53 protein-coding genes and 1 riboswitch (2 of these 54 running past the window's edge) are annotated in these 56,147 nt (G+C 72.2%); of the genes, 30 read left to right on the top strand and 23 right to left on the bottom strand.

Going from position 1 to position 56,147, the window contains the following annotated elements:
* Positions 1–443: the 5' portion of a class I SAM-dependent methyltransferase gene (locus tag ACZ4TR_RS17385; protein ID WP_465287946.1), read on the bottom strand. The gene continues 193 nt to the left of window position 1, outside the view; 443 of the gene's 636 nt are visible here — the first part of the coding sequence; it begins with the start codon at positions 441–443; the stop codon falls past the left edge of the window.
* A 73-nt stretch (positions 444–516) separates the two neighbouring features.
* Between ACZ4TR_RS17385 and folC the strand changes: the two genes are divergently transcribed.
* Both folC and ACZ4TR_RS17375 read left to right on the top strand, forming a co-directional pair.
* Positions 517–2,172: a bifunctional tetrahydrofolate synthase/dihydrofolate synthase gene (gene folC, locus ACZ4TR_RS17380; protein WP_465287945.1), complete on the top strand. Its 1,656-nt coding sequence runs from the start codon at positions 517–519 to the stop codon at positions 2,170–2,172.
* A gap of 53 nt (positions 2,173–2,225) precedes the next feature.
* On the top strand, positions 2,226–2,585 hold the full coding sequence (locus ACZ4TR_RS17375; RefSeq protein WP_364517449.1) for a DUF4233 domain-containing protein: 360 nt from the start codon (positions 2,226–2,228) through the stop codon (positions 2,583–2,585).
* Between the two features lie 3 nt (positions 2,586–2,588).
* On the opposite strand, the gene ACZ4TR_RS17370 is transcribed toward ACZ4TR_RS17375, so the two are convergent.
* From ACZ4TR_RS17370 to ACZ4TR_RS17360, 3 genes are read right to left on the bottom strand one after another with little or no spacing between them, the layout of a single operon-like run.
* Positions 2,589–2,891, bottom strand: a complete 303-nt coding sequence (locus tag ACZ4TR_RS17370; protein WP_465287944.1) for an ArsR/SmtB family transcription factor — start codon at positions 2,889–2,891, stop codon at positions 2,589–2,591.
* Entirely contained in the window at positions 2,888–3,769 is an 882-nt protein-coding gene (locus ACZ4TR_RS17365) for a hypothetical protein (protein ID WP_465287943.1), read from the bottom strand. Before ACZ4TR_RS17365 ends, ACZ4TR_RS17370 begins: the two co-directional genes overlap by 4 nt.
* 43 nt (positions 3,770–3,812) lie before the next feature.
* A complete protein-coding gene (locus ACZ4TR_RS17360) occupies positions 3,813–6,170 on the bottom strand; it encodes a penicillin acylase family protein (protein ID WP_465287942.1) in 2,358 nt (785 codons plus the stop codon).
* 123 nt (positions 6,171–6,293) lie between these two features.
* Here ACZ4TR_RS17360 and ACZ4TR_RS17355 point away from each other — a divergent pair, with 123 nt between their 5' ends.
* The 7 genes from ACZ4TR_RS17355 to ACZ4TR_RS17325 all read left to right on the top strand — a co-directional run bounded on the left by ACZ4TR_RS17355 (position 6,294) and on the right by ACZ4TR_RS17325 (position 15,385).
* On the top strand, positions 6,294–7,841 hold the full coding sequence (locus tag ACZ4TR_RS17355; protein ID WP_465287941.1) for an alkaline phosphatase D family protein: 1,548 nt from the start codon (positions 6,294–6,296) through the stop codon (positions 7,839–7,841).
* A 118-nt stretch (positions 7,842–7,959) separates the two neighbouring features.
* Positions 7,960–8,370: a nucleoside-diphosphate kinase gene (ndk, locus tag ACZ4TR_RS17350; protein WP_004561228.1), complete on the top strand. Its 411-nt coding sequence runs from the start codon at positions 7,960–7,962 to the stop codon at positions 8,368–8,370.
* Positions 8,371–8,422: 52 nt separating this feature from the next.
* Positions 8,423–9,142, top strand: coding sequence for a maleylpyruvate isomerase family mycothiol-dependent enzyme (locus tag ACZ4TR_RS17345; RefSeq protein WP_465287940.1), 720 nt, complete (start codon positions 8,423–8,425; stop codon positions 9,140–9,142).
* A gap of 192 nt (positions 9,143–9,334) precedes the next feature.
* Complete coding sequence (locus ACZ4TR_RS17340) at positions 9,335–12,616, top strand: phosphodiester glycosidase family protein (RefSeq protein ID WP_465288128.1); 3,282 nt, start codon at positions 9,335–9,337, stop codon at positions 12,614–12,616.
* A gap of 41 nt (positions 12,617–12,657) precedes the next feature.
* Entirely contained in the window at positions 12,658–13,602 is a 945-nt protein-coding gene (locus tag ACZ4TR_RS17335; RefSeq protein ID WP_465287939.1) for an ABC transporter ATP-binding protein, read from the top strand.
* 146 nt (positions 13,603–13,748) lie between these two features.
* Positions 13,749–14,555, top strand: a complete 807-nt coding sequence (locus ACZ4TR_RS17330; RefSeq protein WP_364517272.1) for an ABC transporter permease — start codon at positions 13,749–13,751, stop codon at positions 14,553–14,555.
* Positions 14,555–15,385: an ABC transporter permease gene (locus tag ACZ4TR_RS17325; RefSeq protein WP_465287938.1), complete on the top strand. Its 831-nt coding sequence runs from the start codon at positions 14,555–14,557 to the stop codon at positions 15,383–15,385. The genes ACZ4TR_RS17330 and ACZ4TR_RS17325 overlap by 1 nt, the downstream gene beginning before the upstream one ends.
* A 138-nt stretch (positions 15,386–15,523) precedes the next feature.
* Here the strand turns inward: ACZ4TR_RS17325 and ACZ4TR_RS17320 are convergent, their stop codons facing one another.
* Entirely contained in the window at positions 15,524–16,948 is a 1,425-nt protein-coding gene (locus ACZ4TR_RS17320; RefSeq protein ID WP_465287937.1) for a S8 family peptidase, read from the bottom strand.
* 537 nt (positions 16,949–17,485) lie between these two features.
* Between ACZ4TR_RS17320 and ACZ4TR_RS17315 the strand changes: the two genes are divergently transcribed.
* From ACZ4TR_RS17315 to proB, 5 genes are all read left to right on the top strand, one after another.
* The gene (locus tag ACZ4TR_RS17315; protein WP_465287936.1) at positions 17,486–20,467 is read left to right on the top strand and encodes a translation initiation factor IF-2 N-terminal domain-containing protein; all 2,982 of its coding nucleotides are present in this window, start codon (positions 17,486–17,488) and stop codon (positions 20,465–20,467) included.
* Between the two features lie 160 nt (positions 20,468–20,627).
* Positions 20,628–20,942 carry a 50S ribosomal protein L21 gene (gene rplU, locus ACZ4TR_RS17310; RefSeq protein WP_086678418.1) on the top strand — a complete coding sequence of 105 codons (315 nt, stop codon included), beginning with the start codon at positions 20,628–20,630 and terminating at the stop codon, positions 20,940–20,942.
* 41 nt (positions 20,943–20,983) lie between these two features.
* Positions 20,984–21,244, top strand: coding sequence for a 50S ribosomal protein L27 (gene rpmA / locus ACZ4TR_RS17305; protein ID WP_013228479.1), 261 nt, complete (start codon positions 20,984–20,986; stop codon positions 21,242–21,244).
* Between the two features lie 111 nt (positions 21,245–21,355).
* Entirely contained in the window at positions 21,356–22,816 is a 1,461-nt protein-coding gene (gene obgE / locus ACZ4TR_RS17300; RefSeq protein WP_364517280.1) for a GTPase ObgE, read from the top strand.
* Positions 22,813–23,922 (top strand): glutamate 5-kinase, encoded by a 1,110-nt coding sequence (proB, locus tag ACZ4TR_RS17295; protein WP_465287935.1) that lies wholly within the window; start codon positions 22,813–22,815, stop codon positions 23,920–23,922. Before obgE ends, proB begins: the two co-directional genes overlap by 4 nt.
* A gap of 123 nt (positions 23,923–24,045) precedes the next feature.
* On the opposite strand, the gene ACZ4TR_RS17290 is transcribed toward proB, so the two are convergent.
* The 5 genes from ACZ4TR_RS17290 to ACZ4TR_RS17270 form a co-directional block, all read right to left on the bottom strand.
* Positions 24,046–24,330, bottom strand: a complete 285-nt coding sequence (locus ACZ4TR_RS17290) for a putative quinol monooxygenase (protein WP_465287934.1) — start codon at positions 24,328–24,330, stop codon at positions 24,046–24,048.
* Positions 24,327–24,716, bottom strand: coding sequence for a PPOX class F420-dependent oxidoreductase (locus ACZ4TR_RS17285; protein WP_364517286.1), 390 nt, complete (start codon positions 24,714–24,716; stop codon positions 24,327–24,329). The genes ACZ4TR_RS17290 and ACZ4TR_RS17285 overlap by 4 nt, the downstream gene beginning before the upstream one ends.
* Positions 24,717–24,728: 12 nt before the next feature.
* On the bottom strand, positions 24,729–26,450 hold the full coding sequence (argS, locus tag ACZ4TR_RS17280; RefSeq protein WP_465287933.1) for an arginine--tRNA ligase: 1,722 nt from the start codon (positions 26,448–26,450) through the stop codon (positions 24,729–24,731).
* Positions 26,451–26,520: 70 nt separating this feature from the next.
* The gene (locus tag ACZ4TR_RS17275; protein WP_465287932.1) at positions 26,521–27,792 is read right to left on the bottom strand and encodes an MFS transporter; all 1,272 of its coding nucleotides are present in this window, start codon (positions 27,790–27,792) and stop codon (positions 26,521–26,523) included.
* A 185-nt stretch (positions 27,793–27,977) separates the two neighbouring features.
* Positions 27,978–30,089, bottom strand: coding sequence for a RecQ family ATP-dependent DNA helicase (locus ACZ4TR_RS17270; protein WP_364517292.1), 2,112 nt, complete (start codon positions 30,087–30,089; stop codon positions 27,978–27,980).
* A gap of 197 nt (positions 30,090–30,286) precedes the next feature.
* On the opposite strand from ACZ4TR_RS17270, the gene nadD reads away from it, so the two are divergent.
* The 7 genes from nadD (at position 30,287) to ACZ4TR_RS17235 (ending at position 36,896) form a co-directional block, all read left to right on the top strand.
* On the top strand, positions 30,287–30,856 hold the full coding sequence (gene nadD / locus ACZ4TR_RS17265; protein WP_465288127.1) for a nicotinate-nucleotide adenylyltransferase: 570 nt from the start codon (positions 30,287–30,289) through the stop codon (positions 30,854–30,856).
* 59 nt (positions 30,857–30,915) lie between these two features.
* Positions 30,916–31,311, top strand: coding sequence for a ribosome silencing factor (gene rsfS, locus ACZ4TR_RS17260; RefSeq protein WP_003067112.1), 396 nt, complete (start codon positions 30,916–30,918; stop codon positions 31,309–31,311).
* Positions 31,308–31,922, top strand: a complete 615-nt coding sequence (locus ACZ4TR_RS17255) for a histidine phosphatase family protein (protein WP_465287931.1) — start codon at positions 31,308–31,310, stop codon at positions 31,920–31,922. The genes rsfS and ACZ4TR_RS17255 overlap by 4 nt, the downstream gene beginning before the upstream one ends.
* Positions 31,923–31,925: 3 nt before the next feature.
* A complete protein-coding gene (gene octT, locus ACZ4TR_RS17250) occupies positions 31,926–32,654 on the top strand; it encodes a diglucosylglycerate octanoyltransferase (RefSeq protein ID WP_465287930.1) in 729 nt (242 codons plus the stop codon).
* A gap of 4 nt (positions 32,655–32,658) precedes the next feature.
* Positions 32,659–33,516, top strand: coding sequence for a DegV family protein (locus ACZ4TR_RS17245; protein WP_364517300.1), 858 nt, complete (start codon positions 32,659–32,661; stop codon positions 33,514–33,516).
* A gap of 273 nt (positions 33,517–33,789) precedes the next feature.
* Positions 33,790–34,518: a ComEA family DNA-binding protein gene (locus ACZ4TR_RS17240; protein ID WP_465287929.1), complete on the top strand. Its 729-nt coding sequence runs from the start codon at positions 33,790–33,792 to the stop codon at positions 34,516–34,518.
* Positions 34,515–36,896, top strand: coding sequence for a ComEC/Rec2 family competence protein (locus ACZ4TR_RS17235; protein ID WP_465287928.1), 2,382 nt, complete (start codon positions 34,515–34,517; stop codon positions 36,894–36,896). The genes ACZ4TR_RS17240 and ACZ4TR_RS17235 overlap by 4 nt, the downstream gene beginning before the upstream one ends.
* 34 nt (positions 36,897–36,930) lie before the next feature.
* On the opposite strand, the gene thrC is transcribed toward ACZ4TR_RS17235, so the two are convergent.
* Positions 36,931–38,196 (bottom strand): threonine synthase, encoded by a 1,266-nt coding sequence (thrC, locus tag ACZ4TR_RS17230; protein ID WP_465287927.1) that lies wholly within the window; start codon positions 38,194–38,196, stop codon positions 36,931–36,933.
* Positions 38,197–38,209: 13 nt separating this feature from the next.
* Positions 38,210–38,343: riboswitch (SAM riboswitch) on the bottom strand.
* Between the two features lie 136 nt (positions 38,344–38,479).
* On the opposite strand from thrC, the gene holA reads away from it, so the two are divergent.
* Positions 38,480–39,460, top strand: coding sequence for a DNA polymerase III subunit delta (holA, locus tag ACZ4TR_RS17225; RefSeq protein WP_465287926.1), 981 nt, complete (start codon positions 38,480–38,482; stop codon positions 39,458–39,460).
* Between the two features lie 56 nt (positions 39,461–39,516).
* On the opposite strand, the gene rpsT is transcribed toward holA, so the two are convergent.
* Positions 39,517–39,777, bottom strand: coding sequence for a 30S ribosomal protein S20 (rpsT, locus tag ACZ4TR_RS17220; RefSeq protein WP_091316168.1), 261 nt, complete (start codon positions 39,775–39,777; stop codon positions 39,517–39,519).
* Positions 39,778–40,133: 356 nt separating this feature from the next.
* On the opposite strand from rpsT, the gene ACZ4TR_RS17215 reads away from it, so the two are divergent.
* Together ACZ4TR_RS17215 and ACZ4TR_RS17210 are read left to right on the top strand one after the other, a co-directional pair.
* Positions 40,134–41,012 (top strand): DMT family transporter, encoded by an 879-nt coding sequence (locus ACZ4TR_RS17215; RefSeq protein WP_465287925.1) that lies wholly within the window; start codon positions 40,134–40,136, stop codon positions 41,010–41,012.
* Between the two features lie 23 nt (positions 41,013–41,035).
* Complete coding sequence (locus tag ACZ4TR_RS17210) at positions 41,036–41,410, top strand: VOC family protein (RefSeq protein WP_465287924.1); 375 nt, start codon at positions 41,036–41,038, stop codon at positions 41,408–41,410.
* On the opposite strand, the gene ACZ4TR_RS17205 is transcribed toward ACZ4TR_RS17210, so the two are convergent.
* Positions 41,407–42,027 carry a class I SAM-dependent methyltransferase gene (locus ACZ4TR_RS17205; RefSeq protein WP_465287923.1) on the bottom strand — a complete coding sequence of 207 codons (621 nt, stop codon included), beginning with the start codon at positions 42,025–42,027 and terminating at the stop codon, positions 41,407–41,409. The genes ACZ4TR_RS17210 and ACZ4TR_RS17205 overlap by 4 nt on opposite strands.
* 115 nt (positions 42,028–42,142) lie before the next feature.
* Between ACZ4TR_RS17205 and lepA the strand changes: the two genes are divergently transcribed.
* Positions 42,143–43,993 (top strand): translation elongation factor 4, encoded by a 1,851-nt coding sequence (gene lepA / locus ACZ4TR_RS17200; RefSeq protein WP_465287922.1) that lies wholly within the window; start codon positions 42,143–42,145, stop codon positions 43,991–43,993.
* Positions 43,994–44,145: 152 nt separating this feature from the next.
* Positions 44,146–44,310, top strand: a complete 165-nt coding sequence (locus tag ACZ4TR_RS17195) for a hypothetical protein (protein WP_465287921.1) — start codon at positions 44,146–44,148, stop codon at positions 44,308–44,310.
* A gap of 1 nt (position 44,311) precedes the next feature.
* On the opposite strand, the gene ACZ4TR_RS17190 is transcribed toward ACZ4TR_RS17195, so the two are convergent.
* From ACZ4TR_RS17190 to ACZ4TR_RS17180, 3 genes are all read right to left on the bottom strand, one after another.
* Complete coding sequence (locus ACZ4TR_RS17190) at positions 44,312–44,887, bottom strand: PH domain-containing protein (RefSeq protein WP_465287920.1); 576 nt, start codon at positions 44,885–44,887, stop codon at positions 44,312–44,314.
* Between the two features lie 26 nt (positions 44,888–44,913).
* Positions 44,914–45,360, bottom strand: a complete 447-nt coding sequence (locus ACZ4TR_RS17185) for a pyridoxamine 5'-phosphate oxidase family protein (RefSeq protein WP_465287919.1) — start codon at positions 45,358–45,360, stop codon at positions 44,914–44,916.
* Positions 45,361–45,662: 302 nt separating this feature from the next.
* On the bottom strand, positions 45,663–47,435 hold the full coding sequence (locus ACZ4TR_RS17180; RefSeq protein ID WP_465287918.1) for a family 20 glycosylhydrolase: 1,773 nt from the start codon (positions 47,433–47,435) through the stop codon (positions 45,663–45,665).
* Positions 47,436–47,566: 131 nt separating this feature from the next.
* Here ACZ4TR_RS17180 and ACZ4TR_RS17175 point away from each other — a divergent pair, with 131 nt between their 5' ends.
* The gene (locus ACZ4TR_RS17175; protein ID WP_465287917.1) at positions 47,567–48,616 is read left to right on the top strand and encodes an NAD(P)H-dependent flavin oxidoreductase; all 1,050 of its coding nucleotides are present in this window, start codon (positions 47,567–47,569) and stop codon (positions 48,614–48,616) included.
* Here the strand turns inward: ACZ4TR_RS17175 and ACZ4TR_RS17170 are convergent.
* The 3 genes from ACZ4TR_RS17170 to ACZ4TR_RS17160 form a co-directional block, all read right to left on the bottom strand.
* Positions 48,613–50,079 (bottom strand): amino acid permease, encoded by a 1,467-nt coding sequence (locus ACZ4TR_RS17170; protein ID WP_465287916.1) that lies wholly within the window; start codon positions 50,077–50,079, stop codon positions 48,613–48,615. The genes ACZ4TR_RS17175 and ACZ4TR_RS17170 overlap by 4 nt on opposite strands.
* Positions 50,080–50,170: 91 nt before the next feature.
* On the bottom strand, positions 50,171–51,214 hold the full coding sequence (locus tag ACZ4TR_RS17165; protein ID WP_364517325.1) for an alpha/beta fold hydrolase: 1,044 nt from the start codon (positions 51,212–51,214) through the stop codon (positions 50,171–50,173).
* A 137-nt stretch (positions 51,215–51,351) separates the two neighbouring features.
* Positions 51,352–52,317, bottom strand: coding sequence for a quinone oxidoreductase family protein (locus ACZ4TR_RS17160; RefSeq protein ID WP_465287915.1), 966 nt, complete (start codon positions 52,315–52,317; stop codon positions 51,352–51,354).
* A 59-nt stretch (positions 52,318–52,376) separates the two neighbouring features.
* On the opposite strand from ACZ4TR_RS17160, the gene ACZ4TR_RS17155 reads away from it, so the two are divergent.
* Genes ACZ4TR_RS17155 through ACZ4TR_RS17145 form a run of 3 tightly spaced genes read left to right on the top strand, consistent with a single transcriptional unit; the run spans position 52,377 to position 53,415 of the window.
* Positions 52,377–52,580, top strand: a complete 204-nt coding sequence (locus ACZ4TR_RS17155; RefSeq protein ID WP_086676857.1) for a hypothetical protein — start codon at positions 52,377–52,379, stop codon at positions 52,578–52,580.
* Positions 52,581–52,591: 11 nt separating this feature from the next.
* Positions 52,592–53,050 carry a guanyl-specific ribonuclease gene (locus tag ACZ4TR_RS17150; protein WP_364517327.1) on the top strand — a complete coding sequence of 153 codons (459 nt, stop codon included), beginning with the start codon at positions 52,592–52,594 and terminating at the stop codon, positions 53,048–53,050.
* A complete protein-coding gene (locus tag ACZ4TR_RS17145; RefSeq protein ID WP_465287914.1) occupies positions 53,047–53,415 on the top strand; it encodes a barstar family protein in 369 nt (122 codons plus the stop codon). Before ACZ4TR_RS17150 ends, ACZ4TR_RS17145 begins: the two co-directional genes overlap by 4 nt.
* Before the next feature lie 24 nt (positions 53,416–53,439).
* On the opposite strand, the gene ACZ4TR_RS17140 is transcribed toward ACZ4TR_RS17145, so the two are convergent.
* The 4 genes from ACZ4TR_RS17140 to ACZ4TR_RS17125 form a co-directional block, all read right to left on the bottom strand.
* Positions 53,440–54,213, bottom strand: coding sequence for an enoyl-CoA hydratase family protein (locus tag ACZ4TR_RS17140; RefSeq protein ID WP_465287913.1), 774 nt, complete (start codon positions 54,211–54,213; stop codon positions 53,440–53,442).
* A 38-nt stretch (positions 54,214–54,251) separates the two neighbouring features.
* Positions 54,252–54,764: a DUF3291 domain-containing protein gene (locus ACZ4TR_RS17135; RefSeq protein WP_465287912.1), complete on the bottom strand. Its 513-nt coding sequence runs from the start codon at positions 54,762–54,764 to the stop codon at positions 54,252–54,254.
* Between the two features lie 45 nt (positions 54,765–54,809).
* Positions 54,810–55,439 carry a cyclase gene (locus ACZ4TR_RS17130; protein WP_364517333.1) on the bottom strand — a complete coding sequence of 210 codons (630 nt, stop codon included), beginning with the start codon at positions 55,437–55,439 and terminating at the stop codon, positions 54,810–54,812.
* Positions 55,440–55,576: 137 nt separating this feature from the next.
* Positions 55,577–56,147, bottom strand: the 3' portion of a protein-coding gene (locus tag ACZ4TR_RS17125; RefSeq protein WP_465287911.1) for a sirohydrochlorin chelatase. The gene runs 197 nt beyond the window's last position; the window shows 571 of its 768 coding nt (coding positions 198–768); the start codon falls outside the window, past its right edge; its stop codon occupies positions 55,577–55,579.

Genomic DNA, 56,147 nt, shown 5'->3' with positions numbered 1-56,147 from the left:
TAGACGACCAGCCGCGCGAGCGCGTTGAGCGGGACCGCCGCGATCGCCCGCGCCCAGTCCACGGGCGTGCTCGGTTTCGCCGGGCCGAGCACCACGAGCACGCCGCCGGGCACCAGGGCGCGGCGCAGCTTCGCGACCGTTTCGAACGGCATGTGGTGCAGGGACGCGAGGCACGAGATGAAGTCGTAGTGCGCTTCGGGCAGGGGATCGGTGGTGACGTCCGCCTGCCGGTAGACGATCTTCCCCGGCCCCGGCGAACCGAGGCCCGCCGCCGCTTCGACCATCGCGGCCGAGACGTCGACCGCCTCCACCGCCATGCCGGTGGCAGCCAGCCGACGCGCGAACCGGCCGGTGCCGCAGCCGACGTCCAGCGCGATCCCCGGTCCGGGCGGCAGCAGGTCCAGCAGCAGCGGGTGGTAGTGGTCGTTGTGGTTGAACGGCATGGGTCGAGAGTGCCACCTGTCACGCACGTAGACTCGGAAGCCAGTGCGAAAACCCCAGGCCGGAGGAGATTCAGTGCCGCAGGATGAGACAGGTCGCAGGCCGGACCTGTCGGATCTGGACAGCTTCGCGGGTGTCGACGAGCTCGGTGCCGAAGGGTACGAGGACTCGGACGACCACGACCCGGAGCTGGACGCGCGGGACACCGCGTTCGACGTCGGCGGCGGCTCGCGCGGCGGGATCGGCGGGGTCGGCCAGCTCGGCGACAACCTCGCCACCGGCCCGGTGCCCGACCTGACCGTGCCCGAGGACACCGAGCTGCACGAGCTCGACGACCAGGGCGAACCCGAGGCGTACGGCAGCCCGGACGGGCCCGAGGCCCGCCGCGAGCTGATGGCCGTCGAGGCCGAGCTGAACCAGCGTTGGCCGGAGACGAAGATCGAGCCTTCGCTGACCCGCATCTCCGCGCTGACGCAGCTGCTGGGCGAGCCGCACCGCGGCTACCCGGTGCTGCACATCGCGGGCACGAACGGCAAGGGCTCCACGGCCCGCATGATCGACGCGCTGCTGACCCGGATGGGCCTGCGCGTCGGCCGCTACACGAGCCCGCACCTGCAGCTGGTCACCGAGCGGATCGCGCTCGACGGCGCGCCGATCTCGGCCGCGCGCTACGCCGAGCTGTGGCACGACATCGCGCCGTACGTGGCCATGGTGGACGGTGCCGCCGCGGACGGCGTCGCGATGAGCAAGTTCGAGATCCTCACCGGGATGGCGTTCGCCGCGTTCGCCGACGCGCCGGTGGAGGCCGCCGTGCTCGAAGCGGGCCTGGGCGGCGCCTGGGACGCGACGAACGTCGCGGACGGCGCCGTCGCGGTCATCACGCCGATCGGCATCGACCACGTCGAATACCTCGGCCCGGACATCCTCGGCGCGGCCCGGGAAAAGGCGGGCATCATCAAGGCCGGTTCGGTCGCGGTGATCGCCGAGCAGGACCCCGAAGTGCAGAAGGTACTGCTGGAGCGCGCCGTCGAGGTCGACGCGGCGGTCGCCCGCGCGGGCAGCGAGTTCGGCGTGCTGGAGCGCGAAGTCGCCGTCGGCGGGCAGCTGCTCAAGCTGCAGGGCCTCGGCGGCGTCTACGACGACATCTTCCTGCCGCTGCACGGCGCCCACCAGGCCGCGAACGCCGCGCTCGCGCTGGCGGCGGTCGAGGCGTTCTTCGGCGCGGGCAAGGACAAGCAGCTGGTCGTCGAGGCCGTCCGCGAGGCGTTCGCCGAGGTCGAGACGCCGGGCCGGCTGGAGCGGGTCCGCGCGGCCCCCGCGGTGATGATCGACGCGGCCCACAACCCGCACGGCGCCCGCGCGCTCGCGGCGACCGTGGCCGAGGAGTTCGCCTTCCGCCGCCTCGTCGCGGTGGTCGGCGTGATGGCCGAGAAGGACGCCCACGGCATCCTCGACGCGCTGGAGCCGGTGGTGTCCGACATCGTCGTGACGCGCAACTCCTCGCCGCGCGCGATGCCGCTGGAAGAGCTGAACCAGCTGGCCATCTCGGTGTTCGGCGAAGATCGGGTGGTCGCCGAGACCGACCTGGAGACGGCGATCGAGACGGCGGTCGCGCTCGTGGAGACCAGCGACGACCCCGAAGAGCCCCTCGCGGGCGGCGGCGTGCTCGTCACCGGCTCGGTGGTCACCGTCGGCGAGACGCGCACGCTGTTCGGGAAGGAGCCGGCGTGAGCGAGACCCCGGAAACTCCCCAGGCTCCGGAAGCGCCCAAGCCGAAGGACCCGATGAAGGGCTTCCGCGGCGTGATGTCGGGGACGCTGATCATGGAGGCGATCACGGTCGCCCTGGCCCTGCCGGTGGTGAACAAGCTCGGCGGCGGGATCAGCACCGGCACCGGCTGGACGGTGCTGGCCGTCGCGCTGGTGCTGGTCGTGACGTGCGGGTTCGTGAAGAAGCCGTGGGCGGTGCCGCTCATCCTCGCCCTGCAGGTGGTGCTGATCGCGCTGGTGTTCTGGCTGCCGGCGATCTCCGTGCTGGGCGTGGTGTTCCTGGCGATCTGGCTGTGGCTGCTGTGGCTGCGCAAGGACGTCGCCCGCCGCATGGCGGCCGGCACCCTCGCGAGCCAGCAGCAGCCCCAGCCCTGACCGTCACGGGTGCTGGCACTCCCGCACCCGGGCGGTGACGGCGTCGAGCGCGTCGAGGGCGTCGGCGGGGACGTCGAGGCGGTAGATCCGGTGCGGGCCCGCCCGGCTCACCGTCAGCAGGCGGGCGTCGAGCAGGATCCGCAGGTGCCGCGACACCGTCGACTGCGGTAGCCCGAGCTCCGCCTGCACCTCGCCGACCGTGGCGGAGCCACCGCGCTCGAGGAACACGCCGATGACCCGCACCCGGGTCGCTTCGCCGAGCGCCCGCAACACCGGCAGCGCCGTGGTGAGCGCGTCCTCGATCATCCGGCGACCTCCTCGGCCGAGTACAGCAGCTCGTCGAGCTCGCCGGCCGGGAGGCCGTGGCGGCCGGCCAGGTCCGCCCAGTCACGCAGCATCCGGACAGTCTGCCCGCCGTGTCCGCCGAAGTGCCCGCGGAGGTAGTGCTGCACGTCGAAGGGCGCCAGCTGGGGGAGCACGGACAGTGCCGCGCGCACGGCGAGCGGGCGCACCGGACGCGGGCGCGGGCCGCCGAACCCGGCGGCGACGGCGGCGCGCGCCTGGGTCGCGGCGGCCGCGAGCAGCCGTGAAGACCGTCGCGCGGCCGCGAGGTCGAAGCCCACGGCGTGCAGCCCGGCCACGACGGGCATCGTGCCCGCCGCGGCCACCAGCGGAGCTGCGAGCGGTGCGGTCCGCGCCCACCGCGGCCGGGGGAACAAGGACCGCAGCGAGGCCGACGCGGGACCGGCGACGGTGAACCGGGCCCGGGCCGGCGGCCACCACCACGCCGGATCGGCGCCACCGGCGAAGAACTCGGGAACCACCAGGCCCCATGGCCGGTCGCCCGCCAGCTCGCGCAGCAGCTCCACCTCGGAAGGCACCTGCGTGACCGCGGCGACGACTGCCGCCGACGACCGGCCGAGCAGCTCGGCCACCCCTGGCGAGGCGGGCGAGGCCGTGCTGATCACCACGTCCCATCCCGCTCCCCGGTCCTCGACCGTCGTCAGGTCGACGCTTCGCCGGCCGACCCGCCGGGCGGGGCCCACGGTGCGGAGCCGGCGGCTCCCGGCGAGCAGGGTGTCGCCGGTCCGCTCGCGCACCGCGAACCCGACCCGGTGACCGCCGGCCATGGACGTCGCCAGGACCTGGGCCACCGGGCCCTTTCCCACCACGAGAACACGCATGCCGAGCAGTATATCCGCATATCCGGATATAGTGTCGTCCAGTTCAGCGCAGCACGACGACCCGCAGCGCGGGAGAGCGCAGGATGTCGGCTTCGCAGAAGCGTTCCTTCACCCATTCACCCCGGCTGTAGAGCTTCGTCTGGTCGCTGAAGTACGGCGAGTTCGGGTTCGCCGACTGCGAGTACGTCAGCACCGTTGAGGAGTCCGGGCACGCGCGCCCGCGGAAACCGACCACCTGGATGTAGCTGGACCCGTGCTGGACCTCCACGTTGCCGCGCGCGGGATCCCACACCGGCGTGATCACGTTGAGCACGCCCAGGAAGCCCGGCCCGCCGTGGATCGGGATGCGCTCGCCGTTGCGGGTGACCGCCTGGCCGTCACGCAGCTTCGCGTCCGGGGCCAGCCCGGCCGTGCGCAGCTCCACCAGCGCGTCGCCGAACGCTTTCCGCACGTCCGCGTTGCCGGTGTTGAGCGTGTTCGGCGTGGTCAGCGGCGCCTTCGGATCGAAGGGCACCGAGAACCGGTCGACGTTGCCGAGCCGCGCCGCGAACCGCTGGAACAGCAGCGAACCCCGCGTGTCGAGCGTGTACGTGTGGTCCCAGTTCGCGATCGCCGAGCACGCCGGCCCGACCGGCACCGGACCGGACGACGACGGCGCCTGCCCGCCCGGGAACGACGCGCACAGCTTCGCCAGGTCCGCCGCCGTCAGGTCGGCGAACAGGCTGTGGCCGGCGAAGAGCATCTTCTTCATCGAGTCCGTCGTGAACCCGCCCTTCTCGGCGGTGAGCAGCGCCTCCCGCGTGCGCGGCGAGCGTTCGGTGCCGATGTCCCCGACGATGTGCGGGTAGCCCGTGATCGGCGCCTTCGCGTTGGCCAGCCAGGCGCTGTCGTTCGCGTTCAGCTCGTAGTCCCGGCTTTGCTGCCGCGGCAGCCGCGACGGCGCGAAGATGCCCGGCTCGAGCGCGCCGGGGTCGGAACCCCACCGGCACGACGACTTCGAACCGTCCAAAATGGCCAGTCCGACGTCCGGGAAAGTCTGCCTTCCCAGGGGAGTGCTGCAGACTTCGGCCTGCTCGTCGGTGACGTGCGGGACGACCTGGATGTCGGCGTAGAGCGCGTTGCCCGCCCGGTCGGTGGCGATGGTGTTGACCCACGGGACGCCCTGCGTGCGGCTCAGCGCGCCGACGATGTCGGCCGTGCTGCGGGCCTGGTCGAGCTCGAACCACGTGTTGAGCCCGCGCATGTTCGTCGCGTTGGCGTCCCGCACGGTGTACGCCGACTTCGTGGTCCACGGCAGCGGAATGCCCTGGAAGTCGCTCAGCACCGGCCCGTAGCGCGTCGACCAGAAGGTCTGGCGCACCGGCTTCAGCGCGCCGTCGGCCTGGCGCACCTGGACGGTGACCTCGCGGGACGTCATCTTCTCGGGCTTGCCGTCGACGAGGTAGGTCGTCGGGTCACCCGCCTTCAGCGGCACCTCGAACAACCCGAACGTGACCGGCGTGGACACCGTGTGCGTCCAGGCCGCGTCCGCGGTGTGCCCGATCTGGACGAACGGCATGCCGAGCAGGCTCGCGCCGGCGACGTCGAGCCGGCCGGGAATGGTCAGCTGGCTCTGCCAGAACCGGCGTCCGGCGTGCCACGGGTAGTGCGGGTTGCCGAGCAGCACGCTGCCCTGGCCGGCCGCGGTCGAGTCCGCGCCGACGGCGATGCCGTTGCTGCCGAGCCCGCTGCCGTTCAGCGCTTGGGCCACCTTCGCCGACAGTTGCGCGCCGGTGCCCGGGGCGGGCGTCGCGCCGGACGGCGGCGCCGTGAACAGGCCTTCGGTGACGACGCCCTGGCCACCGGTGACCGCGATGGCGTAGAAGTGCCGGTAGAAGTCCTGCTCGGTGATCGGCCGCACCCAGCCGGCGCCGCGGCAGGCCGGATCGGAGATGCCGGCGCGGCCGGTGCGCGCGAGGTAGGCGTTGAACCCCTGGACGTAGCCGGAAACGACTTCGCGGACTTCCCGGCGCGGCCCCAGCGGCGCGGGTTGCGCGACCAGCCGGTCGACGACATGGGAGTCGTTGATCTGCTGGAAGAACAGGTCACTGTGCAGGTTGCTCTCCGCCTCGGACAGCGACGGGTAACCGCCACCCTCCGGGCCGAAGTACCGCGACCGCTGCCCGCTCACCGTGAGGTAGATGCTCGCGAGCTCGCAGACGTTGTCGGTCGCCGCCGCGAAGCCGTACCCGTAACCGAGTCCGGCGTAGTCCTTCGCGACGATGTGCGGGATGCCGTGTTCGGTGTAGCGGAGCACGGCTCGGGCGTTGCCTTGTTCGCCGGCTTCCGCGATGCCGGTCGCCAGTGTGGAGACGGTGAGTGCCGCTGTCAGAACCGCCAGGGTTTTCCTGAATGGTCTCATCTGACCCCCTTGTCGTGATCGCCACGCTACCGAGGGAGACGGCGCGCGGACATGGGGGAAAACCCGGGGATCCGTTCACCCGCACGCCATCCGGCGTTGGCCGGGGCGGGATAGAAACCGCGCATGACCGAACCGACCCACCACTCCCGCCGCACCCTGCTCAAGGCCGGGCTCACCGGCGCCGCCGCCGGTCTCGTGCTGCCTTCGACGGCCTTCGCCGCGACCCCGCTGCTGCGCGGCGGCCGGCCGGTGCTCACCCACGGCGTCCAGTCCGGCGACGTCACGCCCGGCTCGGCGATCGTCTGGTCGCGGGCCGACCGGCCGTCGCGGCTGGTCGTCGAGATCGCGCGCGACCCCTCGTTCCGGCACGCCCGCCGCGTGCCCGGCCCGCTCGCCGGGCCGGCCACCGGCGGGACCGGGCAGGTCCGCGTCGCCGGTCTCGCGCCCGGCACCGAGTACCACTACCGCGTCACGGCGGAGTCCCTCGACGGGCGCGCGACGAGCGAGCCGCTGACCGGCCGGTTCGCCACCGCCCCGGTGGGCCGCCGCGACACCCGGATCCTGTGGTCGGGCGACGTCGTCGGCCAGAGCTGGGGGATCAACCCGGACCTGGGCGGCATGACGATCTTCTCCGCGATGGCCGCCCGCCGGCCCGACCTCTTCCTGCACAGCGGCGACACGGTGTACGCGGACGGCCCGCTGACGGAGACGGTCACCCTGCCCGGCGGCCGCACGTGGCGCAACGTCGTCACGGCGGAGAAGTCCAAGGTCGCCGAGACCCTCGACGAGTACCGCGGCCAGCACGCGTACAACCGCCTCGACACCCACTTCAAGCGCTTCGCCGCGCAGGTGCCGGTCTACGCCCAGTGGGACGACCACGAGGTCTTGAACAACTGGTACCCGGGCGAGATCCTCGACCTCCCGGCCTACACCGAAAAGCGCGTCGACGTGCTCGCGCCGCGGGCGTACCAGGCGTTCCACGAGTGGCACCCGATCGACGCTCGCCAGGCCGTCGACGGCCGTGTCTACCGCAGTTTCCGGTACGGCTCACGGGCCGAGATCTTCGTGCTGGACATGCGAACCTACCGCGACGCGAACACCGCGGACCAGACGAAGCCGGGCTACATCCTCGGCGACCGGCAGGCGCGCTGGCTGGCCGACGCGCTCGGCCGCAGCACGGCGACGTGGAAGATCGTCCAGGCGGACATGCCGCTCGGCCTGGTCGTCCCGGACGGCACCGCGATCGAAGCGGTGGCGAACAACCTGCCGGGCGCGCCGGGCGGGCGCGAGACGGAACTGGCGTGGGTGCTGCGGGAGATCCAGCGCCGTCGCGTCCGCAACGTGGTCTGGCTGACGGCGGACGTCCACTACACGGCGGCGCACCACTATTCGCCGGACCGCGCGGCCTTCCCGGACTTCGACCCGTTCTGGGAGTTCGTGTCCGGGCCGCTGAACGCGGGGGCGTTCGGCCCGAACGCGCTCGACCCGACGTTCGGCCCGGAGGCGGTGTTCGTCCACGCCCCACCGGTCGCGAACACGGCCCCGATCGACGGCTTCCAGCACTTCGGCGAGCTGAACATCGACGGCGCCGGCGGAGATCTCACGGTGGACCTGAGGGATGCCACCGGGGCGTCGCTGTGGTCGAAGAAGCTGCACCCGCAGGGCCGCTGAGGAGGGTCGGCTACGCTCACGCGCACCGATACGCACCAATGACATCCGGGGCTCCGTCCCGAGCCGGGGGCTCCGCCACCCGGACCCCCGAAGAGCAGCAGCAAGGAGAAACACCGTCGTGACTGAACGCACGCTGGTCCTCGTCAAGCCCGATGGCGTCGCGCGCGGCCTCGTCGGCGAGGTCGTCTCGCGGATCGAGCGCAAGGGCCTGAAGCTCGCCGCCCTCGAGCTGCGGACCGTTCCGCAGGCACTGGCCGAGGAGCACTACGCCGAGCACAAGGAGCGTGCGTTCTTCGGCGACCTGCTGGAGTTCATCACCTCGGGCCCGCTGGTCGCGCTCGCCGTCGAAGGCCCGCGCGCCATCGCCGCGTTCCGCCAGCTGGCCGGCGGCACCGACCCGGTCGAGAAGGCCACCCCGGGCACCATCCGCGGCGACTTCGCGCTGGAGACCCAGTACAACCTGGTCCACGGCTCGGACTCGCCGGAGTCGGCCGAGCGCGAGCTGAAGCTCTGGTTCCCCGACCTGTGATCGGCACCGGGGCCACGCCCGCGCGTGGTCCCGGTTCTCCCCAGGAGCACCCGTGACGACGATGCCGTTCCCCGCCCGCGAGTACCTGCCGGTGCTGCGCGAGCTGACCAGCGCGTTCGCCGAGCGGCTGCGCACCGGCGACCCGGCCGCCGCGGTGCCCGACTGCGCCGGCTGGACGCTGGCCGACCTCGGCACCCACCTCGGGAACGTGCACCGCTGGGCCGGCACCGTCGTCACCACCGGGGAAGTGCAGCCGCAGAACTTCGAAACCGGCGCGGACGCCGAGCCGGCGTCCTGGTACGCCGAAAGCGCCGGACTCCTGCTCGACGCGCTCGAAGCCGCCACGCCCGAAGACCGCTGCTGGCACTTCGGCGGCACCGAGAAGACCAAGGCGTTCTGGTTCCGCCGCCAGGTGCACGAAACCGCGGTTCACCTCGCCGACTCGGGCAGCGACCACGTGCTCGACCCGGCCGTGGCCGCGGACGGCGTCGACGAGGTCCTGACCGCCTGGCTCCCGCGCGTCACGCGCTGGCACGCCGCGCCGTCGCTGACCGCGCCCCTCGCGCTGCGCGCCACCGACACCGGCGACGTCTGGACGCTGCACCCGGGGGAACCGCCCGCGCTCGGCCCGGCGACCGAACCCGCCGCGACCGCCGAGGCGACGGCCCGGGACCTCCTGCTGCACCTGTGGAAGCGAACCGCACCCCCACCGAGCGTCAGCGGTGACCCCGCGGTCGCCGACCAGCTCCTCAAAGCTCCTTTCACCGCCTGACCCGAGAGCTGTTCTAGACCATTCAGGCGGCGTTCACCGGGAAGCCTTCCCCCGGCCGTGCCACTGCGCTGAGCTGGTCCGGCTCACTTCCACTCGATACTGGGGTACCTGGTGAAGAAGTCCCACATGCTGTTCGGGGGTCCGGGTGGCGGAGCCCCCGGCTCGGGGCGAAGCCCCGGTTGCCGCAGCGTTCTGCTGCCGTTCGTCGCCCTGGTCGCGACGGCGTTCGCTGTTCCCGCCCACGCCGACCCGCTCCGGGCGCCGCTCGGCACGCCGCCGGTCGAGGCCGCGCCCGCCGCGTCGTCGGACCACCAGGGCCCGGCCGCCTTCGCCGCCGCGGACCCCGACGACGGGCTCGTCACCGGCAGCGCGACCACCGAGGTCGCGCCCGGCCTGAACCTCACCCAGTTCGACCGGTTCGACCCGGCGGGCTGGATCCGCGGCGACACCCTCGCCGTCGACCTGGGCAGCAAGGTCGTGAAGCCGACGTACCTGAGCCCTGGCACGGTGTCCGCGCGCACGCCGCTTTCGCAGCAGGTCGCGCGCACCGGCGCGGTCGCCGGCGTGAACGGCGACTTCTTCGACATCAACGCCACCGGCGCGCCGATCGGCGTCGGCATCGACCACGGGCAGCTGCAGACCGCGCCCGCCGCCGGCCACAACTACACCGCCGCGATCACCGACGAAGGCAAGGCCCGGCTGGCCTCGGTCTTCCTCGAAGCCACGGTGACGCTGCCCGGCGGCGCGGTGCGGGCCACGAACTTCAACAGCCCGGTCCTCGAGAAGGACGCGATCGGTGTCTACACGCCGTTGTGGGGCGCCTCGGGCCGCGCGACCTCGGTCGCCGGGGCGTCCCGGGTGCGCGAGGTCGAGCTGCGCGACGGCGTCGTCACCGCCGTGCGCGAGCAGCCCGCCGACGGTCCCATCGCGGCGGGCACCACGCTGCTGCTGGCCCGCGAAGCCGGGGCGGACGTCCTCGCGGCGCTCGAGCCGGGCGACCCGGTCGGCGTCACGTACGCGCCGCGCTCGGACGCGGGGAAGATCGCGGTCGCCGTGGGCGGCAACGAAGTCCTGCTCCGCGACGGCGTCGTGCAGCCGGTCGACGACGTGGCCATGCACCCGCGGACGGCGGTCGGCTTCTCCGCCGACGGCAAGCGGCTGTGGCTGGCCACTGTGGACGGACGCCAGGCCGACAGCCGCGGGATGACCGAGCTGGAGCTGGCGAGGCACCTGAAGAGCCTCGGCGCCGACGACGCGATCAACCTCGACGGCGGTGGCTCGTCGACGCTCCTGGCACGCACCGAGGGCGAAGCCGCGCCGAGCGTCCGCAACGCGCCGTCCGACGGTGCGGAACGCCTGGTGCCCAACGGGATCGGCTTCGCGACCGTGCCCGGCAGCGGCAAGCTCACCGGCTTCGCGCCGGCGCCCGCCGTGGCCACGGCGGACGCGAACCGCGTGCTGACCGGCCTGACCCGCCACCTGGTCGCCGACGGTCACGACGAGACCGGCGCCGCGGTGGCCGCCGACCCGCGCTGGAGCACGTCCGACCCCCGGCGGGCCACCGTGACCCGCGGGGTCGTCACCGGCCACGGCGCGGGCGGCGTCGACGTCGTCGCGCGCTCCGGCCGCGCGTCCGGGAAGACGGCGCTTTCCGTGCTGGGCAAGCCGGTCCGGCTGGGCACGAGCACCGAGCAGGTCGCGTTGTCCGGCGCCGGCGCGAAGAGCACGTTCAAGGTCTACGGCTACGACGACGACGGCTACGGCACCTGGCTGGAAGCCGACGACGTCAAGCTCGACTACGACCACTCCGTCGTGCGGGTCGAGCCGTCGGGCGACGGGTACGCGGTGACCGCGCTGACCGCGTCCGGCGCCACCGCGATCACCGCGGCCGCGGCGGGCCTCACCACGCACCTGGCCGCTTCGGTGGGGACCGTGCCGCAGGTCGCGGCGCCGCTGGACGGGCCGGCGGGCTGGACGGCGACGGTGTTCCCGGCGGTCGTCGGCGCGGCGCTGTCCGCGGCGCCCGGGCGTGACGGCGGTGCCGGGCTCGCGCTGGACTACCGGCTCACCGGCACGACCGCGACCCGCGCCGCGTACGTGACGCCGTCTTCCCCGCTCGCGGTTCCGGCGGGCACGCAGAAGATCGGGCTGTGGGTGAACGGCGACGGCCAGGGCGCGTGGCTGCGGGCGGAGCTGCGCGACGCGGCGAACGTCGCGTCCATTGTGGACTTGTCGTTGAGCGTCGGCTGGACGGGCTGGCGGTACGTCACCGCCGCGGTCCCGGCCGGGCTGCCCGAGGGCCAGCGGCTGACGCGCTTCTACGCCGTCGAGAACGTGCCGGACCAGCAGTACGAAGGTCACCTGGTGTTCGACGACCTGACCTTCGAGGTGGCGCCGACGACGGCGGTGCCGGCCGATCCGGCGGCGCACGACCCGGCGCTGGTCACCGACGGCACCCTGGCCGGCGGCCTGCGCGTCGCGGTCGTCAGCGACGCGCAGTTCACCGCGGACGACCCCACCGGGCCGCTGGTCGCGCAGGCCCGGCGGGCGCTGCGGGAAGCCGTCGCGGCGAAGCCGGACCTGGTGCTGATCAACGGCGACTTCGTCGACCGCGGCACGGCGCCCGACTTCGTGCTGGCCCGGCAGGTGATCACCGAGGAGCTCGACGGCAAGGTGCCCTGGTACTACGTGCCGGGCAACCACGAAGCCGAAGGCGGCAACGGCCTCGCCAACTTCCAGGCCGCGTTCGGCGTCACCCACCGGGTCGTCGACGTGCACGGCATCCGGCTGGTGCTGATGGACTCTTCGCGCGGCTCGCTGCGAGCAGGCGGGTTCGACCAGGTCCGGATGCTGCGCTCGGCGCTCGACTCCGCCGCTGCCGACCGGTCGATCCGCGGGGTCGTCGTCGCGATGCACCACCCGGTGAAGGACCCGAGCCCGACCGGGAACTCCCAGCTCGGCGACCGGAAGGAAGCCACGCTGCTGACCCAGTGGCTGACGGGGTTCGAGCAGGTGTCCGGCAAACCGGCGGCTGCGGTGGCTTCGCACGCGGGCGTGTTCTCGCTGTCGCGCGTGGACGGCGTGCCGTACCTGGTCAACGGCAACTCGGGCAAGGCGCCCGCGGCCGCGCCCGGCGACGGGGGGTTCGTCGGCTGGACGCTGCTGAGCGTCGACCCGGCCGACCGCGCCCAGCCGGTGCGCTTCGAGACGCGGCCGAACGTCGACTCGCTGACGCTGTCGGGGCCCGCGTCGCTGGCCCCGGGTGACCGCGCGGACGTGCGTGCGACGCTGCGGCAGGGCACCCGGGACGTGCCGGTGGCGTACCCGGTGAGCGCGGACTGGACGGTCGGCCGGGGTGTCGTCGCGTTCGACCCGGCCTCCGGTGTCCTGACGGCGTTGCGGCCGGGTGTCGCGCGGCTGTCGGTGACGGTCAACGGGGTGACGCGGACGCTGGTCGTGACCGTGCGGGGCTAAACCGTTCGGTTTTTGTCGGTGCCCGCTCGTATGGTCGGGGGGTGGACGAATCGGAGGACCGGGAACCGGCACTGGTGCAGGCCAAGGCACTGGTGAAGCGCTTCGGCGAGTTCGAGGCCGTGCGCGGGATCGACGTCGAGGTGCGGCGCGGGGAGGCGTTCGGCTTCCTCGGCCCGAACGGCGCCGGCAAGTCGTCGACGATGCGGATGATCGCGTGCGTGTCGCCGCGCACCGACGGCGACCTCCGCGTGCTGGGGCTGGATCCGGAGGTGGCCGGCCCGCGGATCCGCGCACGCCTCGGCGTGGTGCCGCAGCAGGACAACCTGGACGTCGAGCTGTCGGTCCGGGAGAACCTGCTGATCTACGGCCGGTACTTCGGGCTCTCGCGGGCGGCCGCCCGCAGCAAAGCGGACGAGCTGCTGGAGTTCGCGCAGCTGGGCGACCGGGCCGCGGACAAGGTCGAACCGCTGTCGGGCGGCATGAAACGCCGCCTGACGATCGCGCGTTCCCTGGTCAACGACCCGGAACTGCTGCTGCTCGACGAGCCGACGACGGGCCTCGACCCGCAGGCCCGTCACCTGCTGTGGGACCGCCTGTTCCGGCTCAAGGAGCAGGGCACGACGCTGATCGTCACGACGCACTACATGGACGAGGCGGAGCAGCTGTGCGATCGCCTCGTCGTGATGGACCACGGCCGGATCGCCGCGGAGGGTTCGCCTTCGGAGCTGATCAGCCGGTATTCGACGCGGGAGGTCGTCGAGCTGCGGTTCCCGGTGGGGCAGCAGGTCGCGGCGGCGCAGCAGGTCGAGGGGCTCGCCGAGCGGGTGGAGGTCCTGCCGGACCGGGTCCTGCTCTACAGCAACGACGGCGAGGACGCCCTGGAGCACGCGCATTCCCGCGGGCTGCGGCCCTTGTCGAGCCTGGTGCGCCGGAGCTCGCTGGAGGACGTGTTCCTCCGCCTGACCGGCCGGACCTTGGTCGACTGACTCGGGAGGGGACAGGATCATGCTCGCGGAAGGCGCTCGCCGATGACCCTCGTCAGGGTGTTCCGTGGGGGCGCGGCCCCCACACCCCGCCCGGGGGCGAGCCCCCGGCTCCCGCGGCTCGGCCGGTCGTGTCCGGGGAGGCGGCCATGACCACCGTCGAATCCACCGGCCGCGTCGTCGGCAGCTGGCAGGGCGCCTGGCTGCGCGTCGAAGGGCACTGGACCTGGTACCGGCGCCACTGGCTGTCCACTTTGTACTCCACCGGCCTCCAGCCGGTGCTGTTCCTCGCCGCGATGGGCCTCGGCTTCGGGTCGCAGGTGCGGCCCGGCGCGGTCACCGGCGGCCTGTCCTACCTGCAGTACATCGCCCCGGCGCTGCTCGCCGCCGGTGCCGCGCAGCAGGCCGTCGGCGAATCGAGCTACCCCGTGCTGTCGGGGTTCAAGTGGCAGAAGGACTACCTGGCGGTCACGGCGACGCCGGTGTCGCCGGGCCAGGTGCTCGGCGGCCACCTGATCTGGTCGGCGCTGCGGCTGACGCTCGCCGGCGCGATCTACGCGTTCGTCGCGCTGTTCTTCGGCGCCTGGACCGGGCCGAGCGTGCTGCTGGTGATCCTCGTGGGCACGGTCACCGGGCTCGCCTGCGCCACGCCGGTCACCGCGCTGGCGGCGCGGACGTTCGACGAAGGCCAGCGCTTCGGCCTGGTCTTCCGCTTCGTCGTCATGCCGATGACGTTGTTCAGCGGCACGTTCTTCCCGATTTCCCAGCTGCCCGGCGCGATCCGCTGGCTGGCCTGGCTTTCCCCGCTGTGGCACGGCTCGCAGCTGGCCCGCGGCGTGAGCGTCGGGGGAGTCGGCGGCTGGGCGATGCTCGGCCACTTCGCGGTGCTCGCGGCGTTGTTCGCGGCCGGGTGGGCGGTCGCGCACCGGGCCTTCTACCGGAGGCTGATGGAGTGATGGTGAGCGTCCAAGCTCCCCCGGCGCGGGCCGGTCTGCTGCTGCGGATCCTGCCGCCCGGGCTGTACGCGGGCCGCGCCCGCATGCTCGTCGAGCGATCGATGCGCGCGAGCCGCACCGGCTGGGCCATCTTCGTCTCCGGCGCGGCCGAGCCGTTCCTCTACCTGCTGGCCTTCCAGGTGGGGTTCGGCAAGCTGGTCACCGAGGTCGCGGGCCCGGACGGCCGGCCGATGGGCTACGTCGCGTTCGTGGCGCCGGCGCTGCTGGCGACGTCGGCGATGAACGGCGCGGTCTTCGAGTCGACGTACAACCTGTTCTTCAAGCTGCGCTACGCGAAGCTGTACGACGCGATGCTGGCGACGCCGATCGGCCCCCTGGACGTGGCGCTCGGCGAGATCGGCTGGGCGATGACCCGCGGCGGCGTCTACGCGGTGGCGTTCCTCGCGATCGCGGCGGCGATGGGGCTGCTGGCGTCGTGGTGGGCGTTGCTGATGGTCCCGGCGGCGCTGCTGGTGGGGCTCGCGTTCTCGGCGATCGGCATGGCCCTGGTGACGTTCGTGCGGTCGACGGCCCAGTTCGACTACATCGCGCTCGCCCTGATGCCGATGTTCCTCTTCGCGACGACGTTCTTCCCGCTGTCGGTGTACCCGGAGCCGCTGCAGTGGGTGGTCCGCTGCCTCCCGCTCTACCACGCGATCGAGCTGATGCGCGGCCTCGCGACGGGCCTGCTGTCCGGCAGCATGCTGATCAACCTGGCCTACCTGCTGCTCCTGGGCGCCGTGGGTCTCTGGGCCTCGACCCGCCGAATAGCCAAACTCCTCCTGACCTGACAACCCGACCCTCCAATCACGCGTGATGCCCCTCCAATCACGCGAAATGCCCCTCCAGACACGCGAGTGACCCGCCCGATCACGCCAGTTCCGTCCCTGATCACGCGAGTCCCGGTTTCCCGCACGAGCGGGAGCGGCTCACCGGGCCGGGTCGGGCCGTCCCCGCGGCGCGACGGCGGCCAGCGCGTCCACCATCCCGTGCCCGTAGAAGCCGTTGAACCCCTCGTACCCGGCGCAGTAGGCGTCCTGGGTGCCGTCCCCGGTGAGGTCGTAGTCGGCCGGGCACGGCATCGGCATCGCCTGGGCGTCGAGGGTCCGCCGCAGCTGCCGGGGCCCCGCGTCCCGGTGCGCGGACGCCAGCAGCGCCAGCACCCCGGTGACGTGCGGTGCGGCCATGGACGTCCCGCACAGCGGCGCGTACCCGCCCGGCACCGTCGAAAGCACGCACTCGCCCGTCTCCCCGCCGGGCGCCGTGACGTCGATCACGCCCAGCCCGTACGAGCTGTAGCCCGCCTTCACCCGGTCCGGCCCGACGGCGGACACCGCGACGACGTCCCGCAGCGCGGCCGGCAGCGCTTCGCACCCGGAACCCGCCCCGGCCGAGCCGGACCGCGCCGACGGCGTCAGGTCGACGGCCTCGTTGGTCGCCGCCGCGACGTTCAGCGTGCCCGCCGCCGTGCTGTATTCGACCGCGCGCGCCAGCACCTCGTGCACCACCCCGCGGTCGTCGCCGCGGATGCACGACAGCGTCCACGGGTTCACGAAGAAACTGCTGTTCGTCAGCCGCATGTGCCGTGACGCCGCCCACATCAGCCCGCACACCGCGGCCTCCGGGTCGGCGTAGCCGCGGTCGTCGATGACCTTCACCGACGCCACCCTGACCCCGGGCGCCACACCCGTCACGCCGCGTCCGTCGTCGGCCGCCGCGATGGTCCCCGCCACGTGCGTCCCGTGCACCGACGTCGTCGGCGCCCAGGCCGACGGCGACCGGTCGGGGGCGCCGGTCAGGCAGCCGGCGGAGTCGTCGCGGTCGAGGGCGCCGCTGAGGTCCGGGTGATCGGGGTCGATCCCGGAGTCGAGGACGCCGACGACGACGCCGCGGCTGCCGCCGGACTCGCCCGGCGCCCGGCCCGCGTTGATCATCCGCATGTCCCACTGCCGGTCGCTCAGGTCCGCGGTGGGGACGCGAGCCGGGTCGGTGGCGGGCAGCGTCGCCCGCGCGGGCTGCGGCCGGACCTCGGTGGCGCGCTGCGCGGCCAGCCGTTCGGCCTGGGCGCTGAACGCCCGGTCGAGCCCGATCCGCGCGCCGAACGCGGAGTCGCCCGAGGTGGCGACGGCGACGGCGATCTGCGGGTAGTACACGGTGGTGGCGCCGCACGCGCCGGTGACCCGCGCGCGGGCGGTGGACTCGGGCGTGCCGCGGTCGAAGGTGACGACGTAACGCAGGTTCCGGCCGTGGCCGCAGGCGAGTTCGTCGGCCGCCGCCGGACCGGCGGGGACGCATCCCGAAAGCACCAGGACGGTGCACACGGCCGCCCGCAGCGGCCGCGCCAGCAGGGACACCGGACCTCCCACCGGATGCAGGAACCGCGGGTGCCGGCGCGCGAGATCCCGGTCACCCCGAGCCGCACGGTAGCCACCCCGTGCCCGGCGGACAAGCGCTACGGCCAAGTTCCCCCGGCCGGTGGGGGCCCCGGCGCGCCCGGCGGCGTGGGCGGAGGTACCGAGTACGACGGAGCAGTCACCCGGTGTGGGATACTCGGGGTGGCCGCTGGGCCGCGGGGCGCACGTGAGAGGTGCTGCCTGCGGCGTTGTGGCCCGGTGATGTGCATGTACAGCACGACGCGCGTCGCCGCCCGGGAGCGGGCGGCTGGACGACGTGGCGGGCGGCCCGGGGGTCGCGAGAGCCTGGCCACGCACGCCGCCGAGCAGACCTTTGGCCGGGTCGCGCCGCCGGATGCGGGGGTGCGCCGCCCGGTCGTCGGGCCAGGATTCCCGTCGCTGGTGACCACCACGGCGGAACGAACAGAAAGGGGCCCCTGCGCGGCCGCGTCCCTGCCGGTGAGCACCGGCAGACGCGCCCGGGGGCGGAGGAGACACATGTCGAACGCGGAAACACCCGCCGAGCAGACCGGCGGGAATCCCGCCACACCCACGAGCGGTCCGCTGGCCGAATTGCCTGCCCGGATCCGGGTGCACGCGCTGGCCAAGCTGCTCGAGAAGAACAGCCGGGACGTCCTCGCCAAGCTCGTCGAGCTGGGCGAGAGCGTGCGGAGCGCGCAGTCGAGCGTGACCAGGGACATCGCGCTCAAGGTGGCCGAGACCTTCGCCCCGGCCGACGCCGGTGAAGCGCCCGCCGAGCAGGCCCCGGCGCCGGCGGAGCAGGCCCCAACGGCCCGCCCCGAGGTGCCTGCAGTGCCCGCCGTGCCCGAGGTGCCGGCCGCCGAAGCCGAGAAGCCGCGCCCGCGGCAGAAGACCCGCGCGCACCTGCCGGTGTTCGCCGCCCCGTCGCCGGTCTTCCTGCCGCCGGAGCCCGCGGCCACCAAGCCGGCCCGCAAGCCGGCCGACCCGTTCGCGGAGCCGGTCGCCCCGGCGAAGCGGCCCGAGCCGGAGCTCGTCGAAGACGAGGAGGCCGAGGACACCACGCCGGCCACCGACTCCGGTGACGACGACGGTGACGACGCCAACAGCCGCCGTCGCCGCCGCCGCGGGCGCCGCGGCCGTGGCCGGGGCAAGGGCGCCGACGGCAGTGACGAGAACGACAACGAGGGCGACGACGCCCAGGCCGAGGAGCAGCCGCCCGCGCGCCGCCGCTCCCGCAACGGCGACGAGAAGCCGGCCAAGGACGAGTCCGAGGCCGCCGAAGAGCCCGAAGGCGTCACCGACGAGTCCGACAACGACAGCGACGAGGGCGAAGGCGGCAGCAAGCGCCGTCGCCGCCGCCGTCGCCGCAAGGGCTCGGACGGCGACGACGCCGAAACCGTCGACGACCCGCCCAACACCGTCACCCACGTCCGCCAGGCCAAGGCCGAGCAGCCCGAACGCGAACGCCCGGCGCGCGACGAGGTGCGCAGCGTCCGCGGCTCGACGCGGCTGGAGGCCAAGCGCCAGCGCCGCCGCGACGGGCGCGAGGCCGGCCGCCGCCGCGCCCCGATCCTGTCCGAGGCCGAGTTCCTGGCCCGGCGCGAGGCGGTCGAGCGCGCGATGGTCGTCCTCGAAAAGGGGGATGCGACGCAGATCGCCGTCCTCGAGGACGGCGTGCTGGTCGAGCACTTCGTGACGCAGTCGGGCTCCGGCTCGATCGTCGGCAACGTCTACCTCGGCCGCGTCCAGAACGTGCTGCCGAGCATGGAAGCCGCGTTCATCGACATCGGCCGCGGCCGCAACGCCGTGCTCTACGCCGGCGAGGTCGACTGGGACGCCGCCGGCCTCGAGGGCAAGGCCCGCAAGATCGAGCAGGCGCTGTCCACCGGCGACTCCGTGCTGGTCCAGGTCACCAAGGACCCGGTCGGGCACAAGGGCGCCCGGCTGACCACGCAGATCTCGCTGCCCGGCCGCTTCCTGGTGTACGTGCCCGCGGGCGGCGCCACCGGCATCTCCCGCAAGCTGCCGGAGAACGAGCGCCGCCGGCTCAAGGACATCCTCAAGCGGATCGTCCCGGAGGACGCGGGTGTCATCATCCGCACCGCCTCCGAGGGCATCGGCGAGGAGGAGCTGGGCCGCGACGTCGACCGCCTCAAGGCCCAGTGGGACGTCATCAAGGAGAAGGCCGCCGCCGGTTCCGGCAAGAAGGGCGGCGCTCCGACCATGCTCTACGAAGAGCCCGACCTGCTGGTCAAGGTCGTGCGGGACCTCTTCACCGAGGACTTCGCCAAGCTGGAGATCCAGGGCAACCGGTCGTGGGAGACCATCAACGACTACGTCCGGCACGTCGCGCCGGAGCTGACCGAGCGGGTCAAGCGCTACACCGGCACCGGTGACGTGTTCGCCGACCACCGGATCGACGAGCAGATCACCAAGGCGCTCGACCGCAAGGTCTGGCTGCCGTCCGGCGGTTACCTGGTCATCGACCGCACCGAAGCGATGACGGTCATCGACGTCAACACCGGCAAGTTCACCGGTTCGGGTGGCAACCTCGAAGAGACCGTGACCCGCAACAACCTGGAGTCGGCGGAGGAGATCGTCCGCCAGCTCCGGCTGCGGGACATCGGCGGCATCATCGTGATCGACTTCATCGACATGGTGCTCGAGTCCAACCGCGAGCTGGTGCTGCGCCGCCTGACCGAGTGCCTCGGCCGTGACCGCACGCGCCACCAGGTCGCCGAGGTCACCTCGCTCGGCCTGGTCCAGATGACCCGCAAGAAGATCGGCACCGGCCTGCTGGAGGCGTTCTCGACGCCGTGCGAGCACTGCAAGGGCCGGGGCGTGCTCGTCTCGACCGAGGTGCAGCGCACCAGTGGCGGCTCGCACTCCCACGGCGGCAACGGCGGCGGCAGCGGCAATGGTGGCGGCAACGGCGGCGGCGGGGAGAAGAGCTCCCGCCGGTCGCGGGGCCGCGGCAAGGGCGAAGAGGCCGCCAAGGAGCAGGCCGAGGCCGCCAAGGCCGAGGTCCACGCGGTCCCGCCGCCGGAGCAGCGCGCGTCGGTCGCCTCGGCGGTGGCGGCGATGGCCAACGCCTCCAAGGTGGCCAAGGACCACGACCACGGCGTGCCGAACGGCAACGGGCACGTCCCGGAGGTGACCGACACGGCCGAGGCTGTGGCGTCTTCGGAGGCCGCCGAAGAGACGCGTCAGCAGGCCGTCACCGAGCCGGCCACCGAGGTCGCGGACGTCCCGGTGACCACCGAGGCGGACGAGCTCCCGGTGCCGCTGGGCGAGCCGGCGGTCGAGCGGACCTCGGCGCCGGAACCGGCCGAAGAGCCGGTCACGGAGTCCGTGGTGTCTGCCGAGCCGGCGGAACCGGTCGCCGATCCCGAGGTCAGCGTGCCCGAACCGGCCACGCGCCCCACCCGGCGCCGGTCGCGCCGGGCCGCGTCGCGCCCGGCGGGTCCGCCGGTGCACGCGTCCGACCAGAGCCAGTGAACGACTAGGGGACCCCGGTGGTAACGCACCGGGGCACCCCACGTAACCTGTAGTACGGCCTGCCACCAGAGTAGGTCGCTGCGCGAGTGCAGGACCACCTCCCCGAGGTGGGCCGATCGTGCAGGCCCCCACCCATTGTCGAGTAATGCAGGAGACTTCCGTGTCGGCGTACGCGATCGTCAAGACCGGCGGCAAGCAGTACAAGGTGGCCGTCGGCGACGTCGTCGAGGTCGAGAAGCTCGAGGGCGAGCCGGGCACCGAGCACATCCTCCCCGCCGTTTTGTACGTCGACGGTGGCGAGGTCACCACGGACGCCGACGCGCTGGCGAAGGTCTCGGTCACCGGCAAGGTCGTCGAGCAGACCAAGGGTCCGAAGATCCGGATCCACAAGTTCAAGAACAAGACGGGCTACCACAAGCGTCAGGGTCACCGGCAGAAGCTGACCCGCGTCGAGGTCACCGCCATCTCCCTGTAAGAACTTTCCGGATCTTGGTAAGACTGAAAGAGGATTGAGCTATGGCTCACAAGAAGGGTGCGTCCAGCTCCCGCAACGGTCGTGACTCGAACGCGCAGCGCCTCGGCGTCAAGCGCTTCGGCGGCCAGCAGGTCAACGCCGGCGAGATCCTGATCCGCCAGCGTGGCACCAAGTTCCACCCGGGCGTGAACGTCGGCCGTGGCGGCGACGACACGCTGTTCGCGCTGGCCACCGGCGCCGTTCAGTTCGGCGAGAAGCGTGGCCGCAAGACGGTCAACATCGTCGTGCCCGTCGAGGCCTGAGTCTTCGGTTCTCGACGTTAGACCTCGAACGAGGGGTGGGACCGGAATATCCGGTGCCGCCCCTCGTTTGTTTTGTTCGTACCCTTTTCTTGAGTGAAGTGAGGCAAAGTCATGGCGTCCCGGTTCGTGGACCGAGCGGTCATCCACCTGACCGCCGGTGACGGGGGCAACGGCTGCGCCTCGGTGCACCGCGAAAAGTTCAAGCCCCTAGGTGGCCCGGACGGCGGCAACGGCGGCAACGGCGGCGACGTCCTGCTGGTCGTCGACCCGAACGTGCACACCCTGCTCGACTTCCACTTCCGCCCGCACGCCAAGGCGGGCAGCGGCAAGATGGGCCAGGGCGGCAACCGCGCGGGCGCGGCGGGGGAGACCCTGGTGATGAAGGTGCCGTCGGGCACCGTCGTGTTCACCGAGGACGGCGAGCTGGTCGCCGACCTCATCGGCCCGGGCACCACGTTCGTCGCGGCGCAGGGCGGCCGCGGTGGCCTCGGCAACGCGGCGCTGTCGTCGAAGGCCCGCAAGGCTCCCGGGTTCGCGCTGCTGGGCGAGCCGGGCGAGACCCGCAACCTGGTCCTGGAACTGCGCTCGGTCGCCGACGTCGGCCTGCTCGGCTTCCCGTCCGCCGGCAAGTCGTCGCTGATCTCGGTGCTGTCCGCGGCCAAGCCGAAGATCGCCGACTACCCGTTCACCACGCTGGTGCCGAACCTCGGCGTCATCACCGGCGGCGACACGGTGTTCACGATGGCCGACGTGCCCGGCCTGATCCCCGGCGCGTCCGAGGGCAAGGGCCTGGGGCTCGACTTCCTGCGCCACATCGAGCGCTGCGCGGTGCTGGTGCACGTCGTCGACTGCGCCACCCTCGAGCCCGGCCGCGACCCGGTGTCCGATGTGGACGCGCTGGAAGCGGAACTCGCCAAGTACACCCCGGGTCTCGGCGGGAAGCTCGAGGAGCGCCCGCGCGTGGTCGTGCTCAACAAGATCGACGTCCCGGAGGCCGCCGAGCTCGCCGAGTTCGTCCGGCCCGAGTTCGAAGCCCGTGGCCTGCAGGTGTTCGAGGTCTCCACGGCGTCGCGCAAGGGCCTGCGGGAGCTGACCTTCGCGCTCGCCAAGGTGGTCGAGCAGTACCGCGAGATGCAGCCGGTGCTGGAGCCGGAGACGATCGTCCTGCGCCCGCTCGCCGTCGACGACTCCGGGTTCACCGTCGAGCTCGACCCCGAGGAGGAGGGCGCGTTCATCGTGCGCGGCGTCCGCCCGGAGCGGTGGATCCGCCAGACCGACTTCGGCAACGACGAGGCCGTCGGCTACCTGGCCGACCGGCTCAACCGCCTCGGCGTCGAGGACAAGCTGGCGAAGTTCGGCGCGCGGCCGGGCAGCCCGGTCACGATCGGCGACGTCCAGTTCGAGTGGGAGCCGTCGACGCCGAGCGTCGCGATGCACCTGTCCGGGCGCGGCACGGACGTCCGCCTCGAGAACCACGACCGGGTCGGCGCCGCCGAGCGCAAGGAAGCCCGCCGGATCCGGCGCGACGGCTCGGACGAGCCGGAAGGCGACGACCTGGACCTCGACGCGTGAGCGGCACGCGGGAAGCCATCGCGGCCGCCCGTCGCCTGGTGGTCAAGGTCGGTTCGTCGGCGCTGACCACGGCGGGCAGCGGGCTCGACGTGGCCCGGCTGGACGCGCTGGTCGAGGCGATCGCGGAGCGCGTCTCCCGGGACGCGCAGATCGTCCTCGTTTCTTCGGGCGCGATCGGGGCCGGGCTGGCCCCGCTCGCGCTCGCCAAGCGACCGCGTGACCTCGCGACCCAGCAGGCGGCGGCGAGCGTCGGCCAGCTTGCCCTGGCGCACGCGTACGCGGAGTCGTTCGGGCGGTTTTCGCTGACGGTCGGCCAGGTCCTGCTGACATCCGACGACGTCGTCCGCCGGTCGCACTACCGCAACGCGCAGCGGACGTTCTCACGGCTGCTGGCGCTCGGCGCGGTCCCGGTGGTCAACGAGAACGACACGGTGGCCACGGAAGAGATCCGCTTCGGCGACAACGATCGTCTGGCTGCCTTGGTGGCGCACCTGATCGGCGCGGACGCGCTGATCCTGCTGTCCGATGTGGACGGTCTCTACGACGGCGACCCCCGCGACGGCGCCACCCGCAAGCTCACCGAGGTCCTCTCGGAGTCCGATGTGGACGGAATTTCGGTCGGCATGTCCAGCTCCGGCCTCGGCACGGGCGGCATGGTGTCGAAGCTGGCGGCGGCCCGCACGGCGGCGGGCGCGGGCATCCCGGTCCTGCTGGCGGCGGCGTCGGAAGCCTCGGCCGCGTTGACTTCCGCTTCCCCGGGAACAGCGTTCGCCCCGGCGGACACGCGCCTGTCGGCCCGCCGCTTCTGGCTGGGCTACGCGGCGGACACGACGGGCAAGCTCCGCCTGGACGACGGCGCGGTCACGGCGGTGGTCCGCCGCCGCAGATCGCTGCTGGCGGCCGGCATCACGGGCGTGGAGGGCGAGTTCCAGGCCGGCGACGTGGTCGACCTGGTGGACGCGAAGGACCGCGCGGTGGCCCGCGGAGTGGTGGCGTTCGACGCGACGGAGCTCCCGGACCTGATCGGCCGGTCCACCCCCGAGCTCCCGGCGGAGCAGCGCCGCGAGGTCGTCCACGCCGACGACCTGGTTCCCCTCCGCCGCTGACGCTGTGATCCCCCAGGCATCTCGCGTGATCAGAGAGGCATCACCCGTGACTGAGCGGGCATCGCCGTGATGCCCCGCCAATCACACGTGATGCCTCTTCGCTCACGCGAGATGCCCTTCCGATCACGGTGCCTCGACCGCCGAAATCCGGTAGCGCGCCACCGACGCGTCGAGGATCTGCGCCACCTGCCCGTCCGACGGCCCGGACCCGCGGAAGCGCTCGAGGTCCTCGTCGGACTCCCAGCGTTCGTACACGGTCACCCGGCCGGGATCGAGCAGGTCGGCACCCAGCGCGTACTCCAGGCAGCCGGGTGCCTCCCGCGCGAGCCGGACGGCTTCGGCGCACCCCTCGAGGTAGGCGGCACGGTCCTCGGGAGCGACGGCGAGCCGGCCGGCGATGATGATCACGTCGGGTTGATCCGGTCCGGCTTGATGGTGAGCAGCAGGCGGGTCTGGTCCCGGCCGCCCCACCACGGGTATGGGCCGCCGAGGTAGCGCTGCGCCAGCTTCTCGATGTGCTCGACCGCGCCGTCTTCGGTCGTGTCGATGACCTGCCCGCGGATCGCGTAGTAGCGCGACGGCCGTTCGCGGTCGGCGACGTTGAGCGCCACCCGCGGGTCACGCTCGATGTTGCGCTGCTTCTGGTGACCCAGCACGGTGTTGACGAGGATGTGCGTGCCGTCGGTGTCGACCCAGGTCTGGGTGAGCTGCGGCGAGCCGTCGGGCATCAGGGTGGACAGGAAGCAGAGGCTGGGCTCGCGCAGCAGCGCGAGCAGGTCGCCGGGCAGTTCCACGGTGGTCTCCCGCTAAAGCTGGTCGGGCGCTTCGATGCCGAGCAGGGAAAGCCCGAGCGCAAGCGTGTGCGATGTCAGCGTAGTCAACCTCAGCCGGGACGCGCGCAGCGACGGCGAGGACGCTTTCAGGACCGGGCATTCCTCGAAGAACCGGGAAAACGCGACCGCCGTCTCGTACAGGTACGTGCAGAGCTTGTGCGGCGCGAAGCCGTCTGTCGCGGTCTTCAGCGCTTCGCCGAACCTGAGCAGCTTCAGCGCGAGAGCCCGTTCGGCAGGCGACTCCAAGCGCACCGCGGTGCCGTCGGGCAGTCCACCCGCCTTCCGCAGGATCGACCGCGTCCGCGCGTGCGCGTACTGGAGGTACACCGAGGTGTTGCCCTCCTTGGCGAGCATCCGGTCCCAGGCGAAGACGTAGTCCCGCTCGCGGTCGCCGGACAGGTCGGCGTACTTGACCGCGCCGATGCCGACCGCGCGGGCGACCTCGGCCTGCCCCGCGGCGTCGAGCTCACTGCGTTCGGCGACGACCGCGGCGGCCTGCGTCACGGCTTCGGTGAGCAGGTCGGCCAGCTTGACCGTGTCGCCGGAGCGGGTCCGCATGGTCTTGCCGTCCGCGCCCAGCACGGTGCCGAAGCCGATGTGCTCGGCGTGTCCGGTCAGCCAGCCGGCGGCGCGGCAGACGGCGAACAGCATCGCGAAGTGCTGCGCCTGCGGTGTTCCGACGACGTAGAGGAGGTCGGTCGCGCCGCGTTCGGCCGTCCAGTACCGGACGGTGGCCAGGTCGGTGGCGGCGTACCCGTAGCCGCCGTCGCGCTTGCGGACGATCAGCGGCAACCGGTCACCCTCGCGGTTGCGGAATCCTTCCGGAAACACGCAGACGGCGCCGTCGCTGATTTCGGTCAGCCCGGCCTTCTCGAGGTCGTCGACCACCGCCGCGAGGTACGGGTTGTAGAAGCTCTCGCCGTAAATGTCCTGGTCGGTCAACGAGATGCCGAGCAGCGCGTAGACCTCGTCGAAGTGCCGCGTCGATTCGGCGACGAGCTCCCGCCAGACGGCCAGGGTTTCTTGGTCGCCGCTCTGCAACAGCACGACGCGGTCGCGTGCGCGGGTCGCGAAAGCTTCGTCGCTGTCGAACTTCTGCCGCGCTTCGCGGTAGAACGCGTCGAGGTCGGCGATGGCGCGGTGCCCGGCCGGCACGTCGAGGAGGTGCTCGATGAGCATGCCGAACGGCGTGCCCCAGTCGCCGAGGTGGTTGTGCGGCAGCACTTCGTGCCCGGCGAACCGCAGCAGGCGCGCGAGCGCGTCGCCGATCACCGTCGTGCGCAGGTGCCCGACGTGCATCTCCTTCGCGACGTTCGGGCTGCTGTAGTCCAGCGCGATCCGCCGTGGCGACGCGGTTTCCGGCACGCCCAGGCGCGGATCGCCGAGCAGCGCGGCGGTGCGCGTCTCCAGCCATTCCTTGCGCAGCACGAAGTTCAGGAATCCCGGCCCGGCGACCTCGGGTGGGTCGGCGATCCCGTCCGGCTCGAGTGCGCCGGCGATCAGCGTCGCGACTTCGCGCGGCGGGCGGCCGAGCCGCTTGCCCAGGCTCATCGCGAGGTTGGCCTGGTAGTCGACGCCTTCGCGCGGCGACGCCTGGATCAGCGCCTGCTCCGGCGTCAGCTCGACGTCCAGTGCCTGGCCGGCGGCGGCCACCACGCGGCGCGCCAGCTCCTCGGTAACGTCGGCGGGCTGCACGGTGTCCCTCCTTCGGCTTAGGTCTCGGAACACGCAGCGTAGCGAGCGTGACCGGCCGGTGACGAAGGGTTTACCGCAGCTCGCTGCCCTTCGTCTCGGGCAAGGTGAGGATGACGGCGAACGCGATCGCCGCGCCGGCCGCCACGTACCAGAAGTAGAGCGTCGGCGAGACCGCGCCGAAGACGGTGATGAGCAGCGGCGCGGTGCCTCCGAAGATCGCGACGGTCAGGTTGTACCAGGCACCGATCCCCAGCCCGCGCAGTTCGGTGGGGAACAGCTCGCTCATGATGGCCGGCGCGATCGACGTCATCGCGGTGTACAGCCCGAGCCCGACGCAGAACACCACGAGCAGGCCGCCGACGTCCGGGCCGATCAAGGTGGACAGCGGCACGACGACGACCGCGGTCGCCCCGGACCAGACGAGCAGCTGTGGCTTCCGCCCGACCCGGTCCGCGAGCGCGCCCATCGGGTACTGCAGGGCGATGAACAGGGCCGTGCCGACGGAAAGCGCGAGGAACACGGCGTCCGCGTCGGCGTGCCGGTTCTTCACCGCGAAGGACGTGAGCGCGCTGAAGAACGTGTAGTAGCAGAGGGTCGAGAGCATCGTGAAGCCGACGAGCCTGCCGACGGCCTTCGGGTGGTGGGTCAGCGTCGTCAGCAGCGGCCGCTCGAGCTTCCGCGCCTTGACTTTCGTCTGCTCGAACAGCTCGGTCTCGGCGAGGCTGCGGCGCAACCACAACCCGACCAGCCCGAAGACGCCGCCCAGCAGGAACGGCAGCCGCCAGCCCCACGACGCGAGCTGCGCCTTGTCCAGCGCGCGGGCCAGCACGAAGCCGAGGACGGTCGCGATCAGCACGGCCGTCCCGGTCGAGATGTAGAAGAACGCCGAGTAGCGCCCGCGACGCTCCGGCGGCGCGATCTCGCCGAGGTACGCCGACGCGTTCGACACCTCACCGCCGAGCGACAGCCCCTGTGCGATGCGGGCGAGCAGCAGCAGGATCGGCGCCAGCCAGCCGACCTGCGCGAACGTCGGCAGCAGCCCGATCGCCACCGAGCCGCCGGCCATCAGCAGGATGGTGAGGATCATGGCGGGCTTGCGGCCGCGCGTGTCCGCGAAGCGCCCGAGCAGGACCCCGCCCAGCGGGCGGAAGAAGAACGCGAGCGCGTAGGTGGCGAACGTGTTGATCAGCGCGAGCGTGTCGTTCCCGGCCGGGAAGAACGCGCCGGCGAAGTAGATGCTGAACGTCGCGTAGATCGTCCAGTCGAACCACTCCAGCGCATTGCCCGCGCTCGCCGCGAACAGCTTGCGCACCGGCAGCCGGTGCTGAACCTGCACGGTCATGGCAGCCTCCACGTCCCCGGAAGGTGCAACGGGACTTTGCCACATTCGTTCGCGGTGCGAAAGATCCCGACTGCCCGGTTGACCCGCCAAGCCGACCGTCCAGGTACGCGAGCCTTCCGTTCAGGTACGCGAGCCGACCCTCCAGGTACACGTGCCGTCCGCTTGAGTACGCGGTCTCCTTCCGGTCAGGCCGTGCTGGCCAGCGCGAACGGCAGGACCGCCGGTGCCCCGGCCCTCCGCAGCAGGCGCGCGGCCAGCGTCATCGTCCAGCCGGTGTCGATGACGTCGTCCACCAGCAGGACCGGCCCGGCCGGCAGGACCCCGGCGAGGTCGGCCGGCATGCTCAGCCGCCGCCACAGGTCCGCCAGCCGTTGTGCGCTGTTCGCCTGGCGCGGGGGCGGCCCTTCGGCGTCGAGCGCCCCGAGGAAGTCCAGCTTGCCGATCTCGGCCAGCCGGGTCGCCAGGCTGTAGACGAGCCGCGGCCGGGTTTCCGACGGCACCGCCACCACCGCGACCGGCCGCTCCGCCCACTGCCACCCGGCGAGCACCTGCACGCAGGCCTTGAACACCGAGTCGGGGACGTCGGTGTCCTGGGCGCCGGTGCCGACGAGCTCGCGCAGCCGGTTGCCCCACCCGACGTCGGTGAGCCGCCCGAGCACCTGACCCGGCTCGGCCTGGTCGTCGGCGCTGATCCGGCCGGACACCGGAACGTCCAAAGAGGACATCCCGGTGGGCCACTGCTTCCGCGGCGCGACCTCGACGCCCGGACGCTGCAGGCGTTCCCGGGTCGCCTCGGCGACGTCGTCGGCCACGGTCGTGTCCCAGTGCTGCCCGGTGCAGTTGTCGCACCGCCCACACGGCGCCGCGTCGGGGTCGTCGAGCTGGCGCCGCAGGTACTCCATCCGGCAGCCGCCGGTCTCCAGGTAGCCGACCATCGCGTCCTGCTCGCGGTGGCGTGCCTCCGCGACGCGCTTGTAACGCCCGCTGTCGTACTCCCAGTTTTCGCCCGTGCTGGTCCAGCCGCCCTTGACGCGCCGCACCGCGCCGTCGACGTCCAGGACCTTGAGCACCATTTCCAGCCGTGAGCGGGAAAGCTCCACCGACGGCTCGAGCGCGGCCGTCGAAAGGGGACGGTCGGCGTAGGAAAGCGTGTTCAGCACCTGGGTGACCCGCAGCTCGTCGGGGAAGGCGAGCGACCCGAAGTACGCCCAGATCGCCTTGTCCTCCTCGCCGGGCAGCAGCACGACCTCGGCGCGTTCGACGCCACGCCCGGCGCGGCCGACCTGCTGGTAGTACGCGATCGGGGAAGACGGCGCCCCGAGGTGCACGACGAACCCGAGGTCCGGCTTGTCGAACCCCATGCCCAGCGCGGATGTCGCGACCAGTGCCTTGACGCGGTTGCCGAGCAGGTCGTCCTCGGCCGCCTGCCGGTCGGCCGGGTCGGTCTTGCCGGTGTAGGCCGCCACCGGGTACCCGCGGTCCTTCAGCAGCGACGCGACGTCGTGCGCCGCCGCCACCGTCAGCGTGTAGATGATCCCCGAGCCGGGCAGCTCGGCCAGGTGCTCGGCGAGCCAGGCCAGCCGCGCCTGGGACGTCGGCAGCCGGCACACCGACAACCGCAGGCTCTCCCGGTCGAGGCTGCCGCGCAGCACGAGCGTGTCGGTGCCCGTGCCGAGGCCCAGCTGCTCGGCGACGTCGGTGACGACGCGGTCGTTCGCCGTCGCCGTGGTCGCCAGCACCGGGACGCCGTCGGGCAGGTCGCCCAGCAGCGTGCGCAGGCGCCGGTAGTCCGGCCGGAAGTCGTGGCCCCAGTCGGAGATGCAGTGCGCCTCGTCGACCACCAGCAGCCCGGTGCTCGCGGTCAGCTTCGGCAGGACGTTGTCGCGGAAGTCCGGGTTGTTCAGCCGTTCGGGGCTGACCAGCAGGACGTCCACCTCGCCGGCCGCGACCGAGGCCTGGACCTGCTCCCACTCCTGCGGGTTCGCGGAGTTCATGGTCGCCGCGTGGATGCCGGCACGGGCCGCCGCCGAGATCTGGTTGCGCATCAGGGCGAGCAGGGGCGAGACGATGACCGTCGGCCCGCTGCCCTGTTCCCGCAGCAGCGCCGTGGCGAGGAAGTACACCGCCGACTTGCCCCAGCCGGTGCGTTGCACGACCAGCGCGCGGCGCCGGTGCGCCACCAGGGCCTCGATGGCCGTCCACTGGTCTTCGCGCAGCTTCGCCGAGTCGCCGGCCAGGGCCCGGAGGAGGGTCTCGGCGCGGTCGCGGAGGGCTGGGGTGGTGCTGGTCGTGTCCACGTCCCCACGTCTACCCCATGACACCGACGATCCGGGAATCGGCGGCGGCGCGAACGGACCGTTCGTGACGAATACAGGTGGTTATGTGACCTGAATCACATTGTCGGCCCGGCCGGGCGAGGTGGTGAACAGCACCCCACGTCCCGCGCGCGCGGTGTATAGGCTCCCGGTTCATGTCACCACGGCGGATCGGGGTCATGGGCGGCACGTTCGACCCCGTGCACCACGGCCACCTCGTCGCGGCCAGTGAGGTCCAGTCCCGGTTCGGGCTCGACGAGGTGATCTTCGTCCCCACCGGGCAGCCCTGGCAGAAGACGAGCCGCCAGGTGACCAGGGCCGAGGACCGCTATCTGATGACGGTCATCGCGACGGCGTCCAACCCCGTCTTCTCGGTCAGCCGCGTCGACATCGACCGCGCCGGCCAGACCTACACCGTCGACACCCTGCGCGATCTCCACGCCGAGTACCCCGACGACCAGCTCTTCTTCATCACCGGCGCCGACGCGCTCGAACAGATCCTGACCTGGCACAAGGCCGACGAGCTGTTCGACTTCGCGCACTTCATCGGCGTCACCCGCCCCGGCTACCGGCTCAATTCGCACCACCTGCCCAGCGGCAAGGTGAGCCTCGTCGAGGTCACCGCGATGGCGATCTCGTCGACCGGCTGCCGCGACCGCGTCGAACGCGGGGAGCCGGTCTGGTACCTCGTTCCCGACGGCGTCGTGCGCTACATCGCCAAGAAGGATCTCTACCGGAAGAGCGACTGAAGCGCCGCTGGTCCCGGCGGGTACTCTTCTCGGGCGAACCCGATCTGTGAAGGAGCACCGTGGCAGCCACGTCCGAGGCACGAGAGCTGGCCGTAGCGGCCGCACACGCGGCGGCGGACAAGAAGGCCAGCGACGTAGTCGTGCTGGACGTGTCCGAGCAGCTCGTCATCACCGACGCCTTCGTCATCGCCTCCGCGTCCAACGAGCGCCTGGTCGGCGCGATCGTCGACAACGTCGAGGAGAAGCTGCGGGAGAGCGGGCACAAGCCGGTCCGCCGCGAAGGCGCCCGCGAGGGCCGCTGGGTCCTGCTCGACTACGTCGACGTCGTCGTGCACGTCCAGCACGTCGAGGAGCGCACGTTCTACGGCCTCGAGCGGCTGTGGAAGGACTGCCCGCGCATCGAGGTGGCCGGCCTCGAAGAGCCGCCCGCCGACGAGGACCCGGACGTCCCGTGAGCCCCCGGCGGCTCGTGCTCTGGCGCCACGGCGAGACGGACTACAACGCCGCCGGGCGGATGCAGGGTCACCTCGACTCGGCGCTGACGCCGGTCGGCTGGAACCAGGCCAGGTTCGCGGTCCCCGCGCTGGCCCGGTTCTCCCCGGACCTCGTCATCGCGTCCGACCTGCGCCGCGCCACCGACACGGCCACCGTGCTCACCGACGCGATCGGCGTCCCGCTGCGCATCGACAAGCGCCTGCGCGAGACGCACCTCGGCGAATGGCAGGGGCTCACCGGCGCGGAGGTCGACGAGGCCTACCCCGGAGAGCGCGACCGCTGGCGCAAGGACGCGACCTGGGCGCCGCCCGGCGGGGAGAACCGCCTCGACGTCGCCGACCGCGCGGGTGAGGTCGTCACCGACCTGCAGCAGGCCAACTCCTCGGTGGGCGACACCGTGCTGCTGGCCGCGCACGGCGGGCTGATCACCGCGCTCACCGCGCGGCTGCTCACCCTGCCGGTGGAGGCCTGGCCCTCGCTGGGCGGGATCTCGAACTGCCACTGGGTTGAGCTGGGCGCGCGCGACGGCAAGTGGCGGCTGCACGCCTACAACGCGGGGATGCACGGCTAGCCGATGGGGCCTCGCCTGCTCGTGTTCGGCGACTCGCTGAGCTTTCACGGTCCCGAAGGACCCTGCGCCGCGGACGAGCCGCGCCTGTGGCCCAACGTGGCCGCCGCCGCGTTGGGCGGCACCGCCGACCTGGTCGCCGGGATCGGCTGGACCGCCCGGGACGCCTGGTGGTCGCTGACCGGCGACCCGCGCGTCTGGGCCGACCTGCACCACGTCGACGCGGTCGTGCTGGCGGTCGGCAGCATGGACACGCTGCCTTCGCCGTTGCCGACCTACCTGCGCACGGGGCTCAAGTACCTGCGTCCCGACCCTGTGCGGCGCGTGGTGCGCAAGGCCTACCTGGCCGCGCAGCCCCGGCTCTCGGTCGCGTTCCGCGGCCGTCCCGCGGTGCTGCCGGCCAAGCTGACCGTGCAGTACCTCGACACGGCGGTGGGTGCGTTGCGCGTCCTGCGCCCCGAACTGCCGATCTTCGGCATGCTGCCCTCGGTGCACCGGGCGGCGGCCTACGGTGGCGTGCACACCGCGCGGCCGGCCGCGGCGGCCGCGATGGCGGCCTGGGGCGCGCGAGCCGGAGTTCCGTTGCTGGACCTCGAAGCCGTTGTCGGAGAGCACGTCCTAAGCGGCGAAGGCAACCCCGACGGCATGCACTGGGGCTGGAAAGGGCACGCCGCGGTGGGCGACGCGATGTCCGTGTTGATGGCGCCGGTGCCGGCCCCCGGCCACGTAGGCTGACGGCGTGTCGGTCGCCGTAGTCACGGATTCCACCGCCCACCTGCCGGAGGGCTTCGCCGAACGGCACGCGGTCCGGGTGGTCCCGCTGCACGTCCTGGTCGACGGCGTGGTCTCCCTCGACGGCGTCGAGACCGGCCCGGCGGCGGTCGCCGAAGCGATGAGCCAGCGCAAGATCGTCACGACGTCCCGGCCGACGCCCACGGAGTTCGTGAAGGAGTACCGCGCGGCGCTGGCCGGCGGTGCCGACGCGATCGTTTCGGTGCACCTCTCGCGCGAGCTGTCGGGCACCTGGGAAGCGGCGGTGCTGGCGGCGCAGGAGGTCGGGCCGGACCGGGTCCGCGTGGTCGACTCGCGCACCACCGCGATGGGGCTCGGGTTCGCCGCGCTGCACGCCGCTTCGGCCGCCGCAGCAGGGTCTTCGGCGGCGGAAGTCGAGGCCGCGGCCGTGACCGCGGCCGGGTGCTCGTCGACGTTGTTCGTCGTGGAAACCCTCGACCACCTGCGCCGCGGCGGCCGGATCGGCCCGGCGGCCGCGCTGCTCGGCACGGCCCTGGCGGTGAAGCCGGTGCTGCACATGTGCGAGGGCCGGATCCTGCCGCTGGAGAAGGTCCGCACCATGAACCGGGCGCTCGCGCGGCTGGTCGAGCTCGCGGCCCAGGCCGCGCGGGACGACGACGTCGAACTGGCCGTCCACCACCTCGCCTCGCCGGAGCGGGCGGTCGAGCTGGCGAACCGGCTGGAAGAGGCCGTGCCGCGGTCGGCGGGCTGCGTGGTCTCCGAGCTGGGGGCGGTGATCGGGGCCCACACCGGGCCCGGCGTGCTCGGGGTGGTCGTCCAGCGGACGGTCCCCTCCCGCGGCTGAAGGGCACCTTCGGTGCATATGACGAGCTGAAGGGGCCCTTCGCCGCATCTGATGCGAGGAAGGGTCCTTTCTGCTCGCTCCGGCACCCGGCCGACGTCGGCGGCCGCCGCGCTGACCGCCGGTGCGCCGAACCCTTCAGCATGCCACCCGGGTACGACGGAAACGGCCGTTCCCGGCCCGGGCGGGGTGGATCCGTCCACAGCACCCCGGTTGTCCACAGGACGCGGCGGCACCCCTGTCGGACGCCGCCCCGCGAGCCCTAACGTCGATCGTGTGTTCGAGCAGCCCGCCCGGGATCCGGGCCCACCCGTCAACGACCGGCTCGCCTGGCTGGCCGACCAGCTCTCGCCCGACGCGAGCACGGTCGGGCCCGGCGGCCGGCTGGTCCGGCGCTGGCTGCCGGGCGGACCGGCCGGTGCCGGCCGCCGCCGGTGGGCATTCGCCGGTGTCCTGCTGTCGGTCGTGGTGATCGTCCTCGGTTCGGTCGCGCTCTTCGGCGGTCCGCCGGTGCCCGAGCCACCGCCCGCGCTGCCCAGCGCGAAACCGGCGAGCGAAGCACCGGCCCGGGCCGCAGCGCAGGCCGGCCTGGTCATCAGCGTGATCGGCCGCGTCCGGTCGCCCGGTCTCGTCACCGTGGTCCAGGGCGCCCGTGTCGCGGACGTGCTGCGTGCCGCGGGCGGCGCCGAGCCCGGCGCGGACCTGAGTGCGCTCAACCTCGCCCGCCGGGTGACCGACGGGGAACAGCTCGCGGTCGGGATCCCGGCGCCGGCCGCCGTGGCCGCCGGCGCCGCCGGTGCTCCGGCGGGCGCCAAGGTCGACCTCAACGCGGCGAGCGCGGACCAGCTGGACACGCTGCCCGGCGTCGGCGAGGTGACGGCCCAGCGGATCGTCCAGTGGCGCACCGAGCACGGCGGTTTCACGAAGGTCGAGCAACTGCGCGACGTCTCGGGCATCGGGGAAAGCAAATTCCGAAAACTGCGCGAGCAGGTGATGGTCGGATGAGCCTCCTTCCCACGACCGACACCCGGCAGGACATGCGGCTCGTCCCGGCGGCGCTGGCGTGCTGGCTCGCCGCCCTCGGCGGCCTGCTGCTGGGCTGGTGGACGGCCGTCGCCGCCGGCCTCGCCTCGGCGGTGCTCGCCGGGCTGGTGCTCTGGCGGGCGCGGGGGCGTCCCCGGGCGCTCGGCGCGGCCGCGGCCCTGCTGGTGCTGGGGCTCGTCGCCGCGGGGCCCGTCGCCTGGCGGATCCGGGACGCGCAGCGCGACGACCTCCGCGCGGCTTCGGCCGACGGACTCCCGGCGTCGGTGCGGGTCGTCGTCACCGAGCGCCCGAAGCCCGTGCGCGGCGCGGGTTACGCCGACCAGCAGGCCGGTGCCCGGTCGGTGGTGCTGACCGCCGACGTCCGCGCGGCGTCGGTCGACGGCCGGCCGGTCAGCTCGTCCGGACGGGTCCTGCTGCTGGCCCCGGTCGCGCAGTGGGCGTCACTGCTACCGGGCCAGGACGTGACGGCGAGTGGCCTGCTGATGCCGCCGCGCGGCTCGGACCTGACCGTCGCGGTGCTGTCCGTGCGCGGCCCGCCGGGCGACCTCGGGCCGGCGCCGTGGTGGCAGCGGACCGCGGCCGGGCTGCGCGCCGGACTCCACAACCTGTGCCAGGTCCTGCCGGACGAACCGGCCGGTCTGCTGCCGGGGCTGGTCCTGGGCGACACGAGCGGGTTGTCGCCGCGGGTCGAGCAGGAGTTCGTCACCGCCGGGCTCGCTCATTTGACCGCGGTCAGCGGGGGCAACCTCGCCGTGGCGTGTGGCGCGGTCCTGCTCCTGCTGCGCTTGCTGCGGCTCGGACCGCGGTTCTCGGCGGTGGCGGCCGGCGCGTGCCTGGCGGGCTTCCTCGTCCTGGTCGGGCCGGAGCCGAGCGTGCTGCGGGCGGGGGTGATGGCGGCGGTCGCGTTGCTGGCCCTGGCGCTGGGCAGGCGAGGATCGGCGTTGCCCGCGCTGGCGTTCGCGGTATGCGTGCTGGTGGTGGCGGATGCGGCGATGGCGACGGACTTCGGGTTCGCGCTGTCGGTGTTCGCCACGGCCGGGCTCGTCCTCATCGCGCCTCGCTGGGCCGCGGCGCTGGCGCGTCGCGGCGTTCCGCCGGGGTTCGCCGAAGGACTGGCGATCCCGCTGGCCGCCTTCCTCGTGACGGCGCCGGTCCTCGCGGGCATGGCGGGCACGGTGAGCCTGGTTTCGGTGCTGACCAACGTCCTCGCCGCGCCCGTCGTGGCCCCGGCGACGGTGCTCGGTGTGCTGGCGACGGTGCTCGGTCCCTGGTGGCCGGGCGCCGGGAAGGTCCTGGTGCACCTGGCCGACCCGGAGGCCCGGTGGCTGATCACCGTGGCGCGCCACGGCGCGCGGGCTCCCGGCGCGGTCGTCGCCTGGCCCGGCGGCTGGTCGGGCGGGCTGCTCGCGGCGGCCGTGCTGGGCGTGCTGGTGCTGGCCGCGCGGCACCGGCGCGTGCGGCTGGCCATGGCGGTGCTGGTCGTCGGCGCGCTGCTGGTGTTCGTGCCGGTCCGGGTGCTCGCGCCGGCGTGGCCACCGCGGAACTGGGCGATGGTCGAGTGCGACGTCGGGCAGGGCGACGCGGTGGTGCTGGCGACCGCCGAGCCGGGGCGCGCGGTCGTCGTGGACACCGGACCCGAGCCGGGGCCGGTGGACGAGTGCCTGCACCGGCTGGCGGTCGACCGGATCCCGCTGCTGGTGCTGAGCCACCTGCACGCCGACCACATCGGCGGGCTGGCGTCGGTCTTCGACGGCCGGGCGGTCGGCGCGATCGCCGTCGGCCCGGGGCGGGCGCCGGAGTGGGCGTGGCGGCAGGTCGCCGCGGAGGCGCGCCGGCAGCGAGTGCCGCTGGTGGAGCTGAACCCGGGGGAGCGGCAGGCGTGGCCCGGGCTGTCGCTCGACGTCCTCGGCCCGCGTTACGTGCCGGAGCGCTCGGCGGGCCAGCAGGACGGCACGACGATCAACAACAGTTCGGTCGTCCTGCGAGCGCAGACCTCGGCCGGCCGGGTGCTCCTGACCGGTGATGTCGAGCTGGCGGCGCAAGCGGATCTCTTGGCGGACCTCGGAAACCTGAAGGCGGAGGTGTTGAAGGTGCCCCACCACGGCTCGCGTTATTCGCTGCCGGCGTTCCTCGCGGCGGTGGCGCCGCGGGTGGCGTTGGTCAGCGTGGGCGCGGGCAACACCTACGGCCACCCGAACAAGTCCACAATGGACAGTCTGACGGCGCTCGGTGCCCTGGTCACCCGGACCGACCTCGACGGCGACACCGCGGTGGTCGGCGACCCGGCGGGCCCGGCGGTGGCACGGCGGGGCGAGCCGCGTGGCCCGCCCCGCCGCTGAAGCCGGGGCGGGCGGAACCCGCCCCGGCCGGACGTCAGTAGCCGAGCGCCTCGTTCACGGCCTTGGCCGACGGCGGCACGGTCGCCTTGGGGCCGATGTGGTTCTCGACCGCGTCGAGGGTCTTGAGGCCGTCGCCGGTGATCAGGAGCACCGTCTCGGCGTCCGGGTCCAGCTTGCCGGTCTCGACCAGCTTCTTCGCCGTCGCGACGGTGACCCCGCCCGCGGTCTCGGTGAAGATGCCTTCGGTGCGGGCCAGCAGCCGGATGCCCTCGACGACCTCTTCGTCGGTGACGTCCTCGATCGCGCCGCCGGTGCGGTTGACGATGTCGAGCACGTAGGGGCCGTCGGCCGGGTTGCCGATCGCCAGCGATTTGGCGATCGTGTCCGGCTTCACCGGCTGGACGACGTCCAGGCCGGCGCGGAACGCGGCCGAGACCGGCGAGCAGCCGGTGGCCTGGGCGCCGAACACCTTGTACGGGCTGGCGTCCACGAGACCGAGCTGGCCCAGCTCGCGGAAACCCTTGTCCACCTTGGTCAGCTGCGAACCGGAGGCGATCGGCACGACGATCTGCGGCGGGATGCGCCAGCCCAGCTGCTCGGCGACCTCGAAGGCCAGCGTCTTCGAGCCTTCCGAGTAGTACGGCCGGACGTTCACGTTCACGAACGCCCACTTCGGGTGCTCACCGGCGAGTTCGGTGGCGAGGCGGTTGACGTCGTCGTAGTTGCCGTCGACGGCGATGAGGTCGCCGTCGTAGACCGCGGTGGTGAGGATCTTGGCGCGCTCGAGGGTCTTCGGGATCAGCACGACCGACCGCCAGCCCGCGCGGGCCGCGGCGGCGGCCGTCGCGTTGGCCAGGTTGCCGGTCGACGGACAGGCGAGCACCTCGAACCCGAACTCGCGGGCCGCGGCCAGCGCGACGGCGACGACGCGGTCCTTGAACGAGTGCGTCGGGTTGCCGGTGTCGTCCTTGACCCACACCCGCTTGAGGCCGAGCTCCTTGGCGAGGCGGTCGGCGCGGATGAGCCGGGTCGCGCCGGGCTCGGTGTTCGGGATCTCTTCGACGTTGGACGGAACCGGGAGGAGCTTCTTGTAGCGCCAGATGTTCTTGGGGCCGGCCTCGATGTCTTCACGGCGGACGCGGCCGAAGTCGTAGGCGACCTCGAGCGGCGAGAAATCCTCGGCGGAGACGAACTCCGGGGCGAGCGGCTGCCGGTGGCCCTCTTCCTTCGACACCAGTTCGACGGCGGGACCGAGATCCGGGGTCTTCGTGGTGGAGGTCGTTCCGAGGGTGGCGGTCATCGCGAGGTTCCTTTCCTCATCTGCCCCGCCGAAGCGGGCCGGAATTGGCACCGTGGTCGTCAGCTACCCCGCGATCGCGGGATGACAGGCTGTACGCCGGTTGCCGGGGCTTCGTCGGGCCGTTCCCTCTGCCCCTCTGGATGAGCGGTATTCAGTTGTCGGCGCGCGCCGTTCAGCGCGCCGCCTCGCTGACACCGTACGACATGGCGCTCGCGCCGTGCCATGCCGGCCGCTCGACATCACCGGAGCGGGCGCACGGCACCGCGAGTGAGAGGATTCCCCCGTGACCGCCCAAGCCACCGCCCCGGCCCCGCTCCACTTGGTCCTGGGTGAGGAAGAACTGCTGATCGAGCGCGCCGTGCGCGAGGCGCTCACCGCGTCCCGCGCGATCGACGCCACGGCCGAGCTGACCCGGGTCCGGGTGTCGGATCTCACAGCCCCCGAGCTGGCCGAACTCGTCAGCCCGTCGCTGTTCAGCGAAGGCCGCGTGATCGTCCTGGAGTCGGCACAGGACATCTCGCAGGAGCTGGCCGACGCCGTGACGTCCTACCTGAAGGACCCGGCGGACGGGATCGTCCTGGTCGTCGTGCACACCGGCGGTGGCCGCAGCAAGGCGGGCAAGACGCTGCCGGCGGTGCTGAAGAAGGCCGGCGCCGAAATCACCGAGTGCCCGAAGCTGACCAAGCCGGCCGAGCGCGAGCAGTTCGTGCGGCACGAGGTGCGCCGGGTGGGCGGCAAGATCGATGCGGCCGGGGTCGCCGCGCTTCTCGAGGCCGTGGGCTCCGACCTGCGGGAACTCTCCTCGGCGGCGACGCAGCTGGTGGCGGACGCCGGCGGGACCGTCGACGCGGACGCGGTCCACCGCTACCACCGCGGCCGGGCCGACGTCACCGGGTTCGCGGTGGCGGAGAAGGCGGTCAGCGGCGACCGCTCGGCGGCGCTGGAGTCGCTGCGCTGGGCGATGCAGCTGGGCGTCCCGCACGTGTTGGTCGCGGACGCACTGGCCGACGCGGTCCGCACGATCGCCCGGGTCTCGGGCGCGGGCCGGGGCAACCCGAACCAGCTGGCGGGCGAGCTGGGCATGCCGCCGTGGAAGATCCGCAAGGCGCAGGGCCAGGTCCGGGGCTGGAACCAGGACGGCCTGGCGACGGCGATGCGCGTGGTGGCGAGGCTGAACGCCGAGGTCAAGGGCGTGGCGGCAGACCCGGGTTACGCGCTGGAGCGCGCGGTCCTGCAGGTGGCGGCCGCCAAGGGCGACCGCTGACCCGGACATGAAGAAAGCCCCGGCCGAAGCCGGGGCTTTCCCAGAAATCAACCAGCTCAGAGCGCGTTGACGCGCTTCGCCAGCGCCGACTTCTTGTTGGCGGCCTGGTTGGCGTGGATGACGCCCTTCGAGACGGCCTTGTCCAGCTTCTGGGCGGCGTCGCGCTGCAGCTCGGCGGCCTTGGCCTTGTCGCCGGCCTCGGCGGCCTCGCGGACCTTGCGGATCGCGGTCTTCACCGAGGACCGGATCGCCTGGTTGCGCTGACGCGCCTTCTCGTTCGTCGTGATGCGCTTGATCTGCGACTTGATGTTGGCCATAGGGCAACTCCTGTTTCACTCGGTGAGATTCGCCGCCGCGCTGAATTGGCCCCACTCGCGAAGAGCGGGCTTCCTCCATGACGGAATGCCGCACGGGCAGCGAGCGACAACTCTAACAGCCCAGCTCGGACGGCCCGCGACCGCGTCCGGCGAACACCGATCACCCGGAGTACGGTCGAAGACGGTAGTGCCTAGGGTTCCGTCGCCGGTCCGCGCACCTCGCTCCCCACAACCAGGACCGGCGGGTCTGGTCCGAGCGGCACCATCGGCGGGTCCGGGTGGCCTGCCGTTCATCTGACGGGACAAAAGCCTGGAGGACCCGGTTTTCGTGCGTGCGAAAACCCGTAAGGGGTCCCATGAACACCACCGCGCTGTCCTTCGTCCTCGTCGCCGCCGTCGTGCACGCCGCGTGGAACCTCGCCGCGAAGCGCATCTCCTCCGGGGGCACGCAGTTCGTCTGGCTCTACTACACGGTTTCCGCCGTCGTCCTGTTGCCCGTCACGGTCGTGCTGCTGGTCGTCGAGCCGGAGCGTCCACAGTGGAGCTGGCTGCTGGCCGCCGCGGGCACGTCGGTGCTGCACGTCGCCTACGGCGTCGTCCTGCAGCGCGGGTACCGCGTCGGCGACCTCTCCGTCGTCTACCCCGTCGCGCGGGGCACCGGGCCGCTGCTGTCGGTGCTGGCGGCCGTCCTGGTGCTCGGCGAACGGCCCGGTTGGCTGGGCCTGCTCGGCGCGTTCCTGGTGATCACCGGAGTGCTGGTGATCAGCACCGGCCGCACCGGCGGCGCGCACGACCCGGCCGCCGCGAAGGCGCGGCGCGCGGGCATCTTCTACGGCCTCCTGACCGGCGCCACGATCGCCGGCTACACGCTTTGGGACGCGCACTCGGTGACCGGCATCGGCATGCCGCCGGTCGTCTACTTCGGCCTCGGGTCGGTGCTCCAGAGCGTCCTGCTCGTGCCCGGCGCGCTGGCCGGCCGCGACGAGGTGGCCCGGATCTGGCGCGAACAGCGTCGTGAGGTGCTGATCGTCGCGCTGCTGTCGCCGCTGGCCTACATCCTCGTGCTGTTCGCCCTCACGATGGCGCCGGTCAGCCTGGTCGCGCCCGCCCGGGAGCTGAGCATCGTGCTCGGCGGCCTGGCCGCCTGGCTGGTGCTGGGCGAACGCGATGCCGCCCGGCGGCTGGCCGGCTCGGTGATCGTGCTGTCCGGAATCGCCGCGATTGCGGCCGCCTGAGCGCGTCCGGTAGGGATGGTCGGATGGAAGTCCTGAAGAGCCGGCTGCTCATCCGCCCGCGCGACGTCGACGCCGCCACGGCGTTCTACCGCGACACCCTCGGCCTGGCCGTGGAGCGTGAGTTCCCCGGCGGCACCGTGTTCTTCCTCGGGCACGGCTCCCTGGAGGTTTCCGGCGCGGGGGAGACGGGTTCGTCGCCCGACCTGGTGCTCTGGCTGCAGGTCCGGGACCTGGCCGGCGTCATGGCCGAGCTGAAGGCGAAGGGCCTGGAGCCGGTGCGGGACGCCCAGCGCGAGCCCTGGGGCCTCGACGAGGCCTGGATCGCCGACCCGGACGGCACGCGCATCGTGCTGGTCGAGGTGCCCGAGGGCCACCCGATCCGCACGGACACCCGCTAGGCGGGCTTGACGGCGCGCAGCTGCGCGGCCAGCGCGGCGAAGCCGGGCGGGTCCCAGGTCCAGGTCTGCAGGTCGGCGAAGCCCGCCTCGGCGGCTTCGTCGGCCAGGACGTGCCTGCTCACGGGCAGCCACTTCTCGTGCGCGGACAGCAGCAGCCGCCCGCCGGGGCGCAGCACCCGGACCAGCTCGGCGAACCCGGCCGCGCGGTCGTCCCAGAGCATGACGTTGTTCACGGTCAGGACCACGTCGACGGACCCGTCGGGCTCGCCGGTGTGCGCCGCCGACCCCTCGCGCAGCTCGACGCGGTCGCCGCAGCGCTCCTGGCAGAGCCCGAGCATCTCCGGGGAGGGGTCGACGCCGATGGTGCGCCCGGCCAGCCGCGCGGCGGCGTCCAGGCCGACGCCGGGGCCGGGCCCGACGACCAGGACGGTCTCGTCCGGCTCGATCTTCGCCAGGTCGACGACGCGGTGTTCGGTGGCGGCGTTGCCGCGCGCCATCACCCAGCCGCCGAGGCGGCCGAGGGGTCCGGAGGGGTGACCGAAGGCACGGTCGAGGACGCGGCCGAAGCCGCCTGGATCCGGCTGGGGAGGGGGTGCCGGCTGGTGCGAAGTGCTCATACTTCGAGGGCACCACGGATCAGATCGGCTCGCATCGGGGATGACCCCCACCCGCACCCGGAGCGCCATGGGAGCATAGAGGTGGCCATCCCCGACTTTCCGAGGACTCATTCGAGTGACAGCGCTCAACAAGTTCGCCGACACGACCTTCACGCCTCCGGAGCTCATCCGGAACTTCTGCATCATCGCGCACATCGACCACGGCAAGTCCACCCTGGCCGATCGCATGCTGCAGCTCACCGGCGTCGTGGAAGAGCGGGCCATGCGCGCTCAGTACCTCGACCGGATGGACATCGAACGCGAGCGCGGGATCACGATCAAGGCGCAGAACGTCCGCCTGCCCTGGCAGGTCGAAGGCAAGGACCACGTCCTGCACATGATCGACACCCCGGGCCACGTGGACTTCACCTACGAGGTCTCCCGGGCGCTGGAGGCGTGTGAAGGCGCGATCCTGCTGGTCGACGCGGCGCAGGGGATCGAGGCCCAGACGCTGGCCAACCTGTACCTCGCCCTCGAGAACAACCTCCAGATCATCCCGGTGCTCAACAAGATCGACCTGCCCTCGGCCGACCCCGACAAGTACGCGGGTGAGCTGGCCCACATCATCGGCTGCGAGCCGGACGACGTGCTGCGGGTCTCGGCCAAGACCGGCATCGGCGTCGGCGCGCTGCTCGACGAGGTCGTGAAGTCGGTCCCGGCGCCGGAGGGCGACGCCGACGCGCCGGCCCGCGCGATGATCTTCGACTCGGTGTACGACACCTACCGCGGCGTCGTCACCTACATCCGGGTCGTCGACGGCAAGATCACGCCGCGCGAGCGCATCAAGATGATGTCCACCGGCGCCACGCACGAGCTCCTCGAGGTCGGGATCATCTCTCCGGAGCCCAAGCCCAGCAAGGGGCTCGGCGTCGGCGAGGTGGGCTACCTGATCACCGGCGTGAAGGACGTCCGGCAGTCGAAGGTCGGCGACACCGTGACGTCGGAGCGCAACGGCGCCACGGAAGCGCTGGCCGGCTACCGCGAACCGAAGCCGATGGTCTACTCCGGACTGTATCCGGTGGACGGATCCGACTACCCGGAGCTGCGCGAGGCGCTGGACAAGCTGCAGCTCAACGACGCCGCGCTCGACTACGAGCCGGAGACGTCGGTGGCGCTGGGCTTCGGCTTCCGCTGCGGCTTCCTCGGCCTGCTGCACCTGGAGATCACGCGCGACCGGCTCGAGCGCGAGTTCGGCCTCGACCTGATCTCCACCGCGCCCAACGTGGTCTACGACGTCGTCCTGGACGACGGCAAGGAAATCCACGTCACCAACCCGTCGGACTGGCCGACCGGCAGCAAGATCGACAAGGTGCTGGAGCCGCTCAGCAAGGTCAGCGTCCTGGCGCCGTCGGAGTTCATCGGCACGATCATGGAGCTGTGCCAGAACAAGCGCGGCCAGCTGCTCGGCATGGACTACCTGTCCGAGGACCGGGTCGAGCTGCGCTACAACATGCCGCTGGGCGAGATCATCTTCGACTTCTTCGACACGCTGAAGTCGCGTACGCGCGGCTATGCGTCGCTGGACTACGAAGAGGCCGGCACGCAGGCGGCGGACCTGGTCAAGGTGGACATCCTGCTGCAGGGCGAGGGCGTGGACGCGTTCTCCGCGATCGTGCACAAGGACGACGCTTACAACTACGGCAACCGCATGGTGAACCGGCTCCGCGAACTGATCCCGCGGCAGAACTTCGAGGTGCCCATCCAGGCGGCCATCGGCGCCCGGATCATCGCCCGCGAAACGATCCGCGCGATCCGCAAGGACGTGCTGGCGAAGTGTTACGGCGGTGACATTTCGCGGAAGCGCAAGCTGCTGGAGAAGCAGAAGGAAGGCAAGAAGCGGATGAAGACCGTCGGCCGGGTCGAGGTCCCGCAGGAGGCCTTCGTCGCCGCACTGTCCACTGAGGACTCGGGCAAGAACAAGAAGTAACGCTTTCGAGTGAAGGGCGGCCGCGGGACTCCCCGCGGCCGCCATTTTGTCGGTGCCTTCTGGTGTGCTCTGGTCAGGGCAACGAAAGGAGAGCACGAGGAACTCAACACCAAGAAGGCGGTTACGAACGGCTCGGCACAGCCGGCTACTGGGTGATCGATCCGGAGGAGCCCGCGCTGACGGTGTTCGAGCTGGACGAGGACGGTCACTGTCAGCAGGGGGCCAAGGCCGCGGGTGACGAGGTCCTCGAGGTCGAGCGGCCGTTCCCGGTGCGGATCGGGCCGCGGGAGCTGCTGGGCCGGCTCCGCAGACCGTAGGTCACCGGATGCGGGGCGTGCCGCGGAGCTGGGCGTGCAGCTGCCGGTGGCGGAGTTCCTTCCGCACCCGGTCGACCACCGCGTCGAACAGGGCCGGGTCGAGGATCGCCGTCTGGTCGAACTGCCGTCGCTGCGGCGGTGCGGGCGTGAGCCGGCCGCGGGGTGCGTACCGCTGCACCGAACTCTCGACGCCTTCGCCGGTGACCAGGTCGACCCAGAGCGCGTCGCGCAGGTAGCCGTCGCCGAACCGGGCCGAACGGCGGGTCGAGACGTCGGCGATCTGCGACCACGGGATCAGCCGCGTGCTGAGCGTGCCCGCGGGCACGCGGAGGCCTTCTTCGCCGACCGTGAGGTCGCGGAGACCCGCGAAGCCGCGCTTGAGCGCGCGGGCTCGCGAGAGGCGGAAGGCCACGACGGCGAGGAGCACGGTCGCCGCGTAGGCACCGCCGATCAGCCACGGCGAGAGGCCGCGCACCAGACCGGCGGCGAGTGCCGCGCCGAAGCCGGCGTCGGCGACGACGAGCACGCCGATCAGCACCTTGACCGGCGTGGTGACGCGGGCGGGGGACTCGGACAACGGGTCGACTCCTGGGGCCGGGCTGGTCAGGGGTTGCCGATGATCCGGTCGGCCGTCACGAACACCGCGACCCGCCGCTCTTCGGCCATCACGCGGTCGTACTCGGCCCAGTCGTCATGGGTGCCGGTGGCGGCGACGAAGACGTCACGCAGGAGCTTCGGCAGGCCCGCGGGGTCGAAGGCGGGGTCGGGGTCGTCCGGCCCGATGAGGTGGGTAGCGCCGGTGACGGAGACCCAGTTCCAGCCGCGCCGGAAGGTCACGGTGGCGTGCCCGGCCCGCCGCAGCAGCGCGAGCTTGTGCGCCCGCCCGACGGCGACGTACGCGACGCCGGGCGCACCGGTCACCGGGTCGTCGAAGACCCCGGCGTTCACGACGGAGGAGTGCACGGTGCCGTCACCCCGCGTGGTGGCGACGGTGGCCAGGCCGTTCTCCTGCAGCGACAGCGCGCGAACCTGCTCGAGATCAACGGTCATGACCCCAACCTAACCCGCCGGACGAACCGCGTGGTCCGGTTTCACCGGGTGAAGTGCGGTGCTGACCGTCCGCACAGCCCGGCCGGACCCACGCGAAGACAGACCCGGGGAAAGGGAAGCGCCTGCCGGAGCCGGGGGCAGCGCGGCTGAGGCGCCGTGGTCCCGGTAGGCCGGACGTCTTGAATGACTCATTCCTGTCGTTGGCCGAGGTGAATGGGTCATTCACGGCACCGCAGCCGCGTGACCACGGCGGACGGCGCGCTGGAGCCGGGCCCACGCAAAGGCAGACCCGGCCGGCGACGTCAGCAGGCGCCGTTGTCGGTCCACACTCCCCACTGGCCCGTCGTTCCCGGCTCCTCGCCCTGCGTCCACCAGCCCGCCGTCCACTTGTGGCCGTTGTGCGACACCACGTTCCCGCCCGTGTACACCTGCGACGCGGTCCAGGCCGGGGCCGTGCACGTGCCCGGGTTGGTCGTCCCGCCCGTGTCCCACGCGACCTGCGAAGACCGGTAGAAGCCGATCGACTGCGCCACCCAGCGCGGGGCCTGGGCGCCCAACCGGGTGCGGAACGTCGTCCAGTCGTGCGTCGACCAGGGCGACCAGCCCAGCTCGGCGTGCGCCGCCAGGCGCGGGAACGCCAGGTAGTCGATGTCCGAGGGCGTCACCACCGTTTCCGACCACAGCGGCGACTCCACCCCGCGGACCGCGGACTCGCCCACTCCCGACAGGTACGCACCGGGGTTCCAGCCGTACGCGTCCTGGACCTCGATGTACCCCGCCCACGACAGGCCGATCGGGCTGGAGCTGTTGTACTTCATGTCCAGGTACGCCTTGTTCGCCGGCGACAGGATCACCTTGCTGCCGCGGGAAACCGCCGCCGACACGCCCGCGTCCGATGTGGACGTTCCCCAGAACTGCGGCGACGCCGAGGCCGGCAGCGTGGCCTTCGCGATGTCGTGCCAGCCCACCACGGACTTGCCCGTCGCCGCCACCAGGGGGAGCACCTTGTTCACGAACGTCACGTAGTCCGCCGCCGACGTCGAGGAGGCTTCGTCGCCGCCGATGTGGAGGTACGGGCCCGGGGTCAAGGCCGCCAGCTCGCGCAGGACGTCGGCGATGAACGTGTACGTGATGTCCTTCGAGATGCACAGCGAGCTGTAGCCGACCGCGGTGTCGGTGCGCAGTGCCGGCGCCACCCCGTTGCAGTTCAGCTCCGCGTACGACGCCAGCGCCGCGTTCACGTGCCCCGGCATGTCGATCTCCGGGATGACCGTGATGTGCCGTGAAGCCGCGTAGTTCACGATGTCCGCGTACTGCGCCTTCGTGTAGTAGCCACCCGCGCCGCCGCCGACCTGCGTGCTGCCGCCGTAGGTCGTCAGGCGGGGCCAGCTGTCGATCTGGATGCGCCAGCCCTGGTCGTCGGCCAGGTGCAGGTGCAGTGCGTTGATCTTGTACTGGGCGAGCTGGTCGAGGTACCGCTTGACCGTCGAGACCGGGTGGAAGTGCCGGGCGACGTCGAGCATCGCGCCGCGGTAGCCGAACCGCGGGTAGTCCACGATCGTCGCGCCCGGGACGGTCCACGGGCCCGTTTGGAGAGCCGGGCTTTCGACCCGGCCCGGCAGCATCTGCCGCAGCGTCTGGACGCCGGCGAAGAGCCCGTCGGCCGTCTGGGCGCGCACGGTGACCGAGGACGCCGTCGAGACCAGCTGGTAGCCCTGCGCCCCGACGGAAGCGGGCGCGCCGGTCAGCAGCAGCGCGATGCTGTCGGCCGGCACGGAGGCCGGCGCGTCCGAGACCGGCAGCGCGAAGCCGGTCGACGGCCGCAGCACGCCGGCCAGGTAGTCGCCGACCTGCTTGGCCGGCGCCGAACCGGCTTCGGTGACGATCTTCGTCGTCGAGACCAGCGGGAAGGTGACTCCGGCCGCCGGGGTCACCGAGGCCGGCACCGGCACGATCGACTGCAGGGCCGGGGTGGCCGCCGCGGCCGGCGCCAGCTGGGCGGCGGTCGTACTGGCGCCGATCAGCGCCAGCACGGCGAGTGCGCGGCCGAGACGCCGCGCGAGGGGAGTCTTCACCGGGGACCTCCTGGCGGGATGGGCGCGACATCGCCGTCGCACCTGCCCGGATCGTCGCATTTTCCCCGGCTGTGGTCTAGACCAAGTCGGGTGGTCCGCGCGAACGGCGCGCCCGGTCTACGCTCGGTGGCATGTTCGACGAGCTGACGTTCCCGGTCATCGCCGCCCCGATGGCGGGCGGGCCGACCACCCCCGAACTGGTCGCCGCGGTCACCGAGGCCGGCGGCTTCGGCTTCCTCTCCGCGGGCATGCTCACGCCCGCGGCGCTCGCCGCGCAGATCGAGCGCACGCGGGAGCTGACCGGCCGCGAGTTCGGCGTCAACCTCTTCGTCCCGCAGCCCGACACCGGGGCCGACATCAGAGCGCACCGCGAGCGGCTCGAGGTGTTCGCCCGCGAATACGACGTCGAGCTCGGCGAGCCGAAGTGGGACGACGACGCGTACCCCGCGAAGCTGGACGTCGTGCTCGAGAAGCGGGTTCCCGTGGTGTCGTTCACCTTCGGGCCGCCGTCGCCGTCGGACGTGCTGCGCCTCAAGGAGGCCGGCAGCGCGGTCGTCGTCACCGTGACCACCCCGGAAGCCGCGCAGCGGGCCGCGGACCTCGGCGCCGACGCGCTCGTCCTGCAGGGCTTCGAAGCGGGCGGGCACCGATCCCTGTTCACCGACGACGCGGACCGGCCCGGCGGTGGCGCCGAATACGGCGTCCTCGCGCTGCTGCGGCTCGTCGCCGCTCGCGTCGACCTGCCGCTGATCGCGGCCGGCGGCCTGGTGCACGGCGCGGACGTCGCCGCCGTGCTCGCCGCGGGAGCCGTCGCCGCCCAGTTGGGCACGGTCTTCCTCCGCGCCGACGAAGCCGGGACGTCCGAAGCCCACCGCAAGGCCCTCGCGGTCGCCGAGCGCGAGACGGCGTTCACGCGCGCCTTCAGCGGCCGCCCGGCGCGCGGGCTGGTCAACAAGTTCATGGACGCGCTGTCCGAAGGCGCGCCGGCGGCCTACCCGCAGCTGAACAGCCTCGCCGGGCCGGTGCGCAAAGCGGCGGCGAAGGCCGGCGACCCGGAAGCGATCTCGCTCTGGGCGGGCCAGACCTACCCGCTCGCCTACGACGCGTCGGCCGCCGTCATCCTCGAGCGGCTGAAGGTCGAGGCGCGCGACGCGGCCGCACGCCTCGACCGCATCCGCTAGTCCGTCTTGTCGGCCTCGACGCCGGTGCCGGGCGTGCGGTTCAGCAGCGAGTGCCGCCGGCTGTAGAGGAAGTAGATGACCAGGCCGATGACGAACCAGACGGCGAACCGGAGCCACGTCGCCGGCTGCAGGAACGTGATCAGCCAGATCGAGAACACGATGCCGATCGCGGGCACCACCGGCATGCCGGGCGTCTTGAACGTCCGGGGCAGGTCCGGCTGCTTGTAGCGCAGCACGATCACTGCGACGCAGACGACGACGAACGCGAGCAGGATGCCGATGTTCGTCAGCTCCGCGGCCTCGCCGATCGGCAGCACGCCGGCGATGATCGCCGACGCGGCCCCGAGGATCCACGTCATCCGGCTCGGCACCTGGCGCTTCGGGTTCGTCTGGCCGAACCACGCCGGGAGCAGGCCGTCGCGGCTCATCGAGTAGCCGACACGGGTGGCGCCCATCAGGAACGTGAACAGCACGGTGAGGATGCCGACGATGGCGCCGATCGCGATCACCGTGGCCAGCCCGTCGAGGCCGACCGACTTGAACGCCGTCGAGAAGCCGCTCTTCGGGTCGATCTCGGTGTACTTCTGCATGCCGGTCAGCACCAGGCAGGCCAGTACGTACAGCACCATCGAGATGGCCAGCGAGTAGAGGATCGCCTTCGGCATGTGCCGCTGGGCGTCCTTCGACTCCTCCGCGGCGGTGCTCATGGCGTCGTAGCCGAAGACGGCGAAGAAGACCGTCGCCGCGCCGGTCACCGCGCCGCCGAAGCCGGCCGGGGCGAACGGCGTGTAGTTGCCCGTCTTGACGTAGAAGAAGCCGACCAGGATGACCACCAGCACGATCAGGACCTTGATCCCGACCATCGCCGTCTCGAACCGGGCGGCGCTGCGGATGCCGCGGTTGAGCAGGTACGCGATCAGCAGGCACAGCAGCATGGCGAACAGGTCGACCTTGTGGCCCGGGCCGGTGCCGGGCGCGCCGAGCATCCAGGCGGGGAGGTCGAGGCCGAGCTGGCCGAGCAGGAAGCTGAAGTAGCCGGAGATGCCGATCGCCACGACCGACACGATCGCCGTGTACTCCAGCAGCAGGTCCCAGCCGATGAACCAGCCGACGACCTCGCCGAGCACCGCGTACCCGTACGTGTAGGCCGAACCGGCCTTCGGGATCAGGCCGGCGAACTCGGCGTAGGAGAACGCGGCCGCGGCGCTCGCGACGCCGGCGATGAGGAACGAGATCAGCACGGCCGGGCCGACGCCCGGGATGCCGGCCGCGTCGTCGCCGTGCGCGACACTCCCGGCGAGGGCGAAGATCCCGGCGCCGATGATGCCGCCGACACCGATGGCGGTCAGCTGCCACAGGCCGAGTGTGCGGTTGAGGCCGCCTTCGCCCTTGTCCTGGATCTGGTCGATCGGCTTGCGCCGGAAGATGCCGGAGCTGCTGCCCAGGCCTCCTGGAGCGGACATCATCGTCTCCCGAACGGTCGGTGGAGGGTCCGGGTCACGGACCCAACGCCGGAACCTACCGCCAACTCCGCGTGAAGACAGTGTGAGCCGCTCAGCCTGCCGCGGTGTCTTCGCTCACGGCCTCCGACGCCGTCGCCACGGCGCGCTTGGCCTGGGTGGTCCGGACCGCGCTCGCCGCGAAGTACGAGAGCAGCTCCGCGATCTCCACCGGGTCGTCCAGCTGCGGGCAGTGCCCCCAGTCCTCGCGGACGAGCAGGCGGCTGTGCGGCACGAGCGTGTGCAGCTGCCGCCCGGACGCCGCCGTGACGAGCTTGTCCTTGCCGCACGCGACGACCAGCAGCGGCACCTTCACCGAGTCGAGGCGGTAGGCGTCGGCGAGCTCGGCGACGAGCTGCCGCGCCTGCTCGAGCCGGCTCTTGGTCGCGCGGTAGTCCGGGAACAGCGCGGTGAAGCGCTGCACCTGGGTCGCGTCCGCCGCGCCCGAGTTCGCGTAGAGGAGCCGGGGGACGAGCTGCTCGGCGACCTTGCGCACGAGGAAGCCCGGTACCGGGACCGGCAGGGACGAGTACAGCCGCAGTGGCAGCGGGTAGCGCGCCACGGTCCGGATCAGCCACGAGTCGACGAACCCGGGCGCGGCGATCGACACGACGCCGGAGATCGGCGACCTGCTGTTCTGGGCTGCCCGCAGGCTCATGGTGCCGCCGAGGGAGTTGCCGGCCAGCACGACCGAGCCGAGCACGGCCTGCTCGCGGACGACGGCGGCGGTGAACGCATCGAGCTGCGGCAGCATCGGGCCGGGCCGCAGCGGCTGCGCGTCCCCGAACCCGGGCAGATCCACCGCGACGGCCGGGATCCCGGCGGCCGCGAGCTGCTCCAGGGCGGGGCGCCACGTGTCGGCGCTGTCGCAGTAACCGTGCAGCAGCACCAGGCGCGGTGCGCTCGGCCGGACGTGCGGTGTGGCCGCGCGGCGGCGCAGAGAACGACGGGGGAGCTCCGGGTCCGGGAGGACGTCGCCGACCTCCAAGACCCGGGTGCGGACACCGGCGTAGCGCCGGAAGGAGACCCGGATCGGGTCCGGGTCGCTGCTGGACCGGCCGCCCGGTCCAGCCGAGTCGGGCCGCTTCGTCGCGGTCATGACTACAGATTACCTTGCGACTATTGGGTTTTGGTCGATTTCAGGTGCTAACGACCAGATCTCGAACTGAGTACGTTGGAGATTCACCAGATGCCGGGCTGGGCGGAACGAGACGATCCGCCCAGCTCAGCGGGGTTCTAGCGGGTGAAGACGATCTTGCCGGCGGTGTCGCCTTCGAGCATCGCCCGGAACCCCTTAGGGGCCTCGGCGAAGGGCAGTTCGGCGCCGATCTGCGGCCGCACCCCGGTCAGATCGAGGTAGGCGAGCAGATCCGCGAGCTCGTCGCGGGTGCCCATGGTCGACCCGGCGACACGCAGCTGGAGGAAGAAGACGCGCTGCAGCTCCGCGTTCGCGTCCGGGCCGCTGGTCGAGCCGGAGACCACGATGATCCCGCCCGGCTTGAGCGATTTGACCGAATGCGACCAGGTCGCCTTGCCGACGGTCTCGAACACGGCGTCGACGCGCTCGGGCAGCCGTGCGCCCGACTCGAACGTCTGGTGCGCGCCCAGGCTCGAGGCGAGCGCGCGCTTCTCCTCGCTGCGGCCGGTCACCCAGACCCGGAACCCGGCCGCACGGCCGAGCTGCACCAGCGCCGTCGAGACGCCGCCGGAGGCGCCCTGCACGAGCATCGTCTGGCCGGGCCGCAGCCCCGACTTCACGAAGAGCATCCGGTAGGCGGTCAGCCAGGCCGTACCCATGGTCGCGGCCTCGGCGAAGCTGAGCGCGGCGGGCTTCGGGACGACGTTGCGGGCCGGCACGACGACCTGGTCGGCGAAGGTGCCCTGGTGCTTCTCGGTGAGCAGCGTCCGCTTCGGGTCGAGGGTGTCGTCGCCCTGCCAGCCCGGCGCGTTGATCACGGAGTGGAGCACGACCTCGGAGCCGTCGTCGAGGGTCCCGGCGCCGTCGCAGCCGAGGATCATCGGGAACTGGTCGGGCTTGATCCCGACCCCGCGCAGCGTCCAGAGGTCGTGCATGTTGAGGCTGGCCGCCTTGACGTGCACGCGGACCCAGCCGTCCGGCACGTCGGGTTCGGGTCGCTCGCCGACGACGAGCGAGTCCAGGGGGCTGTCGGCGTTGGGTTCCTGCGCGTACACGGCGAACATGCCTCGCAACGTACCGCCCCTGAAGCGCGGCGGCAGCGGAGCGCGCGTAGGCTCACACCGTGTTCAACGGGCTTGCCGACTGGTGGGACGGGGTTGAGCTCTGGCTCGCCCAGGCCTGGTTCCCGGTCCAGTTCGTGCTGGTCATGGTGGTCGTCGTGCCGCTGTGCCTGGCCGCCGCGTGGGTGCTCGACAAGCTCGTCGGGCTGTTCGCCCGCAGGCTTGCTCCGGGGCGTGACGACGACCGCTCCGACACCCCGTCCTAGGCTGGCGCACCATGTTCAACCGTAGGCGGATCACCGCCGCCCTGATCGGCCTCCTCGTCCTGGTGCTGGGAGGCTGGCTGGTCAAGGACGCCGTCGGCGGCGACTCGCCCGCGTCCCCCACCTCGAGCAGCTCGGCGAGCGCGCCCCCGAAGGGCTCCGCGGCCGTCCCCGGCACGGACTCCGGACTGCCGGTCAAGGCGCTGTCGACCTTGCCGCCGCAAGCCGGCGACACGTGGAAGCTGATCGAAAAGGGCGGCCCGTACCCGTACCCGCGCAACGACGACGTCGTGTTCGAGAACCGCGAAAAGCGGTTGCCCGGCAAGAAGTCCGGCTACTACCACGAGTACACCGTGAAGACCCCGGGCAGCGCCGACCGCGGCGCACGGCGGCTCATCACGGGGCAGGCGCACGAGCTGTACTACACCGGCGACCACTACGGGTCGTTCGTCGTCGTGGACCCGGCCCGATGAGCGCCTCGGAGCAGGTGAAGGCCGCCGCGGAAGAGGCTTTCGCGAGGGGTGCGTACCCGCACCTGGTGAACTCGCACCCGACCGTGGACAAGGCCGGCACGCTCAGCGCGTTCGCCGAGGCACTGTCCTTTCCGGACTACTTCGGCCACAACCTCGACGCGCTGTACGACTGCCTGACCGACCTGTCGTGGCTGCCGCCGGGCGAGCACGTGCTGATCTGGCCGGGCTCGGAGGCGTTGCGCAAGGCTGAACCCAAGACGTACCTGGCGATCCGCAGCGTCCTCTCGGACGCGCAGCGCGCACTCGGGCCGAGCGGCCGCAGCGCCGGCTCGTGGCGGCTCACGGTCGTGCTGCCGGACGCCTGAGCGGCGTCCGGCACCCGGCTCCGCTCAGTCCTGGGGGACCCAGCTCGGCTTGCGCTTCTGGGCGAAGGCCAGAATGCCCTCCTGGCCTTCCTCGCTCGCGAAGAACTTGGCCGACAGTCCGAGCATCTCCTCGAACCCTTCCGACGGCGTCGCCGGGCGGGGACGGCTCAGCAGGGCCTTCGTCTCGGCCAGCGCCGTCGGCCCGCCCGCGGCCAGCGCCTTCACGAAGCGGGCCACCTCCGCGTCCAGCTCGGCCGCCGGTACCGCCGAGTTCAGCAGGCCGATCTCCACCGCGCGGCGTGCGTCGAACGTGTCGCCCGTCAGGAACAGTTCGTGCGCCGCGCGTGGGTTCAGCCGCGGGAGGACCGTCAACGAGATCACCGCCGGGACCACGCCGATGCGGACCTCCGAGAACGCGAACGTCGCTTCCGGCACCGCCACCGCGATGTCGCACGCCGCCACCATGCCGATGCCGCCGGCGCGGGCGGGGCCGGCCAGGCGGGCGACCACCGGCTTCGGGCTGGTCCACAGCTGCTCGAGGATCTTCGGGAACTCGTTCACGCCCTGGTCGCCCGCGCCGGCGCCGCGGGCCTCCTTGAGGTCCATCCCCGCGCAGAACACCGGGCCCGTGTGGGTCAGCACGATCACGCGGACGGCGTCGTCCGAAGCGGCCTTGTCGAGCGAGGACGACAGCTCGCGGCGCAGCTGCGCCGACAGCGCGTTGCGGTTGTGCGGGGAGTCCAGGGTGATCGTGGCGGTGCCGCCCACCACGTCGTAGTGCACCAGTTCGTCAGCCATGACCGACACCTTCGCACACTCCCCGCGCGCCACCGGTGTTACGCCGGGCACAGCCAGTCGGGCTCGCCTTCGCGGGCTTCGACGGTGGCCGCGTCCGGGGCCGGGAAGTGCTGCTTCAGCGTGAACGCCTCGGGCGTCGGCCCGTGGACGCGCAGGTGCTTGATCTTCTCTTCGGCGTCGGCGGGCGTGGGCCGGTATCCGGCGGGCACCCACCAGAGCGCGGTCATCACGTCCTTCACGCGGTGGAACCACTCGCGGCGGCGCTTGAGGATCGCGAGGTGCTCACCGAAGAACGTGAAGGCGGCCAAGGTGTCCACCGACGTCCAGACGGACATGTTGATCAGGAGGCCGGACGTGCCGTGCACGTCCCATTCGAAGGCGCGGATCGAGAGCGCGTTGTCGTCCTCGGTCTGCAAGCGCCAGACGAAGCCGGGCGCGGCGTCGGCGAGGGCGTTGACGGGCTCGAGCGCGTCGACGAAACCCTTGAAGGACGGGTCGTCGATCGGTGCTTTCATCCGGGCGATGTTGACTTCCGCGAGTTCGTACCCCATGCAGCCACCCTACGGGCGGAGCCCCGCCCGCAGGGTGGCTCGCGGTCAGCCGATCGTCGTCGTGGTGAAGACCGGGCTGGGGTTGGGGAAGCAGGCGGTCGGGGCGGTGATGTCCCCGATGATGGTGCCCGCCACGGCCTTGAAGGTCAGGCCGGGATCGCTGTAGCTGGTGCCGGACAGCTTGGTCTCGATCGTGCCCGACTGGCCGGCGGTCAGGTGCGCCGTGATGGTCGGCAGCTCGAACGTGGCGCCGCCGGCGATCGGGCCGGGGAAGCTCAGGGTCGCGACGCCGTTCGCGACGGCGATCGTCGGCGCGGTGTCGCCGAGGCCGGAGCCGCCGGCGAGGTCGGCGCCGACGTAGGTGGAGTTCGCCGGGATCGGGAACTTCAGCGCGAACGTGTTGATGTTCTTGACGGTGTTCCCGCTGACCTCGCCCGGCACCTCGTTCGGCGCCGGGTCGATGACGACGTCGAAGGCGCCGCCGGGCGCGACCGTGGCGGGCGCGGTGACGTCGGCGTCCTGGTTGAGCGACACCTGCTGCGGCCCGATGATCGGCGCGTCGGCCTGACAGTCGAAGGCGATGGTGGTGGCCGCCGAAGCCGGGGCGGCGAGGGCGATCGGAAGGGCCGCGGCCGCGGTCAGGGCAGCCAGCCGGGAAAAGTGAAGCGCTTTCATCTGTATCCACCTACCTGCGGTTTTGGAGGGGAGGAAAGAGAGCCGCGCAGCGCTTAGATAGTTACCGGCAAGTTAACTAGCGCGTCAAGGATTTACCGTTCCCATGCGCGCAGCGTCACGACAAATGTGAATGAGACTCACCTTTTGGCGGTCGTGAGCGCGCCGGGCCAGGCGTACTGGCGGAGCAGTCCGCTCACCGCGGTGGCGTACCGGCTGATGACGACGTCGGCGACGCGGGGATCGTCGGCCAGTGGCGCCGCGACGAAGGCGCGGGGATCGGCCTCGCGCGCCAGCCGCTCGATGCGGTCCGGCAGCAACCCCGGCGCGAGGAACCACGACGCCACGACCAGGTGCCGCGCGCCTCGCGAGCGCAACCGGGCCGCGGCCGCGGGGATGTCCGGCTGGGTCGCGGACGCGAACGCTTCACTCACCGGGACACCCAGCCGCTCCTCCCAGCGGGCGGCGAGAGAGGCGACGACAGCGTTCGCCGAGGCGTTGGACGAGCCGACCGCGCTCAGCAGCACGCCCGTTCCGGCCCGGCGAGGCGCGGCCGCCAGCCGGTCGAGCGCCACCGCCTCCAGAGCCGGGTCCGCGCCCAGGACGTCCGACACCTCCACGCGGAAGCCCGGGCACGAATCCGTCACCGAGCCGACCAGCGCCGGCAGGTCGACCCGGGCGTGGAACGCGCTCCCGAGCAGCAACGGCACC

Source organism: Amycolatopsis sp. NPDC028719, from assembly GCF_055565395.1.
The sequence above is the reverse complement of the archived record's forward strand: the minus strand, read 5'-3'. Positions and strand labels throughout refer to the sequence as shown.

Bases quoted from the DNA above. Each gene is read 5' to 3' on its own strand.
- rpsT (WP_091316168.1), bottom strand. From the start codon at position 39,777: ATGGCCAACATCAAGTCGCAGATCAAGCGCATCACGACGAACGAGAAG.
- ACZ4TR_RS17185 (WP_465287919.1), bottom strand. From the start codon at position 45,360: ATGACCGTTGATCTCGAGCAGGTTCGCGCGCTGTCGCTGCAGGAGAAC.
- ACZ4TR_RS17175 (WP_465287917.1), top strand. From the start codon at position 47,567: ATGTTCGACGAGCTGACGTTCCCGGTCATCGCCGCCCCGATGGCGGGC.
- ACZ4TR_RS17215 (WP_465287925.1), top strand. From the start codon at position 40,134: ATGAACACCACCGCGCTGTCCTTCGTCCTCGTCGCCGCCGTCGTGCAC.
- ACZ4TR_RS17135 (WP_465287912.1), bottom strand. From the start codon at position 54,764: ATGGGGTACGAACTCGCGGAAGTCAACATCGCCCGGATGAAAGCACCG.
- ACZ4TR_RS17150 (WP_364517327.1), top strand. From the start codon at position 52,592: ATGTTCAACCGTAGGCGGATCACCGCCGCCCTGATCGGCCTCCTCGTC.
- rpmA (WP_013228479.1), top strand. From the start codon at position 20,984: ATGGCTCACAAGAAGGGTGCGTCCAGCTCCCGCAACGGTCGTGACTCG.
- ACZ4TR_RS17330 (WP_364517272.1), top strand. From the start codon at position 13,749: ATGACCACCGTCGAATCCACCGGCCGCGTCGTCGGCAGCTGGCAGGGC.
- thrC (WP_465287927.1), bottom strand. From the start codon at position 38,196: ATGACCGCCACCCTCGGAACGACCTCCACCACGAAGACCCCGGATCTC.
- ACZ4TR_RS17145 (WP_465287914.1), top strand. From the start codon at position 53,047: ATGAGCGCCTCGGAGCAGGTGAAGGCCGCCGCGGAAGAGGCTTTCGCG.
- ACZ4TR_RS17360 (WP_465287942.1), bottom strand. From the start codon at position 6,170: ATGAGACCATTCAGGAAAACCCTGGCGGTTCTGACAGCGGCACTCACC.
- ACZ4TR_RS17315 (WP_465287936.1), top strand. From the start codon at position 17,486: ATGTCGAACGCGGAAACACCCGCCGAGCAGACCGGCGGGAATCCCGCC.
- ACZ4TR_RS17205 (WP_465287923.1), bottom strand. From the start codon at position 42,027: ATGAGCACTTCGCACCAGCCGGCACCCCCTCCCCAGCCGGATCCAGGC.
- ACZ4TR_RS17370 (WP_465287944.1), bottom strand. From the start codon at position 2,891: ATGATCGAGGACGCGCTCACCACGGCGCTGCCGGTGTTGCGGGCGCTC.
- ACZ4TR_RS17275 (WP_465287932.1), bottom strand. From the start codon at position 27,792: ATGACCGTGCAGGTTCAGCACCGGCTGCCGGTGCGCAAGCTGTTCGCG.
- ACZ4TR_RS17130 (WP_364517333.1), bottom strand. From the start codon at position 55,439: ATGAAAGCGCTTCACTTTTCCCGGCTGGCTGCCCTGACCGCGGCCGCG.
- octT (WP_465287930.1), top strand. From the start codon at position 31,926: ATGGGGCCTCGCCTGCTCGTGTTCGGCGACTCGCTGAGCTTTCACGGT.
- nadD (WP_465288127.1), top strand. From the start codon at position 30,287: ATGGGCGGCACGTTCGACCCCGTGCACCACGGCCACCTCGTCGCGGCC.
- ACZ4TR_RS17210 (WP_465287924.1), top strand. From the start codon at position 41,036: ATGGAAGTCCTGAAGAGCCGGCTGCTCATCCGCCCGCGCGACGTCGAC.
- ACZ4TR_RS17140 (WP_465287913.1), bottom strand. From the start codon at position 54,213: ATGGCTGACGAACTGGTGCACTACGACGTGGTGGGCGGCACCGCCACG.
- ACZ4TR_RS17355 (WP_465287941.1), top strand. From the start codon at position 6,294: ATGACCGAACCGACCCACCACTCCCGCCGCACCCTGCTCAAGGCCGGG.
- ACZ4TR_RS17325 (WP_465287938.1), top strand. From the start codon at position 14,555: ATGGTGAGCGTCCAAGCTCCCCCGGCGCGGGCCGGTCTGCTGCTGCGG.
- ACZ4TR_RS17375 (WP_364517449.1), top strand. From the start codon at position 2,226: ATGAAGGGCTTCCGCGGCGTGATGTCGGGGACGCTGATCATGGAGGCG.
- obgE (WP_364517280.1), top strand. From the start codon at position 21,356: ATGGCGTCCCGGTTCGTGGACCGAGCGGTCATCCACCTGACCGCCGGT.
- ACZ4TR_RS17235 (WP_465287928.1), top strand. From the start codon at position 34,515: ATGAGCCTCCTTCCCACGACCGACACCCGGCAGGACATGCGGCTCGTC.
- ACZ4TR_RS17165 (WP_364517325.1), bottom strand. From the start codon at position 51,214: ATGACCGCGACGAAGCGGCCCGACTCGGCTGGACCGGGCGGCCGGTCC.
- ACZ4TR_RS17160 (WP_465287915.1), bottom strand. From the start codon at position 52,317: ATGTTCGCCGTGTACGCGCAGGAACCCAACGCCGACAGCCCCCTGGAC.
- ACZ4TR_RS17365 (WP_465287943.1), bottom strand. From the start codon at position 3,769: ATGCGTGTTCTCGTGGTGGGAAAGGGCCCGGTGGCCCAGGTCCTGGCG.
- ACZ4TR_RS17170 (WP_465287916.1), bottom strand. From the start codon at position 50,079: ATGTCCGCTCCAGGAGGCCTGGGCAGCAGCTCCGGCATCTTCCGGCGC.